60 protein-coding genes and 1 other RNA gene (2 of these 61 running past the window's edge) are annotated in these 57,132 nt (G+C 38.4%); 35 read left to right on the forward strand and 26 right to left on the reverse strand.

What is annotated here, in order from left to right:
• Positions 1–312, forward strand: partial view of a carbonic anhydrase gene (locus RFW85_RS10070; protein WP_002117769.1) — the 3' portion only. Its footprint begins 303 nt before the window's first position; only the last 312 of its 615 coding nucleotides appear in the window; its start codon lies off the left edge, out of view; its stop codon occupies positions 310–312.
• A gap of 35 nt (positions 313–347) precedes the next feature.
• On the opposite strand, the gene RFW85_RS10075 is transcribed toward RFW85_RS10070, so the two are convergent.
• A complete protein-coding gene (locus tag RFW85_RS10075; RefSeq protein WP_309171497.1) occupies positions 348–971 on the reverse strand; it encodes an arylesterase in 624 nt (207 codons plus the stop codon).
• Positions 972–1,015: 44 nt separating this feature from the next.
• Here RFW85_RS10075 and RFW85_RS10080 point away from each other — a divergent pair, with 44 nt between their 5' ends.
• Both RFW85_RS10080 and RFW85_RS10085 read left to right on the forward strand, forming a co-directional pair.
• Entirely contained in the window at positions 1,016–1,708 is a 693-nt protein-coding gene (locus RFW85_RS10080) for an ABC transporter ATP-binding protein (protein WP_005802976.1), read from the forward strand.
• Between the two features lie 3 nt (positions 1,709–1,711).
• Positions 1,712–4,171, forward strand: a complete 2,460-nt coding sequence (locus RFW85_RS10085; protein ID WP_170248959.1) for an ABC transporter permease — start codon at positions 1,712–1,714, stop codon at positions 4,169–4,171.
• A gap of 1 nt (position 4,172) precedes the next feature.
• Here the strand turns inward: RFW85_RS10085 and RFW85_RS10090 are convergent, their stop codons facing one another.
• On the reverse strand, positions 4,173–4,982 hold the full coding sequence (locus RFW85_RS10090; protein WP_170248900.1) for a rhomboid family intramembrane serine protease: 810 nt from the start codon (positions 4,980–4,982) through the stop codon (positions 4,173–4,175).
• Between the two features lie 76 nt (positions 4,983–5,058).
• Between RFW85_RS10090 and mtgA the strand changes: the two genes are divergently transcribed.
• Together mtgA and ppk1 are read left to right on the forward strand one after the other, a co-directional pair.
• A complete protein-coding gene (gene mtgA, locus RFW85_RS10095; RefSeq protein WP_170248901.1) occupies positions 5,059–5,736 on the forward strand; it encodes a monofunctional biosynthetic peptidoglycan transglycosylase in 678 nt (225 codons plus the stop codon).
• Positions 5,737–5,840: 104 nt separating this feature from the next.
• Positions 5,841–7,919, forward strand: coding sequence for a polyphosphate kinase 1 (gene ppk1 / locus RFW85_RS10100; protein ID WP_170248902.1), 2,079 nt, complete (start codon positions 5,841–5,843; stop codon positions 7,917–7,919).
• A gap of 58 nt (positions 7,920–7,977) precedes the next feature.
• Here ppk1 and RFW85_RS10105 read toward each other — a convergent pair whose 3' ends face one another.
• Positions 7,978–8,103, reverse strand: a complete 126-nt coding sequence (locus RFW85_RS10105; protein ID WP_170248961.1) for a hypothetical protein — start codon at positions 8,101–8,103, stop codon at positions 7,978–7,980.
• A 60-nt stretch (positions 8,104–8,163) separates the two neighbouring features.
• On the opposite strand from RFW85_RS10105, the gene RFW85_RS10110 reads away from it, so the two are divergent.
• Positions 8,164–8,754, forward strand: coding sequence for an SPOR domain-containing protein (locus RFW85_RS10110; RefSeq protein WP_170248963.1), 591 nt, complete (start codon positions 8,164–8,166; stop codon positions 8,752–8,754).
• A gap of 27 nt (positions 8,755–8,781) precedes the next feature.
• Here the strand turns inward: RFW85_RS10110 and oxyR are convergent, their stop codons facing one another.
• The 4 genes from oxyR to rubA form a co-directional block, all read right to left on the reverse strand.
• A complete protein-coding gene (gene oxyR, locus RFW85_RS10115; RefSeq protein WP_170248903.1) occupies positions 8,782–9,690 on the reverse strand; it encodes a LysR family transcriptional regulator OxyR in 909 nt (302 codons plus the stop codon).
• 6 nt (positions 9,691–9,696) lie between these two features.
• Positions 9,697–10,641, reverse strand: a complete 945-nt coding sequence (gene estB / locus RFW85_RS10120) for an esterase EstB (RefSeq protein WP_002117541.1) — start codon at positions 10,639–10,641, stop codon at positions 9,697–9,699.
• Between the two features lie 52 nt (positions 10,642–10,693).
• On the reverse strand, positions 10,694–11,875 hold the full coding sequence (gene rubB / locus RFW85_RS10125; protein ID WP_170248904.1) for a rubredoxin reductase RubB: 1,182 nt from the start codon (positions 11,873–11,875) through the stop codon (positions 10,694–10,696).
• 94 nt (positions 11,876–11,969) lie between these two features.
• Entirely contained in the window at positions 11,970–12,134 is a 165-nt protein-coding gene (gene rubA / locus RFW85_RS10130; RefSeq protein WP_000760495.1) for a rubredoxin RubA, read from the reverse strand.
• A 446-nt stretch (positions 12,135–12,580) separates the two neighbouring features.
• Between rubA and RFW85_RS10135 the strand changes: the two genes are divergently transcribed.
• A complete protein-coding gene (locus tag RFW85_RS10135; protein WP_170248905.1) occupies positions 12,581–13,024 on the forward strand; it encodes an SRPBCC domain-containing protein in 444 nt (147 codons plus the stop codon).
• A gap of 11 nt (positions 13,025–13,035) precedes the next feature.
• On the opposite strand, the gene RFW85_RS10140 is transcribed toward RFW85_RS10135, so the two are convergent.
• The gene (locus RFW85_RS10140) at positions 13,036–13,524 is read right to left on the reverse strand and encodes a YqiA/YcfP family alpha/beta fold hydrolase (RefSeq protein ID WP_170248906.1); all 489 of its coding nucleotides are present in this window, start codon (positions 13,522–13,524) and stop codon (positions 13,036–13,038) included.
• 256 nt (positions 13,525–13,780) lie between these two features.
• On the opposite strand from RFW85_RS10140, the gene lysS reads away from it, so the two are divergent.
• From lysS to cysN, 5 genes are all read left to right on the forward strand, one after another.
• Positions 13,781–15,310: a lysine--tRNA ligase gene (lysS, locus tag RFW85_RS10145; protein ID WP_005070604.1), complete on the forward strand. Its 1,530-nt coding sequence runs from the start codon at positions 13,781–13,783 to the stop codon at positions 15,308–15,310.
• A 186-nt stretch (positions 15,311–15,496) separates the two neighbouring features.
• A complete protein-coding gene (locus tag RFW85_RS10150) occupies positions 15,497–16,939 on the forward strand; it encodes a capsule assembly Wzi family protein (protein WP_086264887.1) in 1,443 nt (480 codons plus the stop codon).
• A gap of 253 nt (positions 16,940–17,192) precedes the next feature.
• A complete protein-coding gene (locus tag RFW85_RS10155; RefSeq protein ID WP_002117520.1) occupies positions 17,193–17,324 on the forward strand; it encodes a hypothetical protein in 132 nt (43 codons plus the stop codon).
• The gene (gene cysD / locus RFW85_RS10160; protein WP_000140408.1) at positions 17,317–18,225 is read left to right on the forward strand and encodes a sulfate adenylyltransferase subunit CysD; all 909 of its coding nucleotides are present in this window, start codon (positions 17,317–17,319) and stop codon (positions 18,223–18,225) included. The genes RFW85_RS10155 and cysD overlap by 8 nt, the downstream gene beginning before the upstream one ends.
• Before the next feature lie 30 nt (positions 18,226–18,255).
• On the forward strand, positions 18,256–19,869 hold the full coding sequence (gene cysN / locus RFW85_RS10165) for a sulfate adenylyltransferase subunit CysN (protein WP_170248907.1): 1,614 nt from the start codon (positions 18,256–18,258) through the stop codon (positions 19,867–19,869).
• A 53-nt stretch (positions 19,870–19,922) separates the two neighbouring features.
• On the opposite strand, the gene RFW85_RS10170 is transcribed toward cysN, so the two are convergent.
• Complete coding sequence (locus RFW85_RS10170) at positions 19,923–20,471, reverse strand: DUF2239 family protein (RefSeq protein ID WP_170248908.1); 549 nt, start codon at positions 20,469–20,471, stop codon at positions 19,923–19,925.
• A 221-nt stretch (positions 20,472–20,692) separates the two neighbouring features.
• Here RFW85_RS10170 and RFW85_RS10175 point away from each other — a divergent pair, with 221 nt between their 5' ends.
• A complete protein-coding gene (locus RFW85_RS10175) occupies positions 20,693–21,205 on the forward strand; it encodes a hypothetical protein (protein WP_170248909.1) in 513 nt (170 codons plus the stop codon).
• A gap of 40 nt (positions 21,206–21,245) precedes the next feature.
• Here RFW85_RS10175 and RFW85_RS10180 read toward each other — a convergent pair whose 3' ends face one another.
• From RFW85_RS10180 to RFW85_RS10190, 3 genes are all read right to left on the reverse strand, one after another.
• Complete coding sequence (locus RFW85_RS10180) at positions 21,246–22,583, reverse strand: CitMHS family transporter (RefSeq protein WP_170248910.1); 1,338 nt, start codon at positions 22,581–22,583, stop codon at positions 21,246–21,248.
• Positions 22,584–23,152: 569 nt separating this feature from the next.
• Positions 23,153–24,478: a hemolysin family protein gene (locus tag RFW85_RS10185; RefSeq protein WP_002117726.1), complete on the reverse strand. Its 1,326-nt coding sequence runs from the start codon at positions 24,476–24,478 to the stop codon at positions 23,153–23,155.
• A gap of 123 nt (positions 24,479–24,601) precedes the next feature.
• Positions 24,602–25,591, reverse strand: coding sequence for a LysR family transcriptional regulator (locus tag RFW85_RS10190; protein ID WP_004703082.1), 990 nt, complete (start codon positions 25,589–25,591; stop codon positions 24,602–24,604).
• A 587-nt stretch (positions 25,592–26,178) separates the two neighbouring features.
• Between RFW85_RS10190 and RFW85_RS10195 the strand changes: the two genes are divergently transcribed.
• Positions 26,179–27,783, forward strand: coding sequence for an isocitrate lyase (locus tag RFW85_RS10195; RefSeq protein WP_002117581.1), 1,605 nt, complete (start codon positions 26,179–26,181; stop codon positions 27,781–27,783).
• A gap of 56 nt (positions 27,784–27,839) precedes the next feature.
• Here RFW85_RS10195 and RFW85_RS10200 read toward each other — a convergent pair whose 3' ends face one another.
• Together RFW85_RS10200 and RFW85_RS10205 are read right to left on the reverse strand one after the other, a co-directional pair.
• Entirely contained in the window at positions 27,840–28,310 is a 471-nt protein-coding gene (locus RFW85_RS10200) for a copper resistance protein NlpE N-terminal domain-containing protein (RefSeq protein WP_309171519.1), read from the reverse strand.
• 195 nt (positions 28,311–28,505) lie between these two features.
• Positions 28,506–28,829: a hypothetical protein gene (locus RFW85_RS10205; RefSeq protein WP_171545271.1), complete on the reverse strand. Its 324-nt coding sequence runs from the start codon at positions 28,827–28,829 to the stop codon at positions 28,506–28,508.
• 201 nt (positions 28,830–29,030) lie between these two features.
• Here RFW85_RS10205 and RFW85_RS10210 point away from each other — a divergent pair, with 201 nt between their 5' ends.
• The 9 genes from RFW85_RS10210 to RFW85_RS10250 all read left to right on the forward strand — a co-directional run bounded on the left by RFW85_RS10210 (position 29,031) and on the right by RFW85_RS10250 (position 35,304).
• Positions 29,031–29,906 carry an urease accessory protein UreD gene (locus tag RFW85_RS10210; RefSeq protein WP_216076564.1) on the forward strand — a complete coding sequence of 292 codons (876 nt, stop codon included), beginning with the start codon at positions 29,031–29,033 and terminating at the stop codon, positions 29,904–29,906.
• Positions 29,907–30,007: 101 nt separating this feature from the next.
• Positions 30,008–30,310 (forward strand): urease subunit gamma, encoded by a 303-nt coding sequence (ureA, locus tag RFW85_RS10215; protein WP_002117495.1) that lies wholly within the window; start codon positions 30,008–30,010, stop codon positions 30,308–30,310.
• A gap of 11 nt (positions 30,311–30,321) precedes the next feature.
• Positions 30,322–30,630: an urease subunit beta gene (locus RFW85_RS10220; protein WP_086264893.1), complete on the forward strand. Its 309-nt coding sequence runs from the start codon at positions 30,322–30,324 to the stop codon at positions 30,628–30,630.
• Between the two features lie 37 nt (positions 30,631–30,667).
• On the forward strand, positions 30,668–32,368 hold the full coding sequence (gene ureC, locus RFW85_RS10225) for an urease subunit alpha (protein ID WP_170248912.1): 1,701 nt from the start codon (positions 30,668–30,670) through the stop codon (positions 32,366–32,368).
• A gap of 70 nt (positions 32,369–32,438) precedes the next feature.
• Positions 32,439–32,921 (forward strand): urease accessory protein UreE, encoded by a 483-nt coding sequence (gene ureE / locus RFW85_RS10230; protein ID WP_086264895.1) that lies wholly within the window; start codon positions 32,439–32,441, stop codon positions 32,919–32,921.
• Positions 32,908–33,573: an urease accessory protein UreF gene (locus RFW85_RS10235; RefSeq protein WP_086264896.1), complete on the forward strand. Its 666-nt coding sequence runs from the start codon at positions 32,908–32,910 to the stop codon at positions 33,571–33,573. Before ureE ends, RFW85_RS10235 begins: the two co-directional genes overlap by 14 nt.
• 24 nt (positions 33,574–33,597) lie before the next feature.
• Positions 33,598–34,212: an urease accessory protein UreG gene (gene ureG, locus RFW85_RS10240; protein ID WP_002117800.1), complete on the forward strand. Its 615-nt coding sequence runs from the start codon at positions 33,598–33,600 to the stop codon at positions 34,210–34,212.
• 9 nt (positions 34,213–34,221) lie between these two features.
• Positions 34,222–34,791, forward strand: coding sequence for a HupE/UreJ family protein (locus RFW85_RS10245; protein ID WP_170248913.1), 570 nt, complete (start codon positions 34,222–34,224; stop codon positions 34,789–34,791).
• Positions 34,792–34,848: 57 nt separating this feature from the next.
• Positions 34,849–35,304 (forward strand): hypothetical protein, encoded by a 456-nt coding sequence (locus RFW85_RS10250; protein ID WP_170248967.1) that lies wholly within the window; start codon positions 34,849–34,851, stop codon positions 35,302–35,304.
• Positions 35,305–35,376: 72 nt separating this feature from the next.
• On the opposite strand, the gene rsmD is transcribed toward RFW85_RS10250, so the two are convergent.
• A complete protein-coding gene (rsmD, locus tag RFW85_RS10255) occupies positions 35,377–35,922 on the reverse strand; it encodes a 16S rRNA (guanine(966)-N(2))-methyltransferase RsmD (RefSeq protein WP_170248914.1) in 546 nt (181 codons plus the stop codon).
• The gene (gene mrdA, locus RFW85_RS10260; RefSeq protein WP_170248915.1) at positions 35,922–37,940 is read right to left on the reverse strand and encodes a penicillin-binding protein 2; all 2,019 of its coding nucleotides are present in this window, start codon (positions 37,938–37,940) and stop codon (positions 35,922–35,924) included. The genes rsmD and mrdA overlap by 1 nt, the downstream gene beginning before the upstream one ends.
• A gap of 235 nt (positions 37,941–38,175) precedes the next feature.
• Here mrdA and RFW85_RS10265 point away from each other — a divergent pair, with 235 nt between their 5' ends.
• From RFW85_RS10265 to RFW85_RS10280, 4 genes are all read left to right on the forward strand, one after another.
• Complete coding sequence (locus tag RFW85_RS10265; protein ID WP_170248916.1) at positions 38,176–38,694, forward strand: hypothetical protein; 519 nt, start codon at positions 38,176–38,178, stop codon at positions 38,692–38,694.
• Positions 38,695–38,755: 61 nt separating this feature from the next.
• On the forward strand, positions 38,756–40,069 hold the full coding sequence (locus RFW85_RS10270; protein WP_005070566.1) for a membrane protein: 1,314 nt from the start codon (positions 38,756–38,758) through the stop codon (positions 40,067–40,069).
• An 86-nt stretch (positions 40,070–40,155) separates the two neighbouring features.
• Positions 40,156–40,809 (forward strand): adenylate kinase, encoded by a 654-nt coding sequence (gene adk / locus RFW85_RS10275; RefSeq protein WP_002117671.1) that lies wholly within the window; start codon positions 40,156–40,158, stop codon positions 40,807–40,809.
• A gap of 71 nt (positions 40,810–40,880) precedes the next feature.
• Positions 40,881–41,018: a hypothetical protein gene (locus RFW85_RS10280; protein WP_327742271.1), complete on the forward strand. Its 138-nt coding sequence runs from the start codon at positions 40,881–40,883 to the stop codon at positions 41,016–41,018.
• Between the two features lie 36 nt (positions 41,019–41,054).
• Here RFW85_RS10280 and nth read toward each other — a convergent pair whose 3' ends face one another.
• Both nth and RFW85_RS10290 read right to left on the reverse strand, forming a co-directional pair.
• On the reverse strand, positions 41,055–41,744 hold the full coding sequence (gene nth / locus RFW85_RS10285; protein ID WP_068551176.1) for an endonuclease III: 690 nt from the start codon (positions 41,742–41,744) through the stop codon (positions 41,055–41,057).
• On the reverse strand, positions 41,745–42,536 hold the full coding sequence (locus RFW85_RS10290; RefSeq protein WP_170248917.1) for an RnfABCDGE type electron transport complex subunit B: 792 nt from the start codon (positions 42,534–42,536) through the stop codon (positions 41,745–41,747).
• A gap of 272 nt (positions 42,537–42,808) precedes the next feature.
• Here RFW85_RS10290 and gdhA point away from each other — a divergent pair, with 272 nt between their 5' ends.
• Complete coding sequence (gene gdhA, locus RFW85_RS10295) at positions 42,809–44,212, forward strand: NADP-specific glutamate dehydrogenase (protein WP_170248918.1); 1,404 nt, start codon at positions 42,809–42,811, stop codon at positions 44,210–44,212.
• A 54-nt stretch (positions 44,213–44,266) separates the two neighbouring features.
• Here the strand turns inward: gdhA and RFW85_RS10300 are convergent, their stop codons facing one another.
• The 5 genes from RFW85_RS10300 to RFW85_RS10320 all read right to left on the reverse strand — a co-directional run bounded on the left by RFW85_RS10300 (position 44,267) and on the right by RFW85_RS10320 (position 50,675).
• Positions 44,267–45,376 carry an META and DUF4377 domain-containing protein gene (locus RFW85_RS10300; RefSeq protein ID WP_170248919.1) on the reverse strand — a complete coding sequence of 370 codons (1,110 nt, stop codon included), beginning with the start codon at positions 45,374–45,376 and terminating at the stop codon, positions 44,267–44,269.
• Between the two features lie 167 nt (positions 45,377–45,543).
• The gene (locus RFW85_RS10305) at positions 45,544–46,320 is read right to left on the reverse strand and encodes a class III extradiol ring-cleavage dioxygenase (RefSeq protein WP_170248920.1); all 777 of its coding nucleotides are present in this window, start codon (positions 46,318–46,320) and stop codon (positions 45,544–45,546) included.
• A 112-nt stretch (positions 46,321–46,432) separates the two neighbouring features.
• On the reverse strand, positions 46,433–46,912 hold the full coding sequence (rlmH, locus tag RFW85_RS10310) for a 23S rRNA (pseudouridine(1915)-N(3))-methyltransferase RlmH (RefSeq protein WP_002054393.1): 480 nt from the start codon (positions 46,910–46,912) through the stop codon (positions 46,433–46,435).
• A 304-nt stretch (positions 46,913–47,216) separates the two neighbouring features.
• Positions 47,217–49,646: an endopeptidase La gene (gene lon, locus RFW85_RS10315; RefSeq protein ID WP_002117591.1), complete on the reverse strand. Its 2,430-nt coding sequence runs from the start codon at positions 49,644–49,646 to the stop codon at positions 47,217–47,219.
• A 444-nt stretch (positions 49,647–50,090) separates the two neighbouring features.
• Positions 50,091–50,675 carry a 5-formyltetrahydrofolate cyclo-ligase gene (locus tag RFW85_RS10320; RefSeq protein ID WP_171545273.1) on the reverse strand — a complete coding sequence of 195 codons (585 nt, stop codon included), beginning with the start codon at positions 50,673–50,675 and terminating at the stop codon, positions 50,091–50,093.
• Between the two features lie 240 nt (positions 50,676–50,915).
• Here RFW85_RS10320 and RFW85_RS10325 point away from each other — a divergent pair, with 240 nt between their 5' ends.
• The 3 genes from RFW85_RS10325 to RFW85_RS10335 all read left to right on the forward strand — a co-directional run bounded on the left by RFW85_RS10325 (position 50,916) and on the right by RFW85_RS10335 (position 51,901).
• On the forward strand, positions 50,916–51,260 hold the full coding sequence (locus tag RFW85_RS10325; RefSeq protein WP_170248921.1) for a hypothetical protein: 345 nt from the start codon (positions 50,916–50,918) through the stop codon (positions 51,258–51,260).
• 112 nt (positions 51,261–51,372) lie between these two features.
• Positions 51,373–51,486, forward strand: coding sequence for a hypothetical protein (locus tag RFW85_RS10330; protein ID WP_002117788.1), 114 nt, complete (start codon positions 51,373–51,375; stop codon positions 51,484–51,486).
• A gap of 94 nt (positions 51,487–51,580) precedes the next feature.
• Positions 51,581–51,901 carry a hypothetical protein gene (locus RFW85_RS10335; RefSeq protein ID WP_309171498.1) on the forward strand — a complete coding sequence of 107 codons (321 nt, stop codon included), beginning with the start codon at positions 51,581–51,583 and terminating at the stop codon, positions 51,899–51,901.
• Positions 51,902–52,032: 131 nt separating this feature from the next.
• Here the strand turns inward: RFW85_RS10335 and ssrS are convergent.
• The 3 genes from ssrS to RFW85_RS10350 form a co-directional block, all read right to left on the reverse strand.
• Positions 52,033–52,217: non-coding RNA, 6S RNA (gene ssrS / locus RFW85_RS10340), on the reverse strand.
• A 192-nt stretch (positions 52,218–52,409) separates the two neighbouring features.
• Positions 52,410–52,694 carry a cell division protein ZapA gene (locus RFW85_RS10345; protein ID WP_005070547.1) on the reverse strand — a complete coding sequence of 95 codons (285 nt, stop codon included), beginning with the start codon at positions 52,692–52,694 and terminating at the stop codon, positions 52,410–52,412.
• Positions 52,691–53,251 (reverse strand): hypothetical protein, encoded by a 561-nt coding sequence (locus RFW85_RS10350; RefSeq protein ID WP_002117619.1) that lies wholly within the window; start codon positions 53,249–53,251, stop codon positions 52,691–52,693. Before RFW85_RS10350 ends, RFW85_RS10345 begins: the two co-directional genes overlap by 4 nt.
• A 64-nt stretch (positions 53,252–53,315) precedes the next feature.
• Between RFW85_RS10350 and RFW85_RS10355 the strand changes: the two genes are divergently transcribed.
• From RFW85_RS10355 to RFW85_RS10370, 4 genes are all read left to right on the forward strand, one after another.
• Positions 53,316–53,945, forward strand: coding sequence for a UPF0149 family protein (locus RFW85_RS10355; RefSeq protein WP_309171499.1), 630 nt, complete (start codon positions 53,316–53,318; stop codon positions 53,943–53,945).
• A gap of 67 nt (positions 53,946–54,012) precedes the next feature.
• Positions 54,013–55,335 (forward strand): Xaa-Pro aminopeptidase, encoded by a 1,323-nt coding sequence (gene pepP, locus RFW85_RS10360; RefSeq protein ID WP_170248924.1) that lies wholly within the window; start codon positions 54,013–54,015, stop codon positions 55,333–55,335.
• Positions 55,336–55,366: 31 nt separating this feature from the next.
• On the forward strand, positions 55,367–56,575 hold the full coding sequence (gene ubiH, locus RFW85_RS10365; protein WP_170248925.1) for a 2-octaprenyl-6-methoxyphenyl hydroxylase: 1,209 nt from the start codon (positions 55,367–55,369) through the stop codon (positions 56,573–56,575).
• Positions 56,572–57,132 carry the start of an FAD-dependent monooxygenase gene (locus RFW85_RS10370; RefSeq protein WP_170248926.1) on the forward strand. Its footprint extends 672 nt past the window's final position, so the window shows 561 of its 1,233 coding nt (coding positions 1–561); its start codon is at positions 56,572–56,574; its stop codon lies beyond the right edge, outside the window. Before ubiH ends, RFW85_RS10370 begins: the two co-directional genes overlap by 4 nt.

The raw sequence follows: 57,132 nt of genomic DNA on the forward strand, positions 1-57,132 counted from the left end.
GGACACAGTCATTGTGGCGCAATTCAGGCGACAATTGATACGTTAATGAATCCTGATCACCCTCCATCATCTAACCTAATGTCGATTGTGAACCGCGTTCGTCCATCAGTTGAAATTTTAATGCAGACTGATTTAAAAAATGATTTGAAAAAATTATCATGTCATGCGGTGCGTTCAAACGTTTTTGCTTCGGTAAATCAATTACGCCATGGTTCAGCGGTGTTAGAGAGCCTGATTGCAAAAGGTGAGTTGATTGTTGTCGGTGCAGAATATTCACTCGAAACTGGTGAAGTTACTTTTTTTGATTTCTGATCATATTAAAAAGAATATTTAAAGATAAAAGGTGCCTATAGGGCACCTTTTATATATGGGTAAGCTAAATTAAGTAGTTTTGACTGCGCTTGAGCATTGGGATGAATCAAATCATTTTGCATAAGCTGTTTTTGACCAGCAACGCCATCTAGAAAAAACGGAAGCAATTTCACCTGATATTTTTGGCTTACGACTTTATAATTATTTTCAAAAGCTTTGCTATATGCAGCCCCATAATTTGGCGGAATCTTCATACCAAAAAGAATAACTTTGGCTTTTTGTTTTTGGCTTAATTGAATGAGCTGATCCAGATTTTTTTGAATCATTTGAGGTGGTTGCCCACGCAAGCCGTCATTTCCACCTAATTCAATCACGACCACGTTCGGCTTATAGGTCTGCAATAATTTAGGTAATCGGGCTAAAGCGCCGCTTGTTGTTTCTCCACTAACACTTGCATTGACCACTTTGTGTTGTTTGGGATACTGTTGGTCTAAGCGTTTTTGCATTAATTGTACCCAACCTTGTTTGGGATCAATTCCATAACCGGCACTAATACTATCTCCTAAAATTAAAATAGTTTTTGCCGATACAAGCATAGGCAACATACTTAATGAGATGAGCATGATGCTTTTAGAACCAATCAAAAAAGATTTAAACATTTGTACTTCGACCCTGATTCTGAATACATAGGACTTTTCACATCATGCCACAACCCATCATTGCTGCCCATCAAGTTACACAAACTATTCAGATTAACCAAAATCAGTTTACGATTTTAAAAGATATTGATTTAGAGATTTTTGAAGGGGAACAGGTAGCAATTACGGGACGTTCCGGCTCAGGTAAATCAACCTTACTGGGAATTTTGGCGACTTTAGATCAACCGTCTGAAGGAGAAGTCTGGTTGTGTGGTCAAGCTGTACATCAGTTAACAGAGGAACAACGTGCCCAAATCAGAATGCAGCATATTGGTTTTGTATTTCAGTCTTTTCAACTTCTGCCTCAGTTGAGTGCGCTTGAAAATGTGATGTTACCTTTACGATTACGTAAAGATTTTGATTATAAAACAGCCGAGAAAAAAGCTTTAGATTGGTTGCATCGAGTAGGGCTGAGTCGTCAAGTTGAACAAACGCCTAAAGTCTTATCTGGTGGCGAACAACAACGTGTGGCAATTGCGAGAGCTCTCATTGCAGAACCACAAATTATTTTTGCCGATGAACCGACTGGAAATCTAGATGGTCAGACAGCACAAGAAATTGAAAGCTTACTCTTTGATTTAAACCGAGAGTTGGGTACGACTCTGATTTTAGTGACCCACGATCGTAATTTAGCAACCCTTTGTCAGCGCCATGTTGAGTTAGATGATGGCCGACTCAAGACAGTACAGGGTGGTTAAATGATGCGTAATCTTTTAAAACCACTTCTGCTACAAAGTTTTCGTACGGGTGGTCTATATCTACTCATTATTGCTCTATCGCTTGCGATCAGTGCAACAACTGCCCTGAAATTTAGTAACGATCAAGTTAAAAATGCAGTAAGTCTGCAAGCTTCTCAAATGCTAGGTGCTGATTTAGTTCTGTCGAATAACGAGCCTATCGAACAGTCGTGGAAAAAAAGGGCAGAGCAGCTAGATCTAAAACAAACCAATGTCACTATATTTAGCTCTATGGCACATACCCAAGATCAGTTTGTCATGGTTAATGTAAAAGCGATAGAACCTGCGTTTCCACTCAGAGGACAGTTGGAAATTGAACCAAGAGCTAAAGCGATTCAATCTGGTGAAGTTTGGCTAAGTCAAAGAGCAGCCGATTTACTTAAAGTAAAGCGAGGAGATGCTGTTTCTATTGCTGATGGTATCTTCCGTTTTAGTGGCGTGATTGTGCGTGATTCAAATCAGGAACTCGGTTTTTCAGGCTTTTCGCCAACCGTTATTATTCATCAAGCCGATATTGCTAAGACTCATGCGATTCAGACAGGGAGCAGAATTGACTATCGTTTATTAATGGCAGGTAGCCCTGAACAGGTTCAGTCATTTTCAAAGCAATTTAAGCAACAGCATCAACCTTCTAAAGATGTAGATGAAACGGCTGGCTTACGTTTACGTGATGCAAGTGAGTCGAATAGCAGGTTATTACGTCCGCTTGAAAATTTAGATACCTTTTTGCAATTGGCCAATATTTTAACGATTTTATTGTGTGGTATTGCCATCGCTTTAACGAGTCAAAGATATGTTCAACAAAACCAAGATCACATTGCACTTATTAGATGCTTAGGCGCCAGTAAGTTCCAAATCTTGTGGGTATATATTGGATTGCTTTGTATTGTCAGTGCGATTTCAATTGTGCTGGGAAGCCTATTAGGTTTAATCATGGGGTTTGGCCTGCTGCAACTTATGCTGCAATTGATCCCTCAATTAGAGTTAAGTTTTTCAGTTGTACCTCTTTTAATCGGTCCTTTACCAATTGCGATTTTTACAAGCGTGATTGTGCTGCTTGGTTTTATTTTGCCAAGCATCTGGGAGCTTTTAAATACACCTCCAATTCGAGTTATTCGCGAGCAAGCCAAATCTCGCAAATCATTATTCTTTATGTTTTTTGCAGGGATCACTAGCATAGTCGTTTTTAGTTTGGTATTGAGTGAAAACTTAATGCTCAGCATTCTGGTTTTAGCATCAATTATTGTTCTTTGTATTTTGCTTTACACAGTTGTTTGGCTATTGCTTCGCAGTTTAAAAAAGATGAAAAATCGTTTGTCTTTTTATATTCGTTCGCCATCGCAAAGCGCCTTACAAATTACTGCATTGGCTTTAGGCTTAAGTCTCATTACAGTACTCAGTGTATTAAGAACAGATTTATTAGAGCGTTGGCAACAACAACTTCCGGAAGGAACACCGAATCAATTTGTTTATGGATTACCTCCATTTGATTTAAAAGCCTTTGAGCAACAGTTAAAGCAACATGGTTGGCAAAGCACCCCGTTATATCCAAATATTCGTGGCCGATTACTGGCTAAAAATGATGTACCTTTTTCAGAAGAGGCTATAAAGCAAAATAATTCTTTACGCCGTGAACTGAATTTGACTCAATCAGATTTACTACCAAATGACAATGTCATTACAAATGGTCAAACTCAATTTAATGATGTAGGGCAAGTTTCAGTTGAAAGTAAAACTGCCGAAAGTTTAGGAATCCAAATTGGAGACAAGCTTACCTTTAGCCTGCCTGAAGGTACATTACAAGCCAAAGTTGTGAATTTCCGGAGTGTAGAGTGGGAAAGTTTTAGCCCTAACTTTTTCTTTATTTTTTCACCTAAAACGTTAGACGAAAATGCTGGAAGTTATTTAGGTAGTTTCTATGTGCCTAAGCAAGATCAACCTAAAATGATCACTATTATTCAGCAGTTCTCAAATACAGTATTTATTGATGTTGACCGGATTTTAGATGAAGTAAAACGCTTAATGAATGTTCTAGTCAAAATAGTAACTGTTCTAGCGGCATTAGTTGGTTTTTCTGGAATACTCGTTTTAATTGCTTGTCTAAATTTATTAATGGATGAGCGACGCCGTGAAGTTGCTTTGTTACGTTCATTTGGTTTATCTAAAAATAAAATGAAGCAAATGCTCAGTTTTGAGATTGGGTTTTTAGGTCTGTTAGCAGGCATAGTTGCCTGCTGTTTTGCAGAAGTGATTAGTGCGATCGCGAGCTATAAAATGAATATGGCAATACAGTGGCATATTGAAATATGGCTGATTTTACCAATTGGCATGATGCTGGTTTGTGCGCTGATTGGTCGTTATCGACTAGGCTATCTCTGTAATTTGCCACCTTTACAAAGTTTAAGAGAATTAAACCAATTGTAGTTTAAGGAATAATGTCAGGGTTCTGGATGATGATTTCATGCCATAGGGGAAGCAACGGTGAGTTGAGCTGTACACAGTACATATAAAAACCACCTGTAATTACAGCTGATCCTAATAAGCCTAAGATTTTAAGCACATTTTTTAACTTGCTGACATAGCTTAAGTACCACATCAGTGCAAGAAATGCTCCAATAATCATGCCGCCAATATGCGCGGCATTATTAATACCCGTTGCGACAAAGCCAAAAATAAGGTTGATGACCATAACCATTAATAAAGCTTTTTTATCGAGTATGTAGGCTTGGTGTGGAAGTGGGGGAAATAGAGAAAGTACTGTTAACGCAGCACCTAATCCCATCACGGCACCCGAAGCACCTGCACTGACATGAGGTAGTAAGCTTTGATCGAAATGTTGCAGTAATTCATGCCCATTTTGAATAGTCATATAGCTACTGAGAAGGCTACCAAATAAGCCAGCAAGTAAATACATACCTATAAAATAGAAGCGGCCAAATAGTGACTCAGCTACATTACCGAAAATATAGAGGGCCCACATGTTAAGCATGAGGTGAACAAGACCAAAATGAAAAAACATGCTGGTAAATAAGCGTTCGGGCTGCCCAGTAAAAGTAAGTGGTGTAAAATCAGCGCCCCAATGAATAGCATCTTTCATGGCTGGGTCGCTAATATCGACACCAGTCGCAATTTGCCAGACAAACAAACTTACATTAATCAAGATCAGTAAGGCGGTCAGCCACCAAGTTTGTACATTGAGTTTACGATTAATGTGCGGAGGCTGATATTGAGTCATGCTATGCTTTTGTTATATATGAACATGCTTAACAGCTTAACATGAAAAAAGTTGAATACAGGAGATCAGGACGAACATGAAAGCTTTTATTGTTCGCGTGTTGTTAATTTTTATTGGGGCAATTCTCCTTATTCAACTTTGGATTTTCTCAAGTTTGGTTTGGTGGCGTACACATGAAGTTGATACAACCATGTTTATGCGAATTGATTATTGGTCAGACACCTCAGAACCCATCATTCATGAATGGCTTGACTATGATGATATTAGCGACAATTTCAAACATGCGATTTTAGCTGGGGAAGATGCAAAATTTATTCATCATCATGGCTTTGACTGGGAAGGTATTCGTTTTGCTCTAGAGCGTAATAATGAAGAAGGAGAGGTTGTTGCTGGTGGTTCTACGGTGTCTCAACAACTTGCAAAGAACCTATTTTTATACAATAAGCGTTCGTTTATTCGTAAAGGCCAAGAAACTATCGCAACTTGGATGATGGAGCGAATATGGTCAAAACGCCGAATTCTTGAGGTGTATATGAATTCTGTTGAATTTGGCAAAAATCGATATGGTGTTGAAGCAGCCGCTCAATATTATTATGGTAAAAGTGCGAGAAGCTTGACGCGCGAACAAGCTGCTTTTTTAGCCGCATTATTGCCTGATCCAAAATATTATCAAGATCACCGCAACGATCGTAAACTACAATATAGAAAACGCGTTATTCTACGTTATATGAATAGTACCCAGATTCCTGAATAATGATGTTTAAAGATGTGTAAATTTTTTAGTTTTTACCAAATTGTCATATTTTTGCAGCATACTGTTTTATAGAGATTTTGGCTGGATAGAGAATTGAGTTAGACATGAATACAGCGATTACACCAACGACCCCAACAGAATATAGTTATAATGACCGTTATATAAATCGTGAATTGTCTATTCTTGACTTCCATTTGCGTGTATTGGAGCAAGCGGTAGACCCTTTACATCCATTACTTGAGCGAATGAATTTCTTGCTCATTTTTTCACGTAATCTAGACGAGTTTTTTGAAATTCGTGTTGCGGGGGTGATGGAGCAATTTTCTCTGGGCAATGAAAGTCGTAGCCCTGATGGTTTGACGCCAAGACAAGTCTTACAAAAAATCTCTGAAACTGCTCATGCTGCGATTGAACGTCAATATCGTATTTTAAATGAAGAAATCTTACCTAAGTTACGTGAAGAAGATATTTGCTTCCTCCGTCGTGGTGAACTAACGCCAGCACAGTCGGCTTGGATTAAGAAGTATTTTCAAGAACAAGTTGCACCTGTATTAACTCCAATTAGCTTAGATCCAGCGCATCCGTTCCCACGTCTCGTCAATAAGAGCTTAAACTTTATTGTGACCTTAGAAGGTAAAGATGCTTTTGGTCGTCAAATTGATTTGGCTGTGGTCCCAGCCCCACGTTCATTACCTCGCGTTGTACGCTTACCAGACGAATTAACGGGTGGTAAAGAACATCACGTCATGCTATCTGCAATTATCCATGAACATGTGTCCGATTTATTCCCTGGCATGACAGCAACGGGATGTTATCAATTCCGTGTTACACGTAATGCTGACTTGGCATTAAATGAAGATGTTGAAGATTTAGCTAAAGCTTTAAAAGGTGAATTAAGTTCTCGACGTTTTGGTCGTGCTGTTCGCTTAGAAGTAACTCATAACTGTCCGCAGCATATTTACGAGTACTTATTAGAAGAATTTGATTTAACTGATGAGCAATTATATAAAGTTGATGGTCCTGTAAACTTGGCTCGTCTGGTTTCAAATTTTAAACGCCCTCATTTGCGTTATGACTCACATACGCCGGTTGTGCCTAAAGTGTTTAAAAAGACCGAGAGCATTTTCTCTGCAATGCAGAAGCAAGACATTCTGCTTCATCATCCGTTTGAATCTTTCGCTCCCGTGATTCAGCTACTTCGTGAAGCTGCTCGCGATCCACAAGTATTGGCAATCAAGCAGACACTTTACCGTAGTGGTGCTGACTCTGAAATTGTACAGATCTTGGCAGAAGCAGCACGTAATGGAAAAGAAGTAACCGCAGTTATTGAATTGCGTGCCCGTTTTGATGAAGAGTCAAATATTGAAGTGGCTAACGTTTTACAAGAAGCGGGGGCTGTCGTTGTTTACGGTATTGTTGGTTATAAAACTCATGCCAAAATGATTATGGTGGTACGCCGTGAAAACAATAAACTTGTGCGTTACGTTCATTTAGGCACTGGTAATTACCATGCAATGAATGCTCGAATTTATACCGATTATGGTCTCATGACGACCGATAAAGATCTGTGTGAAGACGTGCACCGTATCTTCCAAGAACTCACGGGTATGGGCAAAATGGCGAAATTGAAAAAGCTATTACATGCACCATTTACCTTACATGCTCAGCTCATCAACTTTATTGATGACGAAATTGCCAATGCTAAGGCAGGACGTAAAGCTCAAATCATTGTGAAAGTGAATGCCTTAACGGAAGTTCAATTGATCAATAAATTATATGAAGCATCTCAAGCGGGTGTTCAAATTGATTTAATTATTCGTTCTATTTGCTGTTTACGTCCAGGATTGCCTAATTTATCAGAAAATATTCGTGTACGTTCAATTGTAGGACGCTTCCTTGAACATACTCGCGTTTATTACTTCAGCAATAATGGCGATGCACGTATTTACTGCTCAAGTGCAGACTGGATGGATCGTAATTTATTTAATCGTGTTGAGGCATGTTTCCCTATTGAAGATCCTGTTTTGAAAAAGCGTATCTATCAACAAGGGCTAGTAAACTATTTGCAAGATAACCAGCAAGCTTGGTTGTTACAGTCAGATGGTACTTGGGTGCGTGCTGAGCCAGCAGAGGGTGAAAAACTACATAATGCTCAAAGGGCATTACTAGAAATGATTAAATAATGAATTTTCAACTTGAATTAAAAAGCCGACAAAAGTCGGCTTTTTAATTCACTGAAATTCAAAGTAATTTAGTTAGATTTTCTAAATGGTTGTTGGATAAGCGATAATAATTTGAAGCACAGCAAGATGTTTTAAAAATATGTGATTTTTGCCATAAAACATTGAATTTTAAAAATATACAAATTACGAGAAATCTACTTTAATAAGCCGCACTAAATATACTTAACTTTGGTAAATGAATAAGATGCAATGCTTTATTAGAAGTTTACTTATTAAAATACTTTTGGGGATAACGTCAGTGACTGCTTATGCAGATCAGAAGTGTTATGGAGATATCATCGTATTTCAAAGATTTGATGATCAAGCAATATATCCTTATTTTGTGCCACTCTCTAATGATAAAACTAAAAAAAATGAAGAGAGGAATAAAGAAATAATCAACCAAACAAGAAAACAAAAGCAAGATGAGTTTTTAGCAAAAATGAAAACTGAAAAGATTCATACAAAAAAAATAGAAGAAAAGAAAGATTCTGAAAATAAAAAACAACTTGATGCTGCAATCGCTAAAGAGATTTTAGAAAATGGTGAAAAGAAATGGATGGTACAAGTTGCATTAGCAGCTAATCAAAATAAAGCAAATAAGATTCAGGCACAGCTTGAAGCAAAGGGCTACAAGGTTGTAACTAGCTCAACGACTAAAGGAATACGGGTCATGATAGATCCAGCCAACGATTATGCTATAGCACAAATCATTAGAGAAAAAATTATTTCCGATCATAGTTTGAACATGCAATCTGCTTGGGTATTTAAGTGGGCATCTCTTACACCGCAATAAAATAAAAAGGAGTCCGAAGACTCCTTTTTATTCATGTAAATTTGTGGTGATTTTCTGCATAATTTGCAGTAATACATCGAATTCACTTTGTAGTGGCGTACTTTTACGCGTAACGAGAGCCAAAGTGCGGCTTGGAGCATCTTCAATTCGTTTCGCAGTAATCTGATCATTAAATTTGATCATACTGTTTTCAATTGCAATTTCTGGTAAAAGCGTAAAGCCTAAATCAGAAGAAACCATTTCAACTAATGTTGGTAAAGAGCTTGCTTTTAAACGGTTGTCGTTCTTACGTTCACCGATAGGGCATGCACTTAAAACGTGGTCACGTAAACAGTGGCCTTCTTCAAGCAAAATTAATCTTGATAAATCAAGATCATCTAGAGAATTTGCTTGTAAAGCATTTGTATCTTGTTTACTACATACAAGGTACAAATTTTCTTTTGAGATTTCAGCGACTTTTAGGCCTCTGGTATCAAACGGTAGAGCAAGAACAATCATGTCTAGATTACCGTGTTCTAGACGCTCTACAATTTTTTCACTTTGAGCTTCATGCAGATGCAACTGAATTTTAGGTAACTGCTGATGCACTTCATCAAGTAACCGTGTCAGGATAAAAGGTGCAATGGTTGGGATAACTCCCAAATGCAAATCACCTGTTAACGGTTCACTCATTTCACGGCTCAATCGCATTAAATCTTGAGCATCTGCTAGTAATACACGGGCACGAGCAACAACTTGTTCACCCAATGGTGTTAAACGCACATTCTGACGGTCACGCTCTACCAGAACGCCACCTAACAATCGTTCAAGCTCCATGATGCCGCCTGATAACGTCGATTGCGTGACAAAAGAGCGGCGTGCTGCTTCAGTAAAATGCAAAGTTTCCGACAACGTAACTAAATATGATAGCTGTCTTAGTGAGGGTAATGCAGCCATAGTGTCCTAGTATGATGATTTAAAATGATGCGCAAATAAACCGCTAAGCTGAGGAATAAAATGTGCAGGGATATCATGCCCCATTCCATCAATTAATTCAAACTTAGCACCGGAAATTGCTTTTGCTACAGCCTTACCATGACTAGGTGGAAGTAAGCGATCACGAGAGCCATGTAAGACTAACGCAGGTTGCTTAATTTCACGGTCCAGTTGAAGTAAGGAGCCTGTACATAATATTGCTAAAAACTGTTGAAGTACACCAGCAGGATAATAGCTACGTTGATAAAGTTTGCGTGCAGTTTGCATTGCTTCAATCTGGTTGACGTAACCAGGTGAACCAATCAATTGAAATAATTTTAAACTGTGATTAACAATACCATCTTCGTCACGTGACTCAGGTTTGCCAATTAAACTCAAAAGCTGTTTCGGAAAAGGAGGGGGTAAAAAAGGCTGATTATTACTTGTAAACATGAGCCCCAATTTCTCAACCTTTTCAGGATATTTTGCTGCAAGAATTTGAGCGATCATCCCGCCCATTGATGCACCAATGACATGTGTTTTAGTCACGCCTAAGCGGTCAATAAGCATTGATACATCATCTGCCATATCATGCAGAGTATAAGGGGCACCTTGATTACTTAACCCCAGCGCAAAGCGACCCATCAATTTAACCGTATTTAACCGTTTACCTTCATGACGTACTTTTGAAGAAAGGCCAATATCACGGTTATCAAAACGAATAACACGAAAACCTTGATCAATGAGTGATTTACAGAAAAAATCCGGCCAGAAAAGCATTTGAGCCCCAAGACCCATAATCAGCAAAATGGTTGGATGTTCCGGTTTTCCACCTACTTCTACATGTAGCTCAATACCATTGCCTAAGTTGACTTTGGTTTCTTGCATGAAAGATGTGTACGGCGAAATGTTAAACTGTAAGGCACTATTCATGTTATTCATTCCTTAAAGGAATACTCACAAAAGAGTATTCCTGATTCAAACCTTATGCTTGGGCTGGAATAAGATCTGGAACAAGCTTTGTTAAAGTTAAGCGTTGTTTACCTGCTGTTGCACCTAACAATACGAAACCACGCAATGTTCCTTCATTGTCAATTGCTTTAGCAAGCATACCATCGTCGAACTCTTCTGTTTCCCAGTTCACTTCTACATCTACTGGTGCCGGTAATACTGTAAGTGGAGCTGCAGGAGTTTTTACTGCAACGGGCATAGCAGGGTAGTGTACGGCAGTTTGTTGTCCGCTGAGGGTTTTAGCAAGAGCACGAGCTTGCTGCATAATCGGCATTACATATGGAAGTAGCGTGCCATTTACTTCAGCGCAATCGCCAATTGCATAAATGTCGGCTTGATTCGTTTCAAGTAAACTATTGGTAATAATTCCACGGCTTGTTTGAATATCTGCACTTTTAGCAAGTGAAATATTTGGCTGTAAACCAATGGCTGAAAGAACAATGTCTGCTACCAAAGTTTGGCCGTTTGCGAGTGTAATCGCATAATCTTCGCCATCATTAATTTTGCTGACTTTTTCAACGGTTGTGCCTAATGCAAATTTAACACCAGCCTCTTCGAGATTTTGCTGGAATGCAGAAGCAATATGACCTGGCAATAAGCGGCCTAATGGTTGAGGTGCCAAATCAATGACAGTAATGTCATATTCACTGTGAAGTAAGTCATTGGCGAATTCACAACCAATTAAACCAGCACCTAAAATAACAACACGTTTGTCTTTACGTTGAGCTAGATTTTCACGGAAAGCACGGTAATCAATTAGCGAGTTCACTACATGAATGTCATCGCTACCATCGCCTGCAATTGCAAGACGAATTGGGTTAGCACCAACAGCTAAAATCAGTTTTGAATAGGGTTGATTCGAAGTTACCCCATCTTTCTCAAGAACAAGCTCATGGCGTTCAGTCAAAATTTCTTTTACATAAGTAAAAGGCTCAATACGCATATTGAGTTGGGTACCCATTTTTGCAGCATCACCTAATGGAATTTGTTCAGGTGCTTTTTTACCTGCAAATGCATTTGATAATGTTGGTTTTGCATAATTCACTGCATCATCCGCACAAATCATCACAAGTTCTTGCTCTGGACTAAGCTTACGAAATTCACGCGCTAAGGTATAACCCGCCATGCCTGATCCGATAATAACGATAGGATGCATTTTTCTCTCCAGAGTTAGAATTATTTATTTAATACGGTGATTGGTAATATTTGTAAAAAAGACCATGTCAATCATGGCCTTTTACTTGAAGTCATTAGATTTCGATCATTTCGAAGTCAGCTTTTGAAACGCCGCAATCAGGGCAAGTCCAGTCATCAGGGATATCTTCCCATTTTGTTCCAGCTGCAATGCCGTCTTGTGGCCAACCTTCTGCTTCATCGTAAATCCATCCACAAACGATACATTGATATTTTTTCATGAGACTCTCCGCACTGATAAGTTTGCTCAAAGCTGCCTTTCAGTAAAACTATTCCATCTATTAATAATGTAACCACGATCCGGTCAATAATAACCAATGTGCCTTTGATCGGATATCAAATTTTTACGCAGTTCTACATTTAATGTAAAGCAAATAACGGAGTTTAATCATTCGTAAGCAAAGATGAATGGCAGGTTAGGACAAATAAGTGGTTTTTTAGGCAAAACTTGAGCATAAACTAATAATAACTAATACATTCTTAACGTTAATTGTAAACTTAATGTTGTTTGTGAAATTATTGAGAAATAAAAAGTGTCTGCTCATTTAAAAGATTTATATAATAAGGAAGCTAAATAACAACAAATGAAAATGTAATAGATGTCATCATTAAATCCGAAAATTAAAATTCGACATCATAAGAACGGAATAAATCAGGGAAGTGAAGTATGGAAAACTTAGTATACGAAGTAGACATTGAAGCGCCTATAGAGAAAGTATGGGAATTGCTCTGGAATAACGAGACATATAATACTTGGACAAAATTCTTTGCCCCAGATTCCTCAATGCGTACCGATTGGCAAGTAGATGGTAAAACTTATTTTTTAGATGGTGAAGGAAATGGCATGATTTCCACAATCAAAGAATTGAAAAAACCGGAAATTTTGATTTTTAAACATTTAGGAATGATTAAGGACGGTAAGGAAGATTTAGAAAGTGACGAAGTTAAAGGATGGAGTGGTTCCCTAGAAAAATATTTTCTAAGCCAACACGATAATGTAACTACTTTAAGAGTCGAATTGGCCACCTTACCCGAATATATGGGTATGTTGAAAAGTGGCTTCGTCCAAGGTTTTGAGGTAATCAAGAAATTGGCAGAAAAAAATAAATAATCTGTTTAAATCTAAGCCAAATATTTTTTATAAATTTTCATAATCAAATCATTGATGCGAGAAGGATAGGCTAAGCGATGATGTCCACCTTCAAATGTTTCAATATTCATGTAGGGTGCAAGTTTTTCTTGAACCTGATACATATCAAGTTGCTCATCTCCTAATTCTAAATAGGCCATTTTAGGATTAGAGATGGTGAGCTCCTCTTCAGAAAGTTGAGGATAGTCAGGTCGAAAACTAGGTGTAAGACTTGGATTTGCCACAATCACAGCTAATTTATGTTGAGCGGCAGTTTTTAAGGCCCAATATCCTCCAAGGCTGTGACCAACCAGTAAATCTGGTTTGATCGTTTGAATAGCCTGATGATAAAAGTACTCAACAGACGCATAACTTAAGTTACGATAATCAACGTCAATACAAAATTTTTCAGGATGTAAAATGGCGTGGAACTTTGTCGATTCACGAGAAGAATCCAAGCCATGTAAAAATAGAATTTTCATTATTTACGACACAATCTCATTGATAAAATACAAGGCAAATAGGGCCTTTGAATATCGAGGTTATTTGGATTTTTTTATATTTTACTAAAAGCTTTAAAAAATGATCTTAGCGATTGGTCTAAGTCATTTTGCCTTTAAAAAGTACTGCTCTTTTCCATAAATTGTCTTTTTTCATTTTTGTTTGATTGAAATCATTCGAAAAACTCCTGCAATCTGTTAAGCTATGCCACTTCATTTTTACTTAATCGAGGCAGAGATGACGCAACAAAACGCTCAATCGACTTCTGAACCAACTATTTCCGAAAACGATTTAATTGCACAGCGTCATGCCAAATTAAAGCAAATCCAAGATGTTGCGAAGGAAACTGGAAAGAGTCCTTGGCCAAATACTTTTAAGCGTGAACATTACGCAGCTGATCTACAAGAACAATTTAAAGATCAGTCGAAAGAACAAATTGAAAGCGCTGAGCATGTTTATGTAAAAGTGGCTGGCCGTGTCATGTTAAACCGTGGTTCTTTCATGGTGATTCAAGACATGACAGGTCGTATTCAGTTATATGTTGACCGTAAAGGCTTACCAAAAGATATTCTTGAAACTATTAAAGGTTTAGATCTTGGTGACATTATTGCTGCCGAAGGTTATATCGGACGTTCGGGCAAAGGTGACTTATATGTTCATCTTGAAGGTTTTGAACTTCTTACAAAATCTCTTCGTCCGTTACCAGATAAATTTCATGGCTTAAATGACACAGAAGTTAAGTACCGTAAACGCTACCTTGACTTAATTGTGAATGAAGAAACACGTAAAACTTTTGAAATCCGCGCCAAAGTTGTTGCTGGTATCCGAGCGTTCTTAAACAACGAACGTTTCATGGAAGTTGAAACGCCAATGATGCATGTGATTCCAGGTGGTGCTTCTGCACGTCCATTTGAAACGCATCACAATGCTTTGGATATGCCTTTATTCTTACGTATTGCGCCTGAACTTTATTTGAAGCGTTTAGTGGTTGGTGGTTTTGAGCGTGTGTTCGAAATCAACCGTAACTTCCGTAATGAAGGGGTGTCAACACGCCACAACCCTGAATTCACGATGATCGAGTTTTATCAGGCATATGCTGATTATAAAGACTTAATGGCATTGACTGAAAATATGCTTGAAAAGTTGGCTTTAGATATTCTAGGTACAACTGATGTTCCTTACCAAGGTGAAGTATTTAGCTTCAAAGGACCATTCAAGAAAATCTCTATGTTCGATGCGATTTTAGAGAATAACCCGCAGTTCACACCTGAAAATGTAAGTGATCGCGAGTTTCTTGCAAAATTTATTCGTGAAGAGTTGAAAGAAGAAGTTAAGCCAGGTTTTGGTTTAGGTAAGCTTCAAACAATCGTATTTGAAGAAACTGTTGAGACTAAACTTCGTCAGCCAACATTTATTACCGATTATCCAGCGGAAACATCTCCATTGGCTCGTCGTAACGATGACAATCCACACGTTACAGATCGTTTTGAATTCTTCATCGGTGGTCGTGAATTAGCAAATGGCTTCAGCGAGTTAAATGACCCAATCGATCAAGCTGAGCGTTTCCAAGCGCAAGTTGCTGAAAAAGACGCTGGTGATGATGAAGCAATGCATTACGATGCAGAGTTTGTTGAAGCACTTGAATATGGTTTACCTCCAACAGCAGGTGAAGGTATTGGTATTGACCGTTTGGTTATGTTATTTGCTGACGCACCAAGCATCCGCGATGTAATTTTATTCCCGCATATGCGCCGTAAAGAAGGCTAATCTTCTAAGATGCGAAAAGGCAGTATTTATACTGCCTTTTTTATTACTTTTTATATCTAGAAACTTACCTACTTATACTAATCTTAAGATAGCGTTAAAAAATGTAATTGCACAGTTTAACAATTGCAAAGTTGTGATAAAAAATTTAAGGTGTTGCTCATAAATAACTTTGAGAATTGTGCTGGCATGTTTCTAAGAAAAACACTTTCGATTGCAATATTGGCAACTGCTTCATCCGCTATTTTTGCACAAGGTTTGGTGCTAAATGATGAGGACTTACGTACAGACTTAAATTGGTTAAATCAGCAAGGTGTTATTAATATTAGCACTTCAACTTGGCCGTTAAGTGGTGATGAAATTCAGCGTGCACTCTCTCAGGCAAAAGTGTCTCATCCAGCTCAACAAAAAGTTATTAACTCAGTTCTTAATGCATTAAAAGCAGATAACAATACAGTGAAAGTGGGTGCTTTTGCTGAAACTGATATTAAAAATATTCCACAAGCATTTGGTGATAACCAAAAAGCTCAATATCAAGGTTCGTTAGAATTTAATGCGGGTGGTGAAAACTGGGATGCAAAAATCCGAGTAAATGCAGAAAAAGACCCGCAAATCGACAATGGGCAAGATGTTAATGTCGAGGGTTCATATGTCGCTGGTAAACTTTGGAATCAATGGGTAGTTGCAGGTCAAATTCCAACATGGTGGGGACCTGGACACGATGGTAGTTTAATTCGTGGTGATGCGAGTCGTCCCGTTTATGGCGTGACTGCACAGCGTGCTGTGCAAAATGCTTTTGAAACAAAATGGTTATCTTGGATTGGGCCTTGGCAATATCAAGCTTTTGCAGGTCAATTAGATGATTATAAAGCAGTTCCTGATGCTAAATTATTAGGTTTACGTGTAACTGCAAGACCATTACCTTATTTAGAACTCGGTGCTTCTCGAACTTTACAATGGGGTGGTGAAGGACGTTCTGAAAGTTGGGATTCTTTATGGAATGCGATTAAGGGTAATGATAATGTTTATGATGCCTCTGAAGACAGGTCTAACCAAATTGCTGGATTTGATGCCCGTTTAAATCTTCAATCTCTTTTAAATGCTCCTGTTGGCGTTTATGGGCAATATGTGGGTGAAGATGAGGCTGGGTTACTACCATCTAAAAAGATGTATTTAGCTGGGGTTGATTATTCGTCAAGCTACAATGATATGCCATATCAACTTTATGCGGAATGGGCTGATACACGAACCAATGGTGATGTAAAAGGTATTTCTTATAACCATTATATTTATAAAGATGGTTATTACCAACACGGTTTCCCGTTAGGACATGCGATGGGGGGTGATGGGCAAATGTATTCAGTGGGTGGTGATATCCGCTTTGATGTCATGAACCGTTTAAGTGGTCGCGCTATGGTGGTTAAAGTTAACCAATCTAACTTGGCAATCAATAAAGCATTCCCTAAAGATGATGAAATTAAAGCACTTGATTTAACGTGGACGCATTTCATTAAACCTGATCTTCCATTAAAAATTAATGGATGGGTAAGTGATTCGGATCTTGAGGGTAATGATGCAGGTGCATCTATTGGTATTGAAATTCCATTAGAACGTAAAATGTTTGGTTTCTAAGATTAGATCATGTTTTCAAAAAGAGAAGCGATTAATGCTTCTCTTTTTTATGGTTTTTAAAGAAATCTAAAGACTAGAACATGATTTGCTTAAGTTAACTACACAAGCTAGGATTACAAAGTTGTGCAAGTGAATCAGCATATTACATGCATATGATTAAATCGAATATCAATATGAAAAAACAAGCAAAAGGAATCGGTTTTAAATCACTATAATGCATAACTAATGCTATAAGCGATATAAAGGCTTGTAGTTGGATTATCTATCACGAAAAATTGGAGTTGTTATGGCACTCGTTCCTCCACATGGTCTTCTAGGTGGTGGTTTAATACTACTTCTAGATTTTATGGGCAAAATGGATAGAGAAGGACGTGTTCATGACTGAATCAAGACTCACACATCTCAAGCAACTTGAAGCTGAAAGTATTCATATTATCCGTGAAGTTGCTGCAGAATTCGAAAACCCAGTCATGCTTTACTCAATTGGTAAAGACTCGGCTGTTATGCTTCATCTTGCATTAAAAGCATTTTATCCAGCGAAACTTCCATTCCCATTATTACATGTAGATACGGGTTGGAAGTTTAAAGATATGATCGCGTTTCGCGATAACATGGCAAAAACTCATGGTTTTGACTTAATTGTTCATCAAAACAAAGAAGGCCGTGAAGCTGGGATCAACCCATTTGATCATGGTAGTTCAAAATATACAGATATTATGAAAACCCAAGCTTTAAAACAGGCTTTGGATAAATATCAATTTGATGCTGCTTTTGGTGGTGCACGTCGTGATGAAGAAAAATCACGTGCGAAAGAGCGTGTATATTCATTCCGTGATAGTAAACACCGTTGGGACCCTAAAAACCAACGTCCTGAACTTTGGAACCTTTACAATGGTAAAGTGAACAAAGGCGAAAGTATTCGTGTATTCCCATTATCGAACTGGACAGAGTTGGATATCTGGCAATATATCTATTTAGAAAATATTCAAATTGTTCCTCTTTATTTCTCTGCTGTTCGTCCAGTAGTAGAGCGTAGTGGTACGTTAATCATGGTTGATGACGAGCGTATGCGCTTAAAAGAGGGTGAAGTTCCACAGATGAAGTCTGTACGTTTCCGTACGCTTGGCTGTTACCCGTTAACTGGTGCAGTTGAGTCTGAAGCAGATACGTTACCTGAAATTATCCAAGAGATGCTTTTAGCCACGAGTTCTGAGCGTCAAGGTCGTATGATTGACCATGATGAAGCGGGCTCAATGGAAAAGAAAAAGCAAGAAGGCTATTTCTAAGACAATTTCTAAATTTGTGGAGTTTGAGCAATGTCTCATCAATCAGAATTAATCAGTCAAGATATCTTGGCCTATTTAAAGCAACATGAACAAAAAGACCTTCTACGCTTTTTGACTTGCGGTAATGTAGACGATGGTAAAAGTACGCTTATTGGGCGTTTACTTTACGATTCAAAATTGATTTATGAAGATCAATTGCAAGCAGTAACGCGTGACAGTAAAAAAGTAGGAACTACGGGTGATGCACCAGACTTGGCATTACTAGTAGATGGACTACAAGCAGAACGTGAACAAGGTATTACCATTGACGTAGCTTACCGTTATTTCTCAACAGAAAAACGTAAGTTTATTATTGCGGATACCCCAGGGCATGAACAATATACCCGTAACATGGCAACAGGTGCGTCGACTGCGGACTTGGCAATCATCTTGATTGATGCACGTTATGGTGTACAAACTCAAACTCGTCGCCATACTTTTATTGCAAGTTTGCTTGGTATTAAAAATATCGTTGTTGCAATCAATAAGATGGACTTGGTTGAATATTCACCTGAACGTTTCACTGAAATTCAGATTGAATATGATGCTTTCGTAGGCCAATTAGGTGATCGCCGTCCTGCCAATATTCAGTTTGTACCAATCTCTGCTTTAAATGGCGATAACGTTGTAAATTCGTCAGCTCATACGCCTTGGTACAAGGGTCAAACCTTGATGAGCATTCTTGAGTCTGTGGAAATCAGTCGTGAATCGAACAAACACGAATTCCGTTTCCCTGTTCAGTATGTAAACCGTCCAAACCTTGATTTCCGTGGTTTTGCGGGTACCGTTGCTTTAGGTGAAATCAATGTTGGTGATGAGATTGTTGCACTACCATCAGGTAAGCGCTCAACAGTTAAAGAAATCGTTACTTTTGATGGAAACCTTGAGCAGGCTGTAGCGGGTCAAGCGGTTACATTGACCCTGAATGATGAAATTGATATTAGCCGTGGTAACGTTCTAGTACGTGCTGGCGAGCAACCATTAATTTCACGTAGTGTTCGTGCTTCAGTGGTGTGGATGAATGAACATCCGCTCGTGAAAGGTAAGTTGTACAACGTTAAAATTGGTACCCAGACTGTTCCTGCTAAAGTTACTAATATTCACTATCGAGTGAATGTGAATACACTTGAACATACTCATGTGGAAGAGCTTGAGTTAAATGCAATTGCAGATGTTGTAGTTGAGTTCGACGCGCCAGTTGTGTTTGATCAATATCAAGATTCTCGTTATACAGGTTCATTCATCTTTATTGACCGCTTAAGCAACGTAACTGTTGGTGCAGGCATGGTTGAAGCTGCCGTTGAATGGACTGCTCATAGTAATCCTGTAACAGCTGAAGATCGTGCTGCACGTTTGGGCCAAAAGCCAGCGGTGATTGGGATTTCTGCACAGTTAATCGAGAAAGCTCAAGTTTTAGAAAGCTTGCTGATTCAGCAAGGTGTAGTTGCGATTGCAAAAGCCAACTTAACTGCTGAGCAAATTACTTTATTGCGTGAGACAGGTGTTGTGGTTATCACAACTTCTGTGGAAGGTACGGATACAGAAGTTACTGCTGAAACCGTTGAAGAGGCAGCTGAAAAAGTTGTGGAGTTAGTTCGTCTTTAAGAGACTGAATTAATTTTGAAAAAACCCGCGTAAGCGGGTTTTTTTTATTGAGTTTAGAAAATACTTTGAGTTTTTAAAGTTAAATATTCCCTTACATCTTTGGGGTAGCTCTGAATCATCTTTAAAAATATATCTCGATCACCTTGATATAAGGCACGTGTTGCTTCTTCGTAATTTGGCATATTGCCCAACATAGCAGACATAAAACGGTCGATAGCTTGTTTAGCGAGCATAATATTACCTTCAGAATTTGGGTTATTTAACTCTTTATCAATTAACTTGCGAATCACTGCTGATGCACTCGCACTTTGTTGATCTAACCAATCCCAATGTTTTTTCTGTAAAGTGATTTCACGCGAAATTACGCCAAGTTTAGGTCGTCCAACTTTTTTAATTTCTTCTGGTTCAGCATAACGTTGTTGAATTTCTTGTTCCGAACCAGAAAGATCAAGATCAATTTGTTGACCTGTTTGATCATTAAAAATCAGAATATTTTCTGTTGTTTTAGGAAGAGTTTTTAGTTTTTTTGCAAGTTCAATCAGAGAGTCACTCGCAATAAGTGTGCTTCCAGTGAAAGCAGTATAGGTGATTTTAGTATCCATTTTAGCCGCATATTTTTATCAGGGTAAAATAATATTATCAGGGTAAAATTAATTTAGCAAATAGTAAAAATCATAACCAAGAATTAACTGATTTTATGAGTGTGGTCTCTGAAATTAGGACTATAAAAATAGTCAAGATAATAGGCTATTTAAAATTTTACTCTGCTTTAGTAGCGCTTTTATGAGAGAATACGCCTTTAGTTGTATGTATAGAGACTCCTATGTTTGAGCAATCTCCTGAATCTTTAAGCGATATCGAAATTTTAGACATTTTACAGTCGATGAAAAAAGATAAGCTAGATACGGAAGCAAATGAGATTATCCGTAATGGGGGGAAAGCTGGGCGTCAAGAAGCACATAAGCAGGCTTTAGTTGCATTGAATGCAAACTTTGAAGAAAAATTTGTAGAAGCTGCTACGCTGGCATTAGGCTTGAATTCAGGTCAGGCGAAAAAGATCCGTTATAAAAAAGACCGTATCCGTATTTTTAAAGCACGTGGTATTGATTATTTAGCTATTGATGGTGCAGAAACCGCGCAGGTTTTAGCTCAAGTTGCTCAAGCGATTAGTCGTGAAGACGCGATCGTGACTGAAGGTCTACACAATATTTTTCCATTTTGGAAAGAAGGTTGGCCAATGGTTCAGTTTGATAATGCCTATAAAATTTTAGAAGAGGACATTACATTGCATTTTAACATTGTGTTAGATCACTTAATTGAATATATACAGAAATAAAAAAAGCCCCGATTGGGGCTTTTTTATTGCATATGAATAATTAAAGCGTGCTAAAGAGTGGGAAAACACCAATCACTAAAGCAGTACCCATTAATACCATACACGTTATGAATGCCCACTTTAAAGTGAATTTTTGATGGTCGGCAAAATCGACTTTAGCAAGACCACATAATAAATAGGTTGATGGAACAAGTGGTGAAAGTAAGTGTACAGGTTGACCTACAATCGAAGCACGAGCAATCGCTTCTGCACTAATACCATAATGTGAAGCGGCTTCAGCAAGAATTGGTAGTACACCATAGAAGAAAGCATCATTTGACATAAAGAATGTCAACGGCATACTCACTAAAGCAGTGATTGGTGCAAGATAAGGACCCATGCTTGGAGGAATCATTGCGACGAATTCTTTAGACATCGCCTCAACCATACCTGTGCCAGATAAAATACCTGTGAAAATACCTGCTGCGAAAATTAAGCCCACAACAGCTAAGACACTATCTGCATGCATTGCAATGCGCTTTTTCTGCATATCAACATCAGGGTAGTTAATGAGCATTGCGATACAGAAAGCTATCATGAACAACACAGACATAGGTAAAATGCCTTTGATCAAAGCAATCATGAGAATAATAGTAAGTACCATATTTACTTTGCGTAAATGTGGACGCGTCGCTTCAGGGTCTTTTGACACGGTAATATTGTCACCATGATGACTTTCAAGCTCAATCACGCCTAAACGTTTTTGCTCATAACGGCCATATAAATATGCCAAGAAGAATAACCAACCAATACTAATGATCATTGGAAGGATCATTGGTACGAAAATATGGCTTGGATCAACTTGTAATGCACTTGCAGCACGAGCAGTAGGACCACCCCATGGCGTTAGGTTCATTACACCACTACATAACAGCATAAGCGCAGTCATGATGAGTGTGTTCATTCCTAGACGTTGATAAAGTGGCAACATTGCAGCCACACAGATCATATAAGTGGTTGAGCCATCGCCATCTAAAGACACGAGAGTAGTTAAAAAGACTGTTCCTAGAGTAATTTTTAAAGGATCGCCTTTAACTTTTTTCAAAATCCATTTAACCGGTGGGTCGAAAAGACCTGCATCGATCATTAAGGCAAAATACAAAATTGCGAATAAAAGCATTACGCCAGTTGGCGCTAATTTTTTGATGCCATCCAGCATCATCTCACTGAGACCTTTAAGTTCAATGTGACTTAAACTTTCAAAGTAATGACCTAGGCCCCAAGCAATGAGAGAAAAAATAAACGGGATGAGAATTAAAGCAATAATAGGGCTTAAACGTTTGGACATGATTAAGTACATGAAGCACAAAATCATGCCAACACCAAGTAATGTCAGCATACAATCAATCCTTTGCCTATAGTTTTACTGAACAAGTTTATTCAAAACTCTGACCTTGGTTATTCTTATTAATTTTTATTAAAAAGACAAATAATATATTTAGTTTATTTGGTTAATATATATTCGTTTGAAGGGGTATATTTAAATGAAATACTGAACATATATATTAAGGTTATAGTGGTCTTATAATAAATGCATATCATTATAAAACAATATAAAGGTATTATAAAAATAAAAATTATATGGCATTTTTTGAAATTATATATATTTTGATGATTGAAATGAGAAGAAGAACCATTTAAAGATTGGCTTTGGTTTAAGTTACAGAAGTTTGTTTACAATGTAAATGGGACTTAATCATTTTATAGGCAGTTGAGAGATATAGATTATTTTATTAATTTTCAGTATTTAAGCTTTAATAGGGTTACCAAATAAAATAATAATACTTTTAAATTAAAAGAGCAAATTGAATAAATGAATCTAAAATAATTATTACACATATTTAAAAAAGTTATTTAGTTTTAAAAAAATACCCCAGCTAAATTGTGGGGTATTTAAATTAATAATGATTAGTTTTCATCAATTGATGAGTGTGTTTCGGTTTGTTCTAAAATTCGAGTTACAAGAAGTTGGTCAATTTTAAAATGGTCGACATCGACAACTTCAAATTTATAGCCACCAAATTCTACAAAATCTGCTGGACGCGGAATTTTACGTAAACGGTACATCATAAAACCTGCGAGTGTCTCATAGTTTTCTTCATCAGGCATTTCATCAATTTCAAGAGCATGTCTTAGGTCATCAATTGGTGTGCTGCCATCAATTAACCAAGAGTTATTATCACGTTTAATGATTTGCTGTTCTTCTTCAATAGGGGTAACCCAATCACCCATAACTGTAATCATGATATCACTTAATGTAATTACTCCTACAACAAGTGCATATTCATTGATAACGACAGCAAATTTCTCTTTTGTAGAGCGAAACCGGTCGAGTAGTTCAGAGAGTGTGAGGGTGTCGGGAATCATGAGTACAGTACGAATGGTAGACTCATTTAATTGAGTTGGTGATTGATTATTTAAAATGCGTACTAAGAAATCTTTAGCATCAACATAGCCAATGACTTGATCAATATTTTCATTACACACCAAAAATTTTGAATAAGGATATTCTGCTAATTTTTGTCGAATACTATCTTCATGTTCATTTAAGGTGAAATAAACGACGTTCTCGCGTGTCGTCATGCTTGAGGGTACTGTGCGTTCTTCTAATTCAAAAACATTTTCAATAAAGTGGTGCTCTTGTTTTTGAAGTACACCAGCTTGAGCACCTGCATCCATGACCGCTGAGATATCATCAAAAGTAATGTTATCTTCGCGTGTTGTATTGACTTTAAACAATCGAAATAACAGGTTCGCAATAGCATTAATTCCCCAAGCTAAGGGTTTACATACCTTAATAAAAACTTGAATCGGGTTAATAACGCTAATTGCAATTTTTTCAGGTGCAATCATTGCCAAACGTTTTGGCATGAGATCGGCGAATAAAATAAATAAGGAAGTTACTAAAGTGAAGGAGAGGGCAAAACCGATAGTTTGTGTCCAAGGGCCTTCATAAAAGCGGTCAACTAAAGTGACGAAAAAAGGACGAAAAGCAGCTTCACCCAAAATACCGCCTAAAATTGCAACTGCATTTAGGCCAATTTGAGAAGCTGCAAAAAAGTCGGCAGATTGTTCTTGTAGATCAAGTACTTGTTGGGCACGTTCTTCGCCAGCTTCGGCTAAAATTTTTAACTTTACTTTTCTGGCGCCAGCCAATGCAATTTCAGTTAAAGATAAAAAGCCTGCTGCGATGATGAGCAGTACGATGATAATGATATTTTGAAAGAGACTCACAAATCACCCGAGGTTCATCATTATTATGACTATGTTTTAACACAAAAAAGCGCTGAGGTAATCAGATTGATTGCTCAGCGCTTGAAGATAATGTCTAAAATCGACAATTAAATCAAAATTTACTTAATAGTGAGAAAATTGCGAATTATTTGTTAGAAATTCACGGTTTTCTTCTTCAATCATTTGACGAGCAACAAATAAAATAAGTTGGCGCAACCAGCGATGAGCTGGGTGATGATGTAATAATGGGCACCAAGCCATTTTAAGTTCAAATTCTGGAATATAAAAAGGAGGATCCTTTATAACCAGTTTTGGGTTTTGAGTTTGTAGGCGCGCCATCCGAGTTGGAAGGGTGGCAATCAGGTCAACATTTTGAGCAAGTAATGCTGGCATTTGGTAGTGACGAGTAAATACAGAAATTTTACGACGTTGACCAATACGTTCTAATGCTTGATCGATCCAGCCTAAACCGCCTTGTTTATCTGGATTTACCCCAAAGCCTACACCCATACCTGTTTTAGAGACCCAGATATGCTGTGCATCTAGATAACTTTTAAGATTCAAATGAGTTACAGCAGGGTGTTTGTCATTAAGAATACAGCTGAAACTATCACGCCACACTAAAACTTGGTGGAAACTTTGCGGTATTTCATTAAATCTATTGATCGCAAGATCGACTTTACCTTGTTCCATGTCTCTATAAGACACATCGCTTGGTGTAAGAAAGTCGAGTACAACATTTGGAGCTTCAGAGCGTAGAGCTTTGACAAGACGAGGAACTAAAGTTGCCTCGGCATAGTCAGATGTCATAATGCGGAAAACGCGATTACTTGTATAAGGGCGGAATTCGGTACGGGGTTCCAAAATCATGGAGAGATCAGAAAGGGCATCACGAATACGAGGTTGTAATTCAAGTGCACGTTCTGTTGGGGTCATCCCTTCAGAAGAACGGATAAGAAGCGGATCATTAAATAAATTACGTAAGCGACGTAAAATATTACTCATTGCAGGCTGAGTTACCCCAAGCTGTTCGGCTGCGCGCGTAACATTTTTTTCACGAAGAAGTACATCAAGATATATTAATAGATTAAGATCTACTCGCTCCAGATTCATAAAAAAAATACCGAAAATAAAACCCTGAAATTGTTTCAAATTATGCCATATTTAATAATCATTGTGTGAAAAAATGATGAGAAAAGCGACATTTTTTGTAGGAATTAGGTAGGGTTGAAAGGTGTTTCAAACGCACGATTTTATTGTCTTTGCTTAGTTTTGAATGTCTCAACTTTAAATAGAATATATTTATGGGTGACTTCTCAATTTCTAGCATATCAATTGACTTTTTGCATTGGCAAAAATAGCCTAATTTACAATTGACTTTTAGGTTTAAAAATGAGTGGAAAATCTCCGAAAATTGTATAAAAATAAGACTTAGTGAGTTTTTAGAATAAAACCCTATACTCCTTTAGGATAATTTTATTTTTATAAACAAAGTGTTAAAGTTTTTGGTTTTATCTATAATATCGATTTATTGGTATATTTTTTAAATAAATACTGAAGATTAACAAAGGATATTGGATTAATTGATTGGCTAAGTCTAAGCTGTGTTCATGAGGAAGCAGCTGGTGTCATAAGAAATTTAAGTAACGTGACTCTAGGCTTCAATCGATGAAATCCTAAAATGAATACAGGACAATATCATGACTACATATCAAACAGCGATTGATGCAGTACGTCAATTAAAAGCAAAATTCGGCAATACTTGGGCAGACATTAGCCCAGAAGATGCTGCTCGTATGCAACTTCAAAACCGTTTCAAAACTGGTTTAGATATTGCTAAGTATACAGCTGCGATTATGCGTCGTGATATGGCTGAATACGATGCTGACTCAAGCAAATACACTCAATCATTAGGTTGCTGGCATGGTTTCATCGCACAACAAAAAATGATTGCGAACAAAAAATATTTCGGTACTACAAGCAAACGTTATATCTACCTTTCTGGTTGGATGGTTGCTGCTCTTCGTTCTGAATTTGGTCCACTTCCTGACCAATCTATGCACGAAAAAACTTCTGTTCCTGCATTGATCGAAGAAATCTATACTTTCTTACGTCAAGCTGACGCAAAAGAATTAAACGATTTATTCCGTGCGCTTAAAAAAGCACAAGAAGCTGGTGATACTGCTAAAGCAGCTGAAATCACAGCTCAAATCGACAACTTTGAAACTCACGTTGTGCCAATTATTGCGGACATCGATGCTGGTTTCGGTAACGAAGAAGCAACTTACTTACTTGCTAAGAAAATGATCGAAGCTGGTGCTTGTGCGCTTCAAATCGAAAACCAAGTATCTGATGCTAAACAATGTGGTCACCAAGCTGGTAAAGTAACTGTTCCACACGAAGACTTCATCGCTAAGATCCATGCATTACGCTATGCATTCTTAGAAATGGGTCTTGAAGAAGGTATCATTGTTGCGCGTACTGACTCTGAAGGCGCTGACTTGACTCAAAAAATCCCAGTGGTTAAAGAGCCAGGTGACATCGCTTCTCAATACATCAGCTACTTAGATACTCAAGAAATTGACATTGCTGATGCTCAAGAAGATGAAATCTTAATCAAGCGTGATGGTAAATTACACCGTCCTAAGCGTTTACCTTCTGGCTTATATCAGTTCCGTGCTGACACTCAAATTGACCGTGTTGTACTTGACTGTGTGTCTAGCTTACAAAATGGTGCTGACCTTCTTTGGATCGAAACTGCGACTCCAAACGTAGAAGAAATCGCACACATGGTTAACCGTGTTAAAGAAGTTGTTCCAAATGCTAAGCTTGTTTATAACAACAGCCCATCATTCAACTGGACTTTAAACTTCCGTCAACAAGCTTATGACCGTTGGGTTGCTGAAGGTAAAGACGTTTCTGCATATGACCGCGCTAAATTAATGAGTGCTGAATATGACAACACGGAATTAGCTGCTGATGCTGATGACAAGATCCGTACTTTCCAAGCAGATGCTTCTCGTGAAGCGGGTGTGTTCCATCACTTGATCACACTTCCGACTTACCACACTGCTGCTCTTTCTACTCATGAGCTTGCACAAGGTTACTTCGGTTCTGAAGGTATGTTGGCTTATGTTGCTGGCGTACAACGTAAAGAAATCCGCGGTGGTATCGCTTGTGTTAAACACCAAGCAATGGCGGGTTCTGACATCGGTGATGATCACAAAGAAATCTTCTCTGGTGACAACGCTCTTAAAGCACATGACGATGCTAAAAACACAATGAACCAATTCGCAGCTCACTAAGAATTGATTCATAAAAAACCCGCTCAAATGAGCGGGTTTTTTTCATAACTAAAAAATTATTTTTTCAAAACATAGTGTTCGGCTAAAGAACCTTCAACTTTCTTACCTTCCATATCTAAAGCAGTTGCAGTGTTTTCACCGATAAAGAATTTACGGTTTTGGCCTTTATCATCTAAGGTAATAACTGAAGTATTATCTTTGTCAAAAGTAAACGTACCATGGGTTTCAAATGGTTTTGTATCGCCTTTACCAAGATAAGTTTCAGTCAGCTCGTAGGTTTTATCATCTTTAAGTTCTAATTCAGTTTTAATACCTTCACAGTCTGCGCATGGGAGAGTGCCTTTATATGTGCCGTCCCAATCGAGTGAGTTTTCCGCTGTGTGCGTGCTATCTACAGCATTGTTATTTGCTTCAGTCGTTTGTGCTGGAGCAGATGCTTGAGTTGTCGTGTCGGTTTTATTTTCATTTTTGCTACAAGCGGCAAGAAGGATACTTAAGAGTGCTACTGATAATAGTGTTTTTTTTATGATGATCTAAACCTCGGAAAATAAATAAAAAACAAGTAAACAGGCTATGAAATATAAGAGCCTAATAAAAGTTTAAGTATGTAATTTAATTTTAACAAAAGGTAAAGTGAGTAAGATTTAATCAAAAAGAGAAAGAAATAAAAATTAAAAAGAAAAATTAAGGTATCCACTAAAATTAATGAATACCTTTATTTATCAAGGTTGAGAAGAAACCCCACCTAAAGAATCACAAGCTGATTTATAAAGTTGATATTGTTGCTTTAAAACTTCATCTAGCGGCATGTCGAATAACTCTTCACCATTCTTGTAACTCTCTACATATGAAGTCGCTTTTTCTTTGCTTACCGCTAAAGATTGTTGGTAGTAAGTATTAATTGAGCTTGTTGCAATCTGACTTGTCTCAACATTTTTACATTCAAAATTATGGAGAATTTTTTCTGCACGTTTGACCTCACTAGATTGGCCAAAAATACACCCAGTTAAAAAGACAAGTGGTGTTAACACGAAAAAAAGTTTCATGGAGAGTAAGTATGGAAGCAACGGTGGGCGCTATTGTATAAATAATTCCAAGAGTTACTGTGCTTTTATGTTAGACATTGATGATTTTTTAACTCATTAAAATCGAAAAATTGTATCTAATTTTATCATTTTGCTTATTTTTATATTTGGTGCGTATTTTGCTTATAACTTTAGGCACTTATTTTGAACATATGAACCAGAATGAATCAGGTACAAACGTTTTCAAAAAAATCTTTAGCACCATTTTGGTATGCGCGATTAGAGCTCGGATTTTGTTTTGAAAATTCTCGCACCATAATGAGTCACAGAAAGCATCATGGCCCTGTAAGGGTGCAAAAAATGCTCTGGCCTGAAAAAACAGGTGTATGTCACGCCATTATTGTACATCCCCCCGCAGGAATCGCAGGAGGTGATCATCTTACTTTTCAAATCGAAACCAAAGATCAAGCTCATGCGGTTGTAACGACTCCTGGTGCGGGAAAGTGGTACAAAACCAATGGAAAGCAAGCCTTTCAGCATATTCATCTTCATGTGCGAGATCAGTCTATTCTGGAGTGGGTTCCGCAGGAATCTATGTTATTTGACGGAGCTCTAGCACACTCAGAAACTCATATTCATCTTGACCATGCTGCCAGTTTTATTGGCTGGGATATGTTGGTACTCGGGCGACAGGCACGCGCTGAACGTTTTGTGCAGGGAAGTTATCACAACCAGTTTAAGTTGTGGCGAGAACAAAAATTATTGGTTGCAGATACATTGTTTTTTGAGGGTGAAGACCGTTGGCTTAGTTCGTGTTTAGGTATGAATAATCAAGCCGTAATGGGAAGCTTTTGGGCGGTTGCTCCTGAGAAATATCGATCTTCATTTTATTTAGAACAACAGCTCGAACTCATTCGTGAATTGATGATGCGTATGCAAGCCCCTGTAACTTTAACGTTATTAGATGATGTAGTTTGTGCGCGTTTCTTGGGAAATGATGTCCGACATTGCCATGATGCTTTTGCGGCAATAAGAGCAAGATTAAGACATTATTGGTTTGATTTAGATGAAGAATTTCCGAGAATTTGGAGAACCTAATTTACGTTAAATTGCGTATTTAAAAAACGATTAAAACAAGTATGCTGCTTTTGAGCACGTATTTTGCTTAAAGAAAATTAGATGCTATTTAGGAAAGAGATATGGAACTCAATCCAACAGAAAAAGATAAATTACTTATTTTTACCGCAGGACTAGTTGCTGAGCGCCGTAAAGCTCGTGGTTTGAAACTAAATTATCCCGAAGCTATCGCTTTTATTTCTGCTGCTTTGCTTGAAGGGGCGAGGGACGGTATGACGGTGAGTGACTTGATGCATTACGGTACAACTTTATTAAAGCGCGAAGATGTGATGGATGGTGTGCCAGAAATGATTGCTGAGGTTCAGGTCGAAGCAACTTTTCCTGATGGCTCGAAGTTAGTCACTGTTCATCAGCCAATCGTATAAAAGGAACGCTTATGATCCCCGGTGAAATCATTACTCCAGATGCTGATATTGAACTGAATGTTGGGCGGCAAACTTTAAAAGTTGTAGTTGCCAACATTGGCGATCGGCCTATTCAGGTGGGTTCTCATTTTCATTTTTATGAAGCAAATGATGCATTACAGTTTAATCGCGAAATGGCGAAGGGTTTTCGACTAAATATTGCAGCTGGTACAGCGATACGTTTTGAACCTGGACAAAGTCGGGAGGTTGAGCTTGTTGCTTTAGCGGGTAAGCGAGAAGTTTATGGTTTTGCAGGCCGAGTTATGGGCAAGCTGGACTAGACATAACAACGATAATGAAAGAGATGAGTAGTAAGTTATGAAAATGTCACGTCGTGCATATGCTGAGATGTTTGGTCCAACGGTTGGAGATCGTATTCGCTTGGCTGATACAGAGCTTTTTATTGAGGTTGAGCAAGATTTAACGACTTATGGTGAAGAAGTTAAGTTTGGCGGTGGCAAAGTCATTCGTGATGGAATGGGGCAATCTCAACTTTTAGCTGATGAAGTTGCCGACACTGTGATTACCAATGCTTTGATTGTGGATTGGTGGGGAATTATAAAGGCGGATGTTGGTTTAAAAAATGGTCGAATCTGGAAAATAGGGAAAGCTGGAAATCCTGATATTCAACCTGACATTACCATTCCTTTAGGTGCTGCAACAGAAGTGATTGCGGGTGAAGGGCAAATTTTAACGGCAGGTGGTATTGATACTCACATCCACTGGATTTGTCCTCAACAAGTTGAAACTGCACTTATGTCGGGTACAACAACAATGGTGGGTGGCGGAACAGGACCTGCGGCTGGAACTTCAGCAACGACAGTAACTCCAGGTCCTTGGCATATTGCGACTATGTTGCAGGCGATTGATGATTTGCCTATGAATATTGGCCTGTTAGGCAAAGGTAATTTGAGTTTGCCAGACCCAATTCGAGAGCAAATTAAAGCTGGTGTAATTGGGTTAAAACTACATGAAGACTGGGGCTCAACACCAGCAGCTATTGATAACTGCTTGAGTGTGGCGGATGAGTTTGATGTGCAGGTCGCTATTCATACAGATACTTTAAATGAAGGTGGTTTTTTAGAAGAAACACTGGCTGCGTTTAAAGATCGCACGATTCATACGTACCATACCGAAGGTGCGGGTGGTGGGCATGCACCTGACATTTTAAAAGCAATTGGACAAAGTAATGTCTTGCCATCTTCGACCAACCCAACACGACCTTATACGATCAATACTATTGATGAGCATTTAGATATGCTCATGGTTTGCCATCATTTGGATCCAGCAATTGCTGAAGATATCGCTTTTGCTGAAAGTCGTATTCGCCGTGAAACCATTGCCGCCGAAGATATTTTGCAAGATTTGGGCGCAATTTCGATGATGTCTTCTGACTCTCAGGCAATGGGCCGCGTAGGCGAAGTGATTTTACGTACTTGGCAAACTGCACATAAAATGAAAGTTCAACGTGGTCCTCTAGATGGTGATAATGAGTTTCATGATAACAATCGCGTTAAACGCTACATTGCCAAATATACAATTAACCCAGCAATTACCCATGGTTTAAGCCATGAAGTGGGTTCGATTGAGGCTGGAAAACTTGCTGATCTGGTGTTATGGAAGCCTGCTTTTTTTGGTGTAAAACCTTCCATGATTATTAAAGGTGGCATGATTGCAGCGGCACCGATGGGTGACATTAATGCTTCAATTCCGACACCTCAACCCGTGCATTATCGCCCAATGTTTGGGGCTTATCCGCGTGGTGTACATAACACCTGTATTACCTTTTTATCTCAAGTGGCAATTGATGAAAAAGTTGCTGATAAACTAAATCTTAAAAAGTTAATTAGCCCATGTAAAAACACGCGTGCAATTACTAAAGCCGATATGAAGCACAACACATATTGTCCAGTTATGCATGTTCATCCTGAAACTTATGAGGTGCGGGCTGATGGTGAATTATTAACGTGTGAACCTGCTGATGTGTTACCGATGGCACAGCGTTATTTCTTATTTTGATAAGTTTTATAGAGATGATTTGCCTCATTACTCTAGATATGAAAGAAATAAATAAGGAGAGAAAAGCTAAATGAAAATCTATACCCAACGTCTTGAAGATATTTCTCCTGATCAGGCATTTGAAACAGTTGAATTGACTTTTGATACCCGTCAAAAATCACGATTCCGAGCGGCTTTGGCAAGTGGCATCGATATTGGTGCTGATTTACCACGTACTGGCATTTTGCGTAGTGGCTCATATATTGCAACGCAAGAGGGGGAGGTATTACGTGTGGATGCCAAGCCTGAACGGTTAATGCAAGTCACTGCTCAAACCGATTTTGATTTGCTTAAAGCTGCCTATCACTTAGGGAATAGACATGTGCCATTAATGCTGACACCTACAGCTTTGTATTTTGAGCCTGATCATGTGCTCGCAGAAATGGTAGAAGGTTTGGGACTTACGGTGACAGAAACCGATCATCCGTTTGAACCTGAAAGTGGGGCTTATGCGCAGCATAGTCATGACCATCGTTTAAGCCCGATTAAAGCTTTGCACCATGTCCATTCATAGCGCCGCGCAATTATTGCAATTACTGACACTGTCTTCTACGGCATTGCCAGTTGGGGCGTATTGTTATTCGCAAGGTGTAGAAACGGCAATTGATATTGGCCTAATACATGATGAAACCTCGGCAATTGCTTACTTTGAAGAAGTACTTGAGATGTTGTTGGTAAGATTTGAGCTACCCGTATTAAAGCGTCTTATGCAATATCATGATGACTCAGAACAATTTTTGGTTTGGGCAAATTTGTATAAGGCGAGTCGAGAAAGTAAAGAACTTTTGGCAGAATCGCAACAGCTGGCATTTTCTTTAAATGCGTGGATTAAAGATGTTTTAAAAAAAACAGTTGAGGTTAAAAAGCAGTTTGGTTTCGTACCAGTCTATGCACAGCTTTGTGGCCGACTCGAACTCAACGACATGGATGTACTTACGGCTTATACCTTCACTGTTTTAGAAAATCAGGTTTTAGCCGCAGTAAAAACTGTTCCTTTAGGACAAATGGCTGGGCAAAGAATTTTATGGCACTTGCATGGTTTAGTACCACAAGCGGTAGAGAAAGCTTTGAAGCTGAAGGACGAGCAATTGAGTAGTGCTTTACCTCGTTATGCCATGCTGAGCATGAAACACGAAACACAATATTCACGGTTATTCAGATCTTAAGTTTAGGAAAAAAGGATAAAAATCATGACAGAACGTAGTCCATTACGAGTTGGAATTGGCGGACCAGTGGGTTCGGGTAAGACAGCACTTACACTTAATTTATGTTTAGCCTTGCGTAATAAATACAATATGGCTGTGGTGACAAATGATATTTATACCAAAGAAGACTCAAACTTTTTAACCCGTAATGAAGCGATGTCGCCAGATCGTATTGTGGGTGTTGAAACAGGTGGTTGTCCGCATACAGCAATTCGTGAAGATGCTTCAATTAACTTGGCTGCAATTGATGATTTGTGTGAAAAATTTGAAGGTTTAGAACTCATTATCATTGAAAGTGGTGGTGATAATTTGGCGGCAACATTTAGTCCAGAGCTTTCTGATTTAACTTTATATGTTATTGATGTGGCAGGCGGTGAAAAGATTCCTCGTAAAGGTGGGCCGGGCATTACTAAGTCAGATTTACTCATTATTAATAAAACTGATCTTGCGCCAATGGTAGGTGCAAACCTTGATGTCATGGATCAAGATGCGAAACGCATGCGTGGTGAAAAACCATTTTTATTTTCAAACATGAAAACACAAGATGGGCTTGAAGAAATTATTCAATTTATTGAGAAACAAGGGCTGTTTAAAGCTTAAGGAGAGATTATGGACTTCATGAAAAAATGGAGTGTGGCACTCCTTTCATTATTGCCGGCTCTTGCAATGGCTCATCCAGGACATGACCATGCACATTCTGGTTTTATGGCAGGTTTTATTCATCCTTTTACTGGCCTAGATCATTTAGTCATGGCTTTAGGTTTTGGTGTCTTGTTGTGGTCAGCAACTAAACAGTGGAAAATTGCTGGAGCCATTGCCTTAAGTATTATCTTAATTATAGGCTTTTTAGTAGGTGCTCAGGGTTTGATACCAGTTAATATAGCTGAATACGGCATCGTTGCTTCTTTAGTTATTACAGCGATTGCGCTATGGAAAAAATCAAATAAAGTTTTACCAATTGCCGCGGCATTACTTGCAAGCTTCCATGGTATGGCTCATGGTGTTGAGTTAGCACATGCGGGCCATATTGTTTCATTAGTAACAGGTATGGTTGCAGGTATGGCGCTTATCTATTTGGGTGGGGTGGTGTTGGGTGCTGTGCTTAGCCGATATGTGCCTTATGGCAAAAAAATTATGGGTACTTGCGCAGCAATTGTTGCAGTCATTGGTTTAAGTTAATTAAAACCTTGCAAAAAAAGGTAGCTTTGAGCTACCTTTTTGGATTTGCAAAATAAAATGTGTGTGCATAAAAGTATTTATACTGTTTTTACAGCGCTGATTATCTTTTACAGTGGATATGTTCAGGCCTATGATTTTTTTCAACAAGAAAGTGATTCTACTTTACTAGATACAGACCAGTTGTTAGATCAATCAGATTTAAACTTGGAACAAAGGCGGTTAGCCATTGAGCATGATGATGAAGTTAATAACTATAATGTGCTCAAAAACGAGTTTTATTCAAATGAGCGTTGGGTAATTTATAATTATACAGCCTATGATACCGGGCAACTTCAGAATAAAAACAGTAATGGTTTTACGAATCATATTAATATTCAAGATTTATCTATTTCAGTTGGATATGGAGTTAATTATAGTGTTAATCCAAGACTGAAAATTGGTTATGAATATATTTCGAGTTTTCCTTATGATCGAGGTCAACTCATACGATTTTTTACGATCTATTTATTCTGAAATACGAAATAAAAATAATCTAATTCAAATAAATAGATCAGGTAAATTAATTCGCCATAAAATCCTACATGTTTAAATTTTCTGATAAAGCCCTGCGTGAACTGTACCAGCTTTAGTGATTTTAACTTGTTGCCATGTGGCAGGAAGGTGAAGCTGGGATAAATCTCGGTCAGCTTCAATATAAATATACCCATTCTTTTTAATATGAGGCTCGGCCAAGTTCGAGAGTTCATGCCATAAATCAAGACTATAAGGTGGATCTAAAAAAACCACATCGAACTGTTCTTTTAAGCGGGGGAGAGCTTGTTGAGCCGTTGCGTTAATTAGATGACAATTTTGGGCTTTTAATAGTTCAATATTATCTTTTAAAAATCGTGCCTGAGTCTTATCTGGCTCAATCATATAAACAGATGCAGCACCACGTGACAGAGCCTCAAAACCTAATGCACCAGAACCTGTACAGATGTCGAGAACTTGAGCATTTTGAATATCCCACATGAGCCAGTTAAATAGAGTTTCGCGTACTCTATCTGGTGTTGGACGTAGACCTTCAATGCTAGCGAAGGGAAGTACTCGTCTTTTCCATTCGCCACCAATTATACGTAATTGATTTTTCATTATTCATCTGCCTCATTGGTAGCAGGACGAGCAGGAGCAGCCTGTGGTGTTGATGCTGCTGGTTTGTTGGTGGTAGCTATAGCCGCTGCTGGGCCAGAACTTTCACCGCCGCTTGGAAGTTCACCTGGTTTAATTCCTGCTGTCATTAGCCCGCCATTTACTTGGTGATTTGCTGGACGAATCGGGTTTTTCTTACGGGTTAATAACCAGTAATCAAACACAGGTCTTGCAAGTTTAGCAGCAGAGCCACCATGACGACCATTTTCCCAAATGACTGCAATCGCAATTTCAGGTTTGTCAGCAGGGGCAAATCCAACAAATAAACCATGGTCAAGCTGACGCTCAGTCAAGGCTGCTTCATTATAACGTTTACCCTGTGCAATACTCTTAACCTGTGCTGTACCTGTTTTTCCTGCAATTTGATAGAGGGGAGTGCGAATACCACGACCGGTACCTGATTGAATTACATCAATCATGGCATCACGCATTTGAATCCAGTCTTCATCTGTTCCGTTAAAGTTGATTTTGCCATCAGGTGCATTACGTACTGTAAAAGGTTTTGCACCATGAGTTGCGCGTAAAACATGAGGTGTTACATGAGAACCATGATTCGCAGTAATTGCTGTTGCCATCGCAAGCTGCAATGGAGTGGCTGTAAACGCGCCTTGACCAATACTGACAGAAATAGTTTCGCCCTTCATCCATTTCGTTTTACGCGTACGCATTTTCCATTCAGGACTTGGATAAAGGCCTTCACTTTCACTTGGTAAATCGACCCCTGTTTTTTGACCAAATCCAAATTGACGCATCCATTGGTTCATTTGATCAATGCCCATTTGATGGGCAAGAATATAAAAATAGGTATCACAGGATTGCACAATGGCTTTATGCATATTCACGATGCCATGACCAGATTTTTTCCAGTCACGGAACTTATGTGAATCACCAGGTAAGTGGAAATAACCAGGGTCAGAAATTGCTGTTGACCAGTCTACAATACTGTAGTGTAAACCACCCATTGCCTCCATTGGCTTGATGGTAGAACCGGGTGGATATACACCTTGCACAGCGCGGTTATAGAGTGGTTGATCTAAATTATCTCGTAGTGAACTGTAGTCAGTATGACTAATGCCAGTCACAAACAAATTAGGGTTAAAACTTGGGCTAGACACTAACGCTAGAATTTCACCCGTACGAGGATCAATGGCGACAATAGCTCCACGACGACCTGCAAGCTGTTGAGAAGCGACAACTTGTAAACCATAGTCTAAAGATAAATAGAGGTCATTACCGCGAGTAGGATCTTTGCGGCCTAAATGACGTAATACATTGCTATGCGCATCTGCTTCAACAGATTCATAACCGGGTGTTCCGTGCAATAGGTCTTCATAGCTTTTTTCAACGCCAATTTTTCCAATTAGGTTGGTCCCAGCATATAAGTCTTTATCAATACTTTTTAATTCTTTGTCGTTGATACGCCCGACATAGCCAATCACATGGGCAAATAACTCACCGTGTGGATAATAACGAGTCATTTGTGTCTCGATTCTTACACCCGGAAACTTATATTTGGCTTCACTAAATTTAGCAATATTGGCTTCAGTTAGATTAAGTTTAATCGCGACGCGTTCAGTTTTACGGGCAGTTTTTATACGGCTTTTAAAACGGTCAATATCTTCTTGTGTTAAATCTAAAATAGGCTGTAATTGCTCAACAACATGGTCGGCATCTTCTACATCTGTTTTACTTAAAGTTGCTGTAAAAACAGGATAGTTATCTGCTAGTAATACACCGTTTCGGTCATAGATATAACCACGAGCAGGCGGAAGTGGTTGTAAGCGAATTCGGTTTTTGTCAGATGCAGTCGAGAATTCGTCGTAGTGAAAAATTTGCAGGTAAGCGTATCGGCTAATTAAGACTAATAAGCAGATGGTCACGATCCCTACGGCAAAAAAGATACGACCTCGATAAATGCGCTTTTCTTGCTGGATATCTTTTAAAGGAAAGTGCTGTTTCATAAGGATCGACTTAATGACATAGGGTAGAAAAATAGCTGCTTATTCTAACGCAAGAGCACTTAAAATATTGCATAATTTTCAAAGTTTCATTGCATTTTAATAAGATACTTTTTGACTTTGCAGACAACAAAATTGTAGATACTTGTATATAAGAAGCAAAATAATTCTGTTAAAGTCTCTCATTCAATAGAATAGGGTTGTTCTCACCATACGATTAGGGAAAATGGAGAAAATAATGAGAAAAATTTATCCCTTACTTGCAGTTTTGACAGTAAGTAGTTGGGCCCATGCTCAAGACTACTCGTTTCTTCCGGAAGCAAAATTAGCAGGACATACGGCATCTACGTGGAATGTGGGTGCAGGCGTTACTCAAAAATTATTACATCTAAATGGTGAGTGGGTAAATCCGTATGGTATTGCCTATGCGAAAGCCGGCGCATTTTTGAATGGTGACAAAACCGCTGGTGGTCAAGTTGGCTTCCGATATCCTTATTATCTTACTGGCACAGACAAAAATGGTTACTATATCGGTTTCTATGCTGGTCATCTTGATAGTAAAGAGGTCGATGGTGATTTTAAATCCCGTTTAGGTGCGGGTGTTGATTTGGCCTATGTGTGGTTAAATTCAGAAAGAATTAGCACTTTTAGTGTGGGTATCGGTACGGCTGAAAAATTAACTGACCAGAACGGAAATGTTGCTGCAGATACTAAACCACAAATTCAATTTTCTTATTCTCTAAGTTTTGGTTTATAAAACAAAGCAGTTTATCGTTAACTCGCCATAAGCAGAGCACAAATAAATACGAGAGTCTTACATGTTAGAGTACGTCAGTGGATTGTGGCAGACCTTTTTACACAGACCTGATTTTTGGGCCGTTTTGAGTATTATTCCCGTAACGGCTTTTGTCACATGGGCACATGTGTGGATGGCTTTAAAAATGGTATTTTACCCAATTAAATTTTGGGGATTCCATTTAGGACCATTGCCGGTAGGTTGGCAAGGTATCGTGCCACGTAAAGCAGGACGTATCTCTGGGATTATTACCGATAACACTTTATCTAAATTAGGTTCATTGCGTGAATTTTTAGAAGCAATGGATCCTGAAGATATGGCGCGTATTATTGGTGAACAAGTCGGTTTTGAACTTGAACATCTTATTGATGAAGTCATGATCGATCGTAATGCCGTACTTTGGGAAAATTTACCTTATTCAATTAAACGCCGTATTTATGCTCAAGCACATAAGCAATTGCCGGGTGTGCTAAAAGAATTAGTGACTGAGCTGACCATGAATGTAGAGTCACTGGTTAACATGCGTGAAATGGTCGTGAGCCAGATGGAAGGTGATCGCCGTTTAATGGTACGTATGTTCTTAAAGGTTGGTCAAAAAGAAATTAATTTTATTTGGCATATTAGTGCACTAATTGGGATGTTCTTTGGTATTTTCCAAATGGTGGTTTGGTTTGTAGTACCATGGCACTGGACAGTACCATTTTGGGCTGCAATTTGGGGCTTTTTAACTAACTGGATCGCAATCTGGATGGTGTTTAACCCAATTGAGCCGCATTATATTCGTTATCCACAGATTTTTAGATTAACAAAAGATCGTAAGTTTCCATGGATTGTACCAGTTCTTCGAATTGGGACCTATAATGTCCAAGGCGCTTTTATGAAGCGTCAAGAGGAAGTCTCTGATGTGTTTTCGAGCGTAGTCACAGAAGATCTGATCACGTTAAAATCGATTATGACCGAAATGATGTACGGGCCGCGTAAAGATAAAACGCGCCGCATTGTTAAGCGTCATATTAACGAAATCATGGAAACACCGTTAGTTCGCACCTCTTTACAGCTTTCTTTAGGGCCAAGAGAGTACGCAAGATTAAAGACGGACTTGATTGATCGTTCAATTGAAATTACGATGGGACCCGTATGTGACCCAGCACTGAACGCAAGCCGGGCACAGAAGATTTTTCAAATGTTTAAAGAGCGTATTCGTGAACTAACACCAAAAGAATTTCAGAATTTATTACGTCCTGCATTTCAGGAGGATGAGTGGATTCTTATTGTACTAGGTGGGGTAACCGGATTTATTGCTGGTACAATACATTTGTTTGTGGCTTTCTTATAATTCGATGTCAGGCAGGATCTATTGAAGATTAACGAGACTTTTTCTGCCGGACTTCATATTCATTGTTTTAAATGAGGATGTTTTTTATGCGCATTATTTTACTCGGACCACCTGGAGCAGGCAAAGGGACTCAGGCTCAGTTGATCTGTAAGCGCTACAATGTCCCACAAATTTCAACCGGTGATATGCTCCGTGCTGCGATTCGTGAAGGTACTGAATTAGGTCTAAAAGCTAAAAGTGTAATGGAATCTGGCGGTTTGGTTTCAGATGAACTTATTATCGGTTTAGTAAAAGAACGTATTGCTCAACCTGACTGTGCAAATGGCTGCATTTTTGATGGTTTCCCACGTACTATTCCACAAGCTGAAGCTTTGGAAAAAGAAGGGATTAGCATTGATCACGTGATTGAAATTGATGTTCCTGATGAAGAAATCGTAAAACGTCTTTCTGGTCGTCGTCAGCATCCAGCTTCTGGCCGTGTTTATCACACTGTATACAATCCACCTAAAGTGGAAGGTAAAGATGATGAAACTGGTGAAGATCTTGTTCAACGTCCAGATGACCAAGAAGAAACAATCCGTAAGCGTTTAGCATCTTATCACACTGAAACAGAGCAATTGGTTGGTTTCTACCAAGGTCGTGCTGCTTCTGGTGAAAATGCGCCAACTTATGACAAGCTTGATGGCTTGCGTACAATTGAAGATGTACAAAAAGATTTGTTCAACATCTTAGACAAATAATTTAATATTGTTTGTGATAATGAGCCCTCTTTGTGAGGGCTCTTTTCTTTGATTAGGTGCAGGAGAACAATATGAAAATCATATTGATTTTGGTGGTATTGCTGAGTCTGGCACTATTAATATTTTTGGCTTTTCAAAGCTACAAAATGCTGAGACAGGTTCAAAGACAAGCAAAAGAAGAGCGTAATGAAAAAAAGCGTCTAAAGTAAGTTTGATTGGGTATGATCCCTATACCCAATCTATTTTTAAGCTTCAATATTTTTAATGGCAATTTGCTTTTGTGCGCCAAATTCAAATCGATCAGGCCAGTTACAGACATCAGCAACAACACATTCTGCACATTTAGGTTTACGGGCGATACAACAATAACGACCGTGCAATATGAGCCAGTGATGCGAATCTAAAATAAATTCTTTAGGAATAACCTTAATTAAGCGGTGCTCAACTTCAAGTACATTTTTACCTACGGCTAAACCAGTTCGATTTCCCACTCGGAAAATATGGGTATCGACAGCCATAGTCGGTTGTCCAAAAGCTGTATTTAAAACTACATTGGCTGTTTTACGTCCGACACCCGGTAAAGCTTCCAAGTCTTTTCTATTGCTTGGAACTTCGCTGTTAAATTGTTCCATTAAAATCTTACAGGTCTTAATGACATTTTCTGCTTTAGCGTTGTAAAGGCCAATTGTCTTGATATATTCCTTTAACCCATCTACGCCTAAGTTATAGATTTTCTCTGCTGTATTTGCCACAGGGTAGAGCTTATCAGTTGCTTTATTAACACTTACGTCGGTCGCTTGAGCTGACAACATAACTGCAATCAGTAGCTCAAATGGAGATGAATATTTTAACTCGGTTTGAGGTGAAGGTCGTTGTTCGCGAAGGCGTTCAAAGAAAATTTGAATCTGCTTTTTCGTCATATTTTTGACGGCCATTCAGACCTCCTGTAATTGAATGAGTTGCTGTTGTAGTTCATCAAGTTGAAGACGCTTTTTAGCATCTTCTCGAACACTGAGCTGCTTTTCCAACTTTTTAATTTGTGTACGAATTTTCGCTAATTCAATTGTGGTTTTTGCATCGTTTACAATCGCTTCTTTTGGCTTCTCGATGAGCTCAATTGAAGGTAAATCATCAAGTGCTTGAGAGAACTGTGCAAACAGCTGGGTATCAATTTCAGCACGTACCACCGGGCCTTTACGATGTATACGACGTTTCTCTTCACGTTGAATATGCGCGTAATAACGTTGTCGTAAATCATTTTGCTCCGCAATGCGTTGCTGTTCGCTTGGTAATGCTTGCGTGTCTTCGACCAAATCAATGCAATCTACCGGACAAGGTGGAATACATAGCTCACAACCCGTACATAAGTCAGTCAAAATGGTATGCATGAGCTTACCACTTCCAATAATAGCATCTACAGGGCAAGCACTAATACATTTGGTGCAACCAATACATTCATCTTCTCGAATAATCGCTTTCATTCGCTGGGGACGACCATCGGTCTGCACAGGCCATACGCTAGTCTCAGCGGTTAATACAGGACGATTTAATAGATTCGCGAGTGCATCGGCTACAGGCTGACCACCTGGAACACATTTATTTGCTTCTTCACCTTCAGCAATCGACTTTGCGTAGGGTAGACATCCATCACGATGTCCACATAAACCACACTGAGTCTGTGGTAATAACGCATCAATCTCGCGTATGAGAGAAATAGATGAATTCATAGTGGGCAAATAGCTTGGTTAAAACGATGCGATAATGAAGAAAAACCTAAGTAAGGTCAATGGATTTTAACGAATTTATTGGCTTTTTGGTTGACCTAAAATGTAGCTAATATTGCACAATAATAGATCAATAAAAATAAAAAGATAAATGACTATTTCTTATTTTTAAGTAGTTTTTCTAAAAATAAGTTTTTGATAATTAAGATAAATAAAATAATTTAAAATAAGTATTGTTAAAATTGATGGAAAGGGATTTAATATTTTGCTGCTAAATGATGCATTTAAAAATGTATTGCACCAATTTAATTCATTACTATGCTGAGGACCGTGCATTGAAATACAACAACCTGAATGAATTCCTGAATTACGTGCAAGCGCGTGATCCGCATCAACCTGAGTTCTTGCAAGCTGTAGAAGAAGTCATGACAAGTTTGTGGCCATTTATTGAAAAAAATCCAGAATATGCAGAGCAGGGATTGCTAGAACGTTTGGTTGAACCTGAGCGTGTGATTCAATTCCGTGTTTCATGGATGGATGATCAAGGCCAGACTCAAGTTAACCGAGCTTTCCGCGTTCAATACAATTCAGCAATTGGTCCATTCAAAGGTGGGATGCGTTTCCATCCATCCGTCAATCTATCAATTTTAAAATTTTTAGGTTTTGAACAAACTTTTAAAAACTCACTTACTACCTTACCAATGGGTGGAGGGAAAGGTGGTTCAGATTTTGATCCTAAAGGTAAATCTGATGCTGAAATTATGCGCTTCTGTCAAGCATTAATCATTGAGCTTTATCGCCATTTAGGACCAAATACGGATATTCCTGCGGGTGACATTGGTGTGGGGGCACGTGAAGTTGGTTATATGGCAGGCATGATGAAAAAGCTGAGTAACGACACCGCTTGTGTCTTTACCGGTAAGGGAATTTCATTTGGGGGTAGCTTGATGCGCCCTGAAGCAACTGGTTATGGTACGGTTTATTTTGCAGAAGAAATGCTAAAAGCCCGCGGACAATCTTTTGCTGGTAAAACAGTTTCTGTTTCAGGTTCTGGTAACGTCGCACAATATGCAGCAGAAAAAGCGATGTTCTTAGGGGCAAAAGTTGTTACTTTGTCGGACTCAAGCGGCACAGTTTATTTAAAAAATGGTTTTACAGATGAGTTGCTTGCTGAAGTAATGGAACTGAAAAACGTTAAACGTGGTCGTATTTCCGAGTTTGCTTCTAAACATGGTTTTGAATATTTTGAAGGAAAAACGCCTTGGCATATTCCTGTTGATATTGCTTTGCCATGTGCTACACAAAATGAATTAACGGGTGAAGACGCTAAAACACTTATTTCTAACGGTGTCATTTGTGTAGCTGAAGGTGCTAATATGCCATCAACACTTGAAGCAGTTGAACACTTTATCGAAGCTAAAATTTTGTATGCGCCAGGTAAAGCATCTAATGCGGGTGGTGTGGCAACTTCTGGTTTAGAAATGTCTCAAAATGCAATTCGTTTAAGCTGGACCCATGCTGAGGTCGATGAACGCTTACATGCAATTATGAAAGACATTCATGCCAACTGTGTTAGATACGGTACTAAAGAAGACGGTACTGTGAACTATGTGGATGGTGCCAATATTGCAGGTTTTGTAAAAGTTGCTGATGCAATGCTTGCCCAAGGTATTTTCTAAGATATAAATAAAAAAATCCGATGCATAAGCATCGGATTTTTTTAGTCTAAAAACTTATTTTTTAGGTTTTTTAACTAACTCTTGTTCTACAACCATATCTAATACATCTGCTTGACTAGATTGGTCTGCAGCTGGGTTTTTCACTTCAAAACGTTTTACACGCAAAATTACGCGTTGGTCTGGTTTGTGTTCAAAACCTTCGATTTGACCGTAATATAATGACCAGTTTTTGTCAGCGTAAGTTTTAACGCCTTTGTCATCATATTTAATTTCACGAACTTGCATACAAGTTTGTGGCGCAACACCAGTACAAGATTTAGTTTCTGAAGCAACTTCTAGGAAAACTGTTTTTCCTTCAGATTGATATTTTGCTTCAGGTGTCATTTTACCTGTGAAGGTATATTTCTGGCCTTGAGCATCAGATACTGTCAATGTGGGTTGATCAACATTTGTAGTATTGAGTTCAAACGGAATTGCACGTTTTTGGAAGAGGCTGCTAGAGAACTGTTCCTGTTTCATTAAAGCAGGTTCACATGCCATCATCGTCGACATTACGTCTGTCGTTACAATCGTATTGTTTTCAACTTTCCAGGTTGTGCCTTGGCGGTTACAACCTGTTGCGATAGATAGACGATCATTTGTAAAGTTAAGAACGATTGGCTTTTTAGTATTTTCAGGCTGATATGACCAAGAGTAATCTGTTAAAGCTTGAGTATTAACTGCTTTTTGACCTTGGAAAATGTGTTTTTGACCAGTTTTATCTGTCACCGTTAAAATCACTTGACCATTAGTGTTGCTAATTTCGATTGGTAATTTTGCTTCGTTGAAGATGCTATTCGACAATTGTTCTTGTTTCATTAAATCATCTTGGCAAGCCATTCTAGTTGAAACAAGATTAGAAGTAACAAGTTGGTTACCTTCAACTTTCCAAGTACCGCCTTGGCCATTACAACCTGTATTGATTGCTAATTTACCATCTGCATTAAAGTTAAGAATAAGTGGCTTAGATGCTTTTACATTTTGATAAGTCCATGCATATTCACCTAAAGTGGTTGCAAGGTTTTGTTGTTGCTCAGATACAATTGGAGCAGGAGTATTAGTAACTGTTTGACACGCCATCAAAGAAAAAGGTAATAACGCAAGAATTAAATATTTAATTTTCATTTAAAAACTTCAAGTAAAAAACAACAGTAATAAGCTTAAAACATTCAAAAAAAAAGAAAATGTAAACATTTGATTGTTTCGGTTTTTAAAATGTATAAGTTTGTAAATTATTCTAATTTTCAACAAAAATAATGGTATACCCCGCAAAACGGGGTATTTCTTAATAATTAATCAAAACGATAGATGTCCATTCCTAATGAGCCCATTGTGAAGCTACTATGAACAATCGTAAAGCGATTGCCTGTACCCATAGCAAAAAACAAAGGTGCAAAATGTTCAAGCGTAGGGTGGTTGCGTTTTACGTAAGGTAGTGTTTGCCAGTCTAAAACTCCATCATAATCTTGATGGGAAAGCTTATTAACGACAGTATTTCTAAATGTTGAAGCCCATTCAGGAACTTTAGAGTTGTCGCCTTGCCAAGATAACTCTGCAAGATTATGAGTAATACTTCCCGAACCAATGAGTAAAATTTGTTCGTCACGTAAAGGGGCGAGCGTTTGTCCTATACGATAAATTTCTTGTGCGCTTAAATTTGATGGCAAAGAAATTTCAACTACAGGAATGTCTGCCTCTGGATACATATGCAATAAAGGCATCCACACGCCATGATCACGAGGACGTGTACTGTTGGCATGTGCAACAAAGTGAGCATCGGCCAATAATTTTAAGATTTCTTCTGCTAATGCTGGATCGCCAGGCGCACTGTAGCGAATTTCATATAACTCTTTAGGAAATCCACGGAAGTCATGCCACGTTTCAGGACGAGTAGAAATGCTCACTTCAAGTGCTTTACTTTCCCAGTGCGCAGACATCACAATAATTGCCTTTGGTATAGGAAGATTTGTGCCTAGACGGTGTAGAGCAGGTCCCACTTGTTCTGGATCAAGTGCAAGCATGGGTGAACCATGTGAAATAAACAGTCCGGGAAGGGTTTGTAGTTCCATTTCATTACACCTGAGTTGAAAAGCAGAATAATAGGTATTATGCCAAAATCAGGACATGATAAAAGTATCCAGATTTCAACGGATTGTTCTTAAAATGAAACGTTTGTTCCTTTTATGCACGGTGGTAGGGATGATTGTGATTAATACTCATGGCTCGATATAGTTGCTCGATTAATAAAACACGTACTAAAGGATGAGGCATCGTAAGTTTTGAAAGTGACCAATGCCAAGCGGCAGCTTTTCGTACTTGATCTGACAAACCATCTGGACCGCCGATAGCAAGTGCTACATCATTGCCCTCAAGCATCCATTGTTTCATTGTGTCAGCTAATTTCTCTGTACTCAGTTCCCGACCACCAACTTCTAGAGCAATTAAGGTTTCATTCGGTTTTAAAGCATTTAAAATGCTTTCGCCTTCAATTTGGCAATATTTTAAAATATCTGCTTCTGAATCATTCTTACCACGTTTGGCCATAGGTAGTTCAATAACTTGGGTTTGAACAAAAGGTTGGATGCGTTTGAAATAATCTTCAAAACCAGTAAGAACCCAAGCAGGCATTTTTTGACCAATGGTCAGAATACGAATTTTCATGTTATCTATTCATTCAAAAACAGCTGGCGCATTATACCTGAGTAATGAAAGCATCTGACGATCTAAAAGACAGGCATAAAAAACGCAGTCCAAAAAACGGTGTTGGACTGCGATCAAATGATCATCTGTCTGGAGTTCAGATGATCATAGAGAATATAAACAAGGCTATCTAAGAATTAGACAGTTAAGAGTACTCATTTATTTAAATACTCTTATTACCTATTATGAGGATGGTTGGATATTTTTCAATCAAATTATGTAACAAAAAAAAGAGAGCCCAAGCTCTCTTTTTCCATATTTTTAATTAGTGACGTGCTGCTTTTGAGCCTTCCACCGGTTTTACAATCGGTGTTTTAGGTAAAGGTTTTGGCATCGAAACTAATGCTAAAGGCAAGATGTCATCAATACTTTTCACAGCTTTGATTTCCAAACCTTCTTTAACATTCGCAGGAATTTCTGCTAAGTCTCGAACGTTGTCTTGAGGAATAAAGACAAGCTTGATTCCACCACGGTGTGCTGCAAGAAGTTTTTCTTTTAAGCCACCAATACGCATTGCACGACCACCTAAGCTTGTTTCACCAGTCATTGCAATATCAGGACGAATTGCAATACCTGTAAATGCTGATACAAGCGCAGTTGTTAATGCTAAACCAGCAGATGGACCATCTTTTGGTGTTGCACCTTCAGGTAAGTGAACGTGTACATCAGTTTCTTCAAAACGAGAAGCTTCAATACCTAACTCATCGGCACGTGTACGCACTAAAGTCATTGCTGTAGTAATAGATTCTTTCATTACGTCACCGAGCGAACCAGTCGTAATGAATTTACCTTTACCTTTGACAGCTGCAACTTCAATTGTAAGTAATTCACCACCTACAGATGTCCAAGCTAGACCATTTACGCGTCCTACTTGTGCTTCATCTTCTGCGATACCGAAGTCAAACTTGTGTGGACCTAAGTATTCTGGAAGATTGGCAGAAGTCACATCAAGTTGTAAGTTTTTAGACTTTTTACTTACTGCTTCTTTTACCACTTTACGCGCAATTTTAGATACTTCACGTTCTAAACTACGTACACCAGCTTCACGTGTATAACGCTGAACAATGTCACGAATCGCTTCTTCATGAATTGTTAACTCTTTTGGACGTAGACCATTGTTCTTAATTGCTTTTGGAACAAGGTAACGTTCAGCAATGTTAACTTTCTCATCTTCGGTATAACCCGGTAGACGAATAACTTCCATACGGTCAAGCAAGGCTTCTGGAATATTCATACTGTTTGCAGTACAGATGAACATCACTTCAGATAGGTCAAGATCAAGATCTAAATAGTGATCGTTGAACTTACTGTTTTGTGATGGATCTAATACTTCAAGCAATGCAGAAGCAGGATCGCCACGGTAGTCTTGCGCCATCTTGTCAATTTCGTCGAGTAAGAACAATGGGTTCTTCACGCCAACTTTTGTTAAAGATTGCACAATTTTACCTGGCATCGCACCAATATAAGTACGACGGTGACCACGAATTTCTGCTTCGTCACGTACACCACCAAGTGCCATACGAACAAATTCACGACCAGTTGCTTTCGCGACAGACTCACCAAGTGAGGTTTTACCTACACCAGGAGGGCCTACTAAACATAGAATCGGACCTTTGAGCTTTTTAACACGCGACTGAACAGCTAAGTATTCAACAATACGGTCTTTTACGTCATCTAAGCCGTAGTGATCTGTATCGAGAATTTCCTGTGCTTTCGCAAGGTTGATACTCACTTTGCTCGCTTTATTCCACGGTGTATCTAAAATTACTTCTAGATAGTTACGTACAACAGCTGCTTCACTAGACGCTGGTTGCATTGCTTTAAGCTTACGGAACTCAGCTTCAGCTTTTTTACGTACGTGTTCAGGTAAATCAGCTTCAGCAAGACGTTTCTCTATTTCAGCAACGTCATCTTCAGCACCGCCATTCATGTCAGAAAGTTCACGTTGAATGACTTTCATTTTTTCATTTAGAAAGTATTCACGTTGATTTTTTTCCATTTGGCGTTTTACGCTGTCATGCAAAGTTTGTTCAATTTGCTGTTCAGCAGATTGATTTACCAAGTAGCTCATAAGCTCTTGCAAATGTGCTTCAAACTCATCGTGCTCTAAAAACTTCTGTTTAATTTCAATATTTAGAGGCACACGTGTTGCTACGAAGAACATGAGTTGTAGCAAGTCTTCAATTTTATTAGCCGCAGCAACGAGTTCGCGTGCATTACGTAATTTTGCTTCAGCATATTGAGCAAATAAAGTACGCAACTCTTGCAAACGAGTTTCTTGAGTAGCTTTATCTACGTTAATTGTCATTGGACTTAAGCTGTGTTCAGCAGTCAAATGGCTATCTTCATCGATAATCTTTTCAAGTTTAGAGCGATGTAAACCTTCAATAAGTACTTTAATGCAGTTTTCATCATTCTCATGATTTACGACTTGAACAATCTTAGCGACAGTTCCGTACTGATAAAGGTTATCGTGATCAATTTCTTCTGTAAGCGAATCTTTTTGCGCAACTACAAATACTAAATTGTCACTGTTACGAGCCACATCAACTGCATTGATCGATTTTTCACGACCCACGAATAACGCAATTTGCATGTGTGGGTAGACCACTACATCACGTAACGCTAAAAGTGGTAATACACTTGGAACCTGAGGCTCTAAGTCAGTTTTTTCATTCATAATAAGTTCAGACATGGGCACTCCTAATGAGTGACAACGAGGTTGCCATGTTTTTTATAGTGATGTGTATTTCAAAAATTACAAGGGCCTCTCTATAGAAAATGTGGAAAAAATGACTAATTTAGTCAACTTTTTTATTAAAATATTATGAATCAACGGATTAATTCTTAAGAAGAATACAATTTTGTAGAAAGGATAGGTAATTTAGCTTAATAATTATGAAATATTCATGTGGTAAAAAAGACGTTTGGATGGAAAATAACCATTTTCTTGTGTCATTTATCGGCATTGTATAATTAACAATAATGCAAAACTTATTTAATATTGAACGTTAAATAGCCATGTTAATATAAGTTGGTAAATCGGTCTGTCACGTAGAAGTAACCACCCTTAGGGTGGTTACTTTTATGATTTTAGGGGCATTAAAAACTTAAGACTAATTTTAATTTTCTATAAATATTATCTTTTAAAATAATAAATATGTTGAGGGGTGAGTAAAGCATCTAAGGGTTGATCCCAACTTTGACGTTTTAAAGTATGTTCAATAAATTGAAATTGATGAGCCATTCCCAAACGATAAGGCTTATGTTTTGCACTAGCCAATGTACGGTCATAATAGCCGCCTCCCATACCAATACGCGTACCGTATTGGTCACAAGCTAAAAGTGGCATGAGCAATAAATCAAGTTTAGATACATGTTTTCCTCTTGTTGCCATGGGTTCTTTCATACCCAATGGATGATGAGAAAAACGTCGATTTACATATTGGTTTTTAGATATTCTTACCCAGACTAAACGTTGGTTCATAGAACAAATCATAGGTAAATAAACTTGTTTATTTTTTTGAAAACATAACTTTATGATCAGATCTGTATGAACTTCTCCGAAGGCATGTAAATATAAACCAATTTTTTTTGATGAATGAAAAATAGCAAGACGGTTTAAATGATGGAGAACATTAAGCTGAGCCTGTTTTTGCTCAAATGAGCTTAAAGAACGTCTTTTAGATCTTAAATTTTTTCTAATAAAGCTGAGTTCATTCATGTATAAATCTAACTAAGATTAAAGATCAGTCGTGCAAAATTATACCTATTTTTCCACTGCTTTATGGAAATAGAAGGGTAATTCGAAAATAACTTAAATTCGTTGAACCAATAGTCATAAATTGATCTGATCTATTGTGTTTAACTATTAAAAATTCTATTTCTTTACGTATTACCAGTATTTATTTACATTTAATAAGATTAAGTATATTTAAAAGATTAATGCAGAATTGTTAAACCTATGAAGTTGAAAATTTTAACCATTACAATAAGCGCTGGTCTGCTACTTGGTGGATGTACGAAACAAGCCGAACCTGAAGCGGCAGAAGTTGATTATAAAGCTCAATTTGAAGATTCAGACCGTAAAATTGGAGAGTTTTTAGATCAACTAGATAACCCGAATACGCCTCAAGAAGTTAGAGTCAAAATCTTATGTTATGACTATCCAGAAGTTTATAAGACCCAATATATGCCTGCCTTAATAAAAATTTCGCCTAAACCTTATACCGAAGAGAAATTATTAGCGGATTTGAAAAGTGCGACTGACTATTATAAGGATGCTTTTGCGATTAGATGCACTCAATAATTTTTTATTGAATTTAATCTCAAAAAATCTGATAAATGTGAATTGATTGGCATTATTGGGTTGTGATAAATTTTCTTTTGTCTTTATAAGTGAAAGTTCAGGGGATTGAGATATGGAAATCTTAAAGTTCTTACAGAGTTTTAATACAGTTGGTACATACTTAACGATCGCTTCAACAGTTTTAGTAGGTCTAATTATTTATTTTTATGTGATTAATCCAGCATAAAAACCTTTAAAAGAAATAGGGATCAATTTCCTATTTTTTTTATTAATAATAAAATTCTGTAATTAATTTAAAGCTATAAAAATAAGGTAGGTATATGAAGTTCAAATTATTTTTTCTTGGTTTTTTAGCTTTTGGTTGTTATGCCGATGAAAGTGTAAGTGACCCCGAAATTTGTAATGTGGTGAAGAAAGTTTCTTATACTGTCATGGAAGCGCGTCAACAAAAAGTCCCATCTAAAGACTTGCAGCATATAGCGAATAGTCTTGAAGATCCAAAGGCAAAACAACTTTATCAAGATCTAATTACTTCTGCTTACTCAACCAAAGTATTCAAGACCACCTTCTTTAAAAGAAAAGCGATAGAAGATTTTCAAACAGCTTGGTATCAAGAATGCCTGAGTAGAAAAGAAAATTAACTTTGAGTGCAGAGATTCATTGATCTTTAAAATAATAATGTTATGAATTATTGAATGCTTGAGAGAAGTATCGTACTGACAGGTCTGTATGAAAGGATGAGTGTTCTGAATTTTATTATTTAACTAAAAATAAATGCTCCGAAGATGCCGCTGCATGTGTCGTTACCCTGAACCCGACGAGTTCAAGGTGGACGCGACGTATACTTGCTGGGTTTCCTACTCGAAGGTAGGCATACACTCTAAATATACAGAACGCAATCCATAAGTTTAAGTATCGGCAGGGGAATAGACCCGCTGGCGAACATCCCAGAGATAGCTTAAGTATAACCGATCTGACTATGTTGGCAATCACTTGAGTCTATGGAACTGTAAACTTAGTTTGCGTTTGATGAAGCTTTGTTCATTGAAAGTGGATAAAACGATATTCAACCGTAATGAATAGTCAAAAATAAAAAAGCCTTGCATCTATGATTTATAGAGCAAGGCATTTTGTAGTAATCAAAGCTTGTTAAATAACTTGTTCCACATCTTCTAAGATTGTTTGCAATAAGCGTTCACAGTGAGTGTATTCCTGCAAAGATTTATTAAGGCTTAGCACTTCTTGAGTTAATTGTAGAGCGACCATAATGACTAATTTGTTGTGCTCAACGCGTGGGGCACTACGGCGCATGTCATTAAATTTCTCATTGAGAAGTTGTGCTGCGCGTTCAAGTTCATCTTTTTTATCTGAGGTAGTTGCGAGTCTAAAAGTCTGCTCAATCAGCCTAAGCTCTACCATGACTTGTTCACTCATGATTGGATCTCCTCACCAGTTTCAGCATTAGGATGCGCAAGTTGCTGGATTTCTTGAGCGTGTTGATCTTGAGCAGTGCCTAAAATTCCTAAACGCTGAATAATGGCTTCAACTTTTGATTTGGCAAGCTCATTTTTTTGTAACAAACGGTCACGATCTTGTTGTAAATCATGCAGCTCTTGTTGGGTTTGACGCTGGTGGGCTTGTAACTTTTCTTTTGCAACACGTAATTCATTTCGTTCTGCAAGAATTTCTTGAAAACGATTTTTTAAATCAGTTGTACTTTTTTCTAATCGACTATAACGTTCGGCAAGTGTGTTAGCATCTTGATTCAATTGTTGAAATTGGCCTTTTAACTGAGAAAGTTGCTCAGTTACCGACTCAATTTCCTCTTGTTTTTTAGTGATAATACTATTTTTTTGCACAACTTGTGCGTGATGCTCTGTTTCAGCCAGTTCTTTAGCTTCTGAGAGTGCCGCATGTTCACTCTCTAAATGATGTAAGCGTGTTTTTAAAACGCTAATATGCGCTTGTAGCCGCTGTAATTGTTCTAACATAACGAGGTCGCACAGAATTGCAATCAAAGGTAATATATACAAAGTATAGAGATTGGATAAACGAATGCAAGACGATATTTCAGGCTGGACAGATTGGAACGCTCATTTTGAAGGAATTGAAGAAATTTCAAGCCCTAGTGAGTTACATGGTCTATTAACAGGTATTGTTTGTGTGACAGAAGCGCCTACGCGTGCAGAATGGTCACAAATTTTAACAACTCTTAATGTGCCAGAGTTAAGTGAAGATGCTTTAGCGCTTTTGACTGAAGAAGCAGAAGATGTGGTTCATGCTTTATCTGAAGATGAATTAGATTATCTACCAATGCTTCCAGATGATGAACATCTACTTCAAGAGCGTGTGCAAGCATTATCTGATTGGTGTGCGGGTGTTGTGTTAGGTTTTGGTTTGGCATCGGGTCATGTTCGTAGTGATGAGCGTGAATTGATTGAACACTTTCAAGATGTTGCAGCAGTTGAATTTGAAGATTCTGACAATGATGAGGAAGGTGAAAGCAGTTACGAAGAATTGTATGAATTTGTACGCTTGATCCCTGTAAGCTTGTCGATTGGTAGAAAAAAAATCACTGTAGCTGAAAGTTCTTTATTGAAAAACTTTCATGCAAAAAGTAAAACTGCTGCTCTAGGTACAGATCAGAATATTGTAGAAATGTTCACACCACATCGTCCAAGCTAATTGAGGCGATGTGTTATTGGTTGTATTTTATTTTTTGACTTTAAAATTCTAAATCAAGTAGATCATTATGAAATTGCCTCAAGCTGATTTTCAACATCGTAGAGACCGTTTAGCAGAAAAAATGGGTCCTAACAGTATTGCAATTATTGCAACGCGTGAGGAGATGTACCGTAATCGTGATGCGGATTATAAATTTCGTGCCGATAGTAGTTTTTTCTATTTGACGGGCTTTGCTGAGCCTGAGGCAGTTGCAGTTATTGAAACTTTTGAGGATGTAACTGACTATAGCTATAGTCTTTTTTGCCGTGAACGTAACCGCGAGATGGAAATCTGGAACGGTTACCGTGCCGGAATTGACGGTGCAATCGAAGACTATGATGCAGATGAAGCCTATGCAATTGATCTGCTTGATGAAGAAATTATTGAAAAGTTATTAAATAAAGAACGCCTTTATTATCGGATTGGGCAAAATGCTGCGTTTGATGCACGAGTGAGCCAGTGGATTAAAAAAGCAGATGCGGAGCATCGACATCAAGGTGCTCCAGCTCAACTGGTACAGCTCGACCGTATTGTCGATGAAATGCGTTTAATCAAGTCACCACAAGAACTTGAGCTGATGCAAACTGCTTCAAAAATTAGTGCTCAGGCACATACCCGCGCGATGCAAATGGTGCGTCCAGGTATGATGGAATATGCGCTTGAAGCCGAGCTCAATTATATATTTGGGCAAAACGGCTGTGTCCCGTCTTATAACAGTATTGTTGGTGGTGGGGCTAATGCCTGCATTTTGCACTATGTTGAAAATAACCAACCTCTTAAAGACGGTGATTTAGTCTTAATTGATGCTGCATGTGAATATGAGTTCTATGCCTCAGATATTACCCGTACTTTTCCGGTCAATGGTAAGTTTAGTGCTGAACAAAAAGCATTATATGAAGTTGTATTGGCTTCTCAATATGCAGCGATTGATGCAGTACGCATTGGCAATTCGTACCGTGAGCCTCATGAAGTAGCCGTTAAAATTTTAACTGAAGGCTTGGTTGCTTTAGGCTTACTCAAAGGTGATGTTAACGAACTTATCGAGACCGAAGCATACCGTCAATTTTATATGCATGGTACAGGCCATTGGTTAGGAATGGATGTACATGATGTCGGGTCTTACAAAAAAGGTGAAGACTGGCGTCAATATGAAGAAGGTATGGTCGTTACCGTTGAACCCGGCCTATACATTGCACCAGACGATGAAACTGTAGATAAAAAATGGCGTGGTATTGGTATTCGTATTGAAGATGATGTGGTCGCAACCTCGAAAGGTCCACGAGTTTTAACTGCTGATGTAGTTAAAAATATTGCAGATATTGAACATTTAATGGCGCAAGCTAAATCATAATTAAACGTATTCGCCAAAGGAGCACAACTCGATGCAACAACAAGTGATTATTGTAGGTGGGGGAATGGTTGGACTTAGCCTTTCACTCATGCTGGCGAAGGCTAATATTGCAGTAAAGCTGTTAGAAGCTGTGAAATACCCAAACTATGATGATCAAAATGTTGCCCCTTATCATTCCAGTTTTGATGCGCGTAATACGGCTTTATCGCGTCGTAGCGTCCAGATTTATCAGAAGCTGGGATTATGGGATGCATTACAGCAGCACGCGACTCCAATTTTACAAGTTCACATTACTGAACAAGGCAGTTTTGGTAAGGCACGATTAATTGCAGAACAAGAAAAAGTCGAAAGCTTTGGGCAGGTGATTGAAAATGCTTGGCTGGGTCGGGTTTTATTGACTCAAGTACGTCAGCAGCCTTTGATTGAGCTGATTGATGGCGTTCAAGTGACTGCTTTAACTCAAGATGCTGAGCAAGTACATATTGAGGCTAAGCGTGGTGATGAGGTTTTAAAACTTGAATCAAAACTATTAATCGCCGCAGATGGACGTGACTCTTTCTGTCGTCAGGCAATTGGCGTCGGTGTTAATGTTCATGATTATGATCAGGTTGCAATTGTCACTACCGTTCAGACTTCAAAATCCCATGAGCAAGTAGGTTTTGAGCGTTTTAGTGCATTAGGTCCTTTAGCGTTGTTGCCTTTACCGGGTGAATATCGCCGTTCGGTTGTATGGCCTGTTAAAAAAGGCACTGAAAGTGAGTGGTTAGGTGAAGAAAACGACCAACACTTTTTAGATGCTTTACAACAAACTTACGGTGACCGAGCTGGTAAATTTGAAAAAACCGGCAAACGCTTTAGTTATCCGCTTTCACAAGTGCTCGCACATAAACAAGCTGTAGGTCGTGTTATTTTGATGGGTAATGCCGCACATACAATCCATCCTGTTGCAGGACAAGGTTTTAACCTATGCCTACGTGATGCGGATGTTTTAGTACGGTATTTAGTGAACCAGCTAACCGCTTCTGACGATATCGGTAACCCAGATAATTTACTGGCCTATGAACAAGCTCGTTTGTCAGATCAACAACGAGTGATTAAGTTCTGTGACACCGTGGTTCGTGGTTTTAGTAACCAAAATCCATTATTAAAATTAATTCGTAATACGGGATTAATTGCATTTGATGTCATTCCAGGTGTTAAACCACTGGTAGCGAACTATGCAATGGGGCTAAAAGCATGAGTGAAGTGTTAGATGTTGTCATTGTTGGTGGTGGACTGGTTGGTGGTTTAACAGCTTTATTACTTGCGCAAGGTGGTGTACAGCCTACTGTGCTTGATGCTGCTCCTATACTGGATGTTGAAAAAACACTAAGTGTGATGAACCCACGTGTTTTAGCACTGAGCCAAGCGACCATTCATTTACTTAAAACTGTCAATGTTTGGGATGATCTAGCACGTCAAATGCCATATACAGGCATGCAGGTATGGAATTTGAATGGCTACGGTGAAATTAATTTTGGCCATGAGTCTGTACAAAGACCAATGCCAGAACAGTCTTTAGGTTCTATGGTTGAGCCAAGTGTATTGAATGTTGCCATTCAGCAAAAAATGCTTGAACAGTTAACAGACTATCGCACTCAAGTTCGCGTGACTCGCATTGAGCAGGGTGTTGGATGTTGGCATATTGAATTAGCAGATGGCACGACACTTAAAACAAAACTGCTGATTGGTGCAGATGGTGCCAATTCATTTGTACGTGAACAAGCCTTTATTGACCTAGATGTCTTAGATTACAAG

It is taken from the genome of Acinetobacter sp. 12966, from assembly GCF_031196995.1.
GTDB lineage: Bacteria > Pseudomonadota > Gammaproteobacteria > Pseudomonadales > Moraxellaceae > Acinetobacter > Acinetobacter geminorum.

Excerpts from the sequence above, each read along its gene's own strand:
- RFW85_RS10075 (WP_309171497.1), bottom strand. The coding sequence starts at position 971 with ATGTTTAAATCTTTTTTGATTGGTTCTAAAAGCATCATGCTCATCTCA.
- RFW85_RS10080 (WP_005802976.1), top strand. The coding sequence starts at position 1,016 with ATGCCACAACCCATCATTGCTGCCCATCAAGTTACACAAACTATTCAG.
- RFW85_RS10085 (WP_170248959.1), top strand. The coding sequence starts at position 1,712 with ATGCGTAATCTTTTAAAACCACTTCTGCTACAAAGTTTTCGTACGGGT.
- RFW85_RS10090 (WP_170248900.1), bottom strand. The coding sequence starts at position 4,982 with ATGACTCAATATCAGCCTCCGCACATTAATCGTAAACTCAATGTACAA.
- mtgA (WP_170248901.1), top strand. The coding sequence starts at position 5,059 with ATGAAAGCTTTTATTGTTCGCGTGTTGTTAATTTTTATTGGGGCAATT.
- ppk1 (WP_170248902.1), top strand. The coding sequence starts at position 5,841 with ATGAATACAGCGATTACACCAACGACCCCAACAGAATATAGTTATAAT.
- RFW85_RS10110 (WP_170248963.1), top strand. The coding sequence starts at position 8,164 with ATGCAATGCTTTATTAGAAGTTTACTTATTAAAATACTTTTGGGGATA.
- oxyR (WP_170248903.1), bottom strand. The coding sequence starts at position 9,690 with ATGGCTGCATTACCCTCACTAAGACAGCTATCATATTTAGTTACGTTG.
- estB (WP_002117541.1), bottom strand. The coding sequence starts at position 10,641 with ATGAATAGTGCCTTACAGTTTAACATTTCGCCGTACACATCTTTCATG.
- rubB (WP_170248904.1), bottom strand. The coding sequence starts at position 11,875 with ATGCATCCTATCGTTATTATCGGATCAGGCATGGCGGGTTATACCTTA.
- rubA (WP_000760495.1), bottom strand. The coding sequence starts at position 12,134 with ATGAAAAAATATCAATGTATCGTTTGTGGATGGATTTACGATGAAGCA.
- RFW85_RS10135 (WP_170248905.1), top strand. The coding sequence starts at position 12,581 with ATGGAAAACTTAGTATACGAAGTAGACATTGAAGCGCCTATAGAGAAA.
- RFW85_RS10140 (WP_170248906.1), bottom strand. The coding sequence starts at position 13,524 with ATGAAAATTCTATTTTTACATGGCTTGGATTCTTCTCGTGAATCGACA.
- lysS (WP_005070604.1), top strand. The coding sequence starts at position 13,781 with ATGACGCAACAAAACGCTCAATCGACTTCTGAACCAACTATTTCCGAA.
- RFW85_RS10150 (WP_086264887.1), top strand. The coding sequence starts at position 15,497 with ATGTTTCTAAGAAAAACACTTTCGATTGCAATATTGGCAACTGCTTCA.
- cysD (WP_000140408.1), top strand. The coding sequence starts at position 17,317 with ATGACTGAATCAAGACTCACACATCTCAAGCAACTTGAAGCTGAAAGT.
- cysN (WP_170248907.1), top strand. The coding sequence starts at position 18,256 with ATGTCTCATCAATCAGAATTAATCAGTCAAGATATCTTGGCCTATTTA.
- RFW85_RS10170 (WP_170248908.1), bottom strand. The coding sequence starts at position 20,471 with ATGGATACTAAAATCACCTATACTGCTTTCACTGGAAGCACACTTATT.
- RFW85_RS10175 (WP_170248909.1), top strand. The coding sequence starts at position 20,693 with ATGTTTGAGCAATCTCCTGAATCTTTAAGCGATATCGAAATTTTAGAC.
- RFW85_RS10180 (WP_170248910.1), bottom strand. The coding sequence starts at position 22,583 with ATGCTGACATTACTTGGTGTTGGCATGATTTTGTGCTTCATGTACTTA.
- RFW85_RS10190 (WP_004703082.1), bottom strand. The coding sequence starts at position 25,591 with ATGAATCTGGAGCGAGTAGATCTTAATCTATTAATATATCTTGATGTA.
- RFW85_RS10195 (WP_002117581.1), top strand. The coding sequence starts at position 26,179 with ATGACTACATATCAAACAGCGATTGATGCAGTACGTCAATTAAAAGCA.
- RFW85_RS10205 (WP_171545271.1), bottom strand. The coding sequence starts at position 28,829 with ATGAAACTTTTTTTCGTGTTAACACCACTTGTCTTTTTAACTGGGTGT.
- RFW85_RS10210 (WP_216076564.1), top strand. The coding sequence starts at position 29,031 with ATGAATCAGGTACAAACGTTTTCAAAAAAATCTTTAGCACCATTTTGG.
- ureA (WP_002117495.1), top strand. The coding sequence starts at position 30,008 with ATGGAACTCAATCCAACAGAAAAAGATAAATTACTTATTTTTACCGCA.
- RFW85_RS10220 (WP_086264893.1), top strand. The coding sequence starts at position 30,322 with ATGATCCCCGGTGAAATCATTACTCCAGATGCTGATATTGAACTGAAT.
- ureC (WP_170248912.1), top strand. The coding sequence starts at position 30,668 with ATGAAAATGTCACGTCGTGCATATGCTGAGATGTTTGGTCCAACGGTT.
- ureE (WP_086264895.1), top strand. The coding sequence starts at position 32,439 with ATGAAAATCTATACCCAACGTCTTGAAGATATTTCTCCTGATCAGGCA.
- RFW85_RS10235 (WP_086264896.1), top strand. The coding sequence starts at position 32,908 with ATGTCCATTCATAGCGCCGCGCAATTATTGCAATTACTGACACTGTCT.
- ureG (WP_002117800.1), top strand. The coding sequence starts at position 33,598 with ATGACAGAACGTAGTCCATTACGAGTTGGAATTGGCGGACCAGTGGGT.
- RFW85_RS10245 (WP_170248913.1), top strand. The coding sequence starts at position 34,222 with ATGGACTTCATGAAAAAATGGAGTGTGGCACTCCTTTCATTATTGCCG.
- RFW85_RS10250 (WP_170248967.1), top strand. The coding sequence starts at position 34,849 with ATGTGTGTGCATAAAAGTATTTATACTGTTTTTACAGCGCTGATTATC.
- rsmD (WP_170248914.1), bottom strand. The coding sequence starts at position 35,922 with ATGAAAAATCAATTACGTATAATTGGTGGCGAATGGAAAAGACGAGTA.
- mrdA (WP_170248915.1), bottom strand. The coding sequence starts at position 37,940 with ATGAAACAGCACTTTCCTTTAAAAGATATCCAGCAAGAAAAGCGCATT.
- RFW85_RS10265 (WP_170248916.1), top strand. The coding sequence starts at position 38,176 with ATGAGAAAAATTTATCCCTTACTTGCAGTTTTGACAGTAAGTAGTTGG.
- RFW85_RS10270 (WP_005070566.1), top strand. The coding sequence starts at position 38,756 with ATGTTAGAGTACGTCAGTGGATTGTGGCAGACCTTTTTACACAGACCT.
- adk (WP_002117671.1), top strand. The coding sequence starts at position 40,156 with ATGCGCATTATTTTACTCGGACCACCTGGAGCAGGCAAAGGGACTCAG.
- RFW85_RS10280 (WP_327742271.1), top strand. The coding sequence starts at position 40,881 with ATGAAAATCATATTGATTTTGGTGGTATTGCTGAGTCTGGCACTATTA.
- nth (WP_068551176.1), bottom strand. The coding sequence starts at position 41,744 with ATGGCCGTCAAAAATATGACGAAAAAGCAGATTCAAATTTTCTTTGAA.
- RFW85_RS10290 (WP_170248917.1), bottom strand. The coding sequence starts at position 42,536 with ATGAATTCATCTATTTCTCTCATACGCGAGATTGATGCGTTATTACCA.
- gdhA (WP_170248918.1), top strand. The coding sequence starts at position 42,809 with ATGATGCATTTAAAAATGTATTGCACCAATTTAATTCATTACTATGCT.
- RFW85_RS10300 (WP_170248919.1), bottom strand. The coding sequence starts at position 45,376 with ATGAAAATTAAATATTTAATTCTTGCGTTATTACCTTTTTCTTTGATG.
- RFW85_RS10305 (WP_170248920.1), bottom strand. The coding sequence starts at position 46,320 with ATGGAACTACAAACCCTTCCCGGACTGTTTATTTCACATGGTTCACCC.
- rlmH (WP_002054393.1), bottom strand. The coding sequence starts at position 46,912 with ATGAAAATTCGTATTCTGACCATTGGTCAAAAAATGCCTGCTTGGGTT.
- lon (WP_002117591.1), bottom strand. The coding sequence starts at position 49,646 with ATGTCTGAACTTATTATGAATGAAAAAACTGACTTAGAGCCTCAGGTT.
- RFW85_RS10320 (WP_171545273.1), bottom strand. The coding sequence starts at position 50,675 with ATGAATGAACTCAGCTTTATTAGAAAAAATTTAAGATCTAAAAGACGT.
- RFW85_RS10325 (WP_170248921.1), top strand. The coding sequence starts at position 50,916 with ATGAAGTTGAAAATTTTAACCATTACAATAAGCGCTGGTCTGCTACTT.
- RFW85_RS10330 (WP_002117788.1), top strand. The coding sequence starts at position 51,373 with ATGGAAATCTTAAAGTTCTTACAGAGTTTTAATACAGTTGGTACATAC.
- RFW85_RS10335 (WP_309171498.1), top strand. The coding sequence starts at position 51,581 with ATGAAGTTCAAATTATTTTTTCTTGGTTTTTTAGCTTTTGGTTGTTAT.
- RFW85_RS10345 (WP_005070547.1), bottom strand. The coding sequence starts at position 52,694 with ATGAGTGAACAAGTCATGGTAGAGCTTAGGCTGATTGAGCAGACTTTT.
- RFW85_RS10350 (WP_002117619.1), bottom strand. The coding sequence starts at position 53,251 with ATGTTAGAACAATTACAGCGGCTACAAGCGCATATTAGCGTTTTAAAA.
- RFW85_RS10355 (WP_309171499.1), top strand. The coding sequence starts at position 53,316 with ATGCAAGACGATATTTCAGGCTGGACAGATTGGAACGCTCATTTTGAA.
- pepP (WP_170248924.1), top strand. The coding sequence starts at position 54,013 with ATGAAATTGCCTCAAGCTGATTTTCAACATCGTAGAGACCGTTTAGCA.
- ubiH (WP_170248925.1), top strand. The coding sequence starts at position 55,367 with ATGCAACAACAAGTGATTATTGTAGGTGGGGGAATGGTTGGACTTAGC.